Origin of the sequence: Acinetobacter sp. AND/436 (assembly GCF_049546925.1) — a bacterium.
Taxonomy (GTDB): Bacteria; Pseudomonadota; Gammaproteobacteria; order Pseudomonadales; family Moraxellaceae; genus Acinetobacter; species Acinetobacter indicus.
Map to the genome: position 1 here is coordinate 287,822 of NZ_JBMXBO010000001.1, position 57,671 is coordinate 345,492.

48 protein-coding genes, 4 tRNA genes and 1 pseudogene (2 of these 53 running past the window's edge) are annotated in these 57,671 nt (G+C 45.8%); 18 read left to right on the top strand and 35 right to left on the bottom strand.

Annotation, left to right across the window (positions count from 1 at the left end; genetic code table 11):
* The 19 genes from ACPEPR_RS01425 to ACPEPR_RS01515 form a co-directional block, all read right to left on the bottom strand.
* Window positions 1-538, bottom strand: the 5' portion of a protein-coding gene (locus ACPEPR_RS01425) for a polysaccharide pyruvyl transferase family protein (protein WP_423561833.1). 356 nt of this gene lie to the left of the window's left edge; 538 of the gene's 894 nt are visible here — the first part of the coding sequence; it begins with the start codon at window positions 536-538; its stop codon lies off the left edge, out of view.
* Between the two features lie 47 nt (window positions 539-585).
* Window positions 586-1,383: a hypothetical protein gene (locus ACPEPR_RS01430; RefSeq protein WP_423561834.1), complete on the bottom strand. Its 798-nt coding sequence runs from the start codon at window positions 1,381-1,383 to the stop codon at window positions 586-588.
* Between the two features lie 14 nt (window positions 1,384-1,397).
* Window positions 1,398-3,113 carry an ABC transporter ATP-binding protein gene (locus ACPEPR_RS01435; RefSeq protein WP_423561835.1) on the bottom strand — a complete coding sequence of 572 codons (1,716 nt, stop codon included), beginning with the start codon at window positions 3,111-3,113 and terminating at the stop codon, window positions 1,398-1,400.
* 4 nt (window positions 3,114-3,117) lie between these two features.
* Window positions 3,118-3,969: a glycosyltransferase family 2 protein gene (locus tag ACPEPR_RS01440; RefSeq protein ID WP_423561856.1), complete on the bottom strand. Its 852-nt coding sequence runs from the start codon at window positions 3,967-3,969 to the stop codon at window positions 3,118-3,120.
* Window positions 3,969-5,903: a tetratricopeptide repeat protein gene (locus tag ACPEPR_RS01445; protein WP_423561836.1), complete on the bottom strand. Its 1,935-nt coding sequence runs from the start codon at window positions 5,901-5,903 to the stop codon at window positions 3,969-3,971. The genes ACPEPR_RS01440 and ACPEPR_RS01445 overlap by 1 nt, the downstream gene beginning before the upstream one ends.
* Window positions 5,904-5,949: 46 nt before the next feature.
* Entirely contained in the window at window positions 5,950-6,429 is a 480-nt protein-coding gene (locus tag ACPEPR_RS01450; RefSeq protein WP_423561837.1) for a pilin, read from the bottom strand.
* Window positions 6,430-6,624: 195 nt separating this feature from the next.
* Window positions 6,625-7,185: a TPM domain-containing protein gene (locus ACPEPR_RS01455; protein ID WP_423561838.1), complete on the bottom strand. Its 561-nt coding sequence runs from the start codon at window positions 7,183-7,185 to the stop codon at window positions 6,625-6,627.
* Window positions 7,179-8,243, bottom strand: a complete 1,065-nt coding sequence (locus ACPEPR_RS01460) for a TPM domain-containing protein (RefSeq protein ID WP_423561839.1) — start codon at window positions 8,241-8,243, stop codon at window positions 7,179-7,181. Before ACPEPR_RS01460 ends, ACPEPR_RS01455 begins: the two co-directional genes overlap by 7 nt.
* A 26-nt stretch (window positions 8,244-8,269) precedes the next feature.
* Window positions 8,270-8,860, bottom strand: a complete 591-nt coding sequence (locus ACPEPR_RS01465; RefSeq protein WP_423561841.1) for a LemA family protein — start codon at window positions 8,858-8,860, stop codon at window positions 8,270-8,272.
* A gap of 185 nt (window positions 8,861-9,045) precedes the next feature.
* Window positions 9,046-10,467: an FAD-dependent oxidoreductase gene (locus ACPEPR_RS01470; protein WP_423561842.1), complete on the bottom strand. Its 1,422-nt coding sequence runs from the start codon at window positions 10,465-10,467 to the stop codon at window positions 9,046-9,048.
* Between the two features lie 73 nt (window positions 10,468-10,540).
* On the bottom strand, window positions 10,541-15,016 hold the full coding sequence (gene gltB, locus ACPEPR_RS01475; RefSeq protein WP_180192313.1) for a glutamate synthase large subunit: 4,476 nt from the start codon (window positions 15,014-15,016) through the stop codon (window positions 10,541-10,543).
* 438 nt (window positions 15,017-15,454) lie between these two features.
* Window positions 15,455-16,291 carry a hypothetical protein gene (locus ACPEPR_RS01480; protein ID WP_423561843.1) on the bottom strand — a complete coding sequence of 279 codons (837 nt, stop codon included), beginning with the start codon at window positions 16,289-16,291 and terminating at the stop codon, window positions 15,455-15,457.
* A 12-nt stretch (window positions 16,292-16,303) separates the two neighbouring features.
* Window positions 16,304-17,386, bottom strand: coding sequence for a 3-dehydroquinate synthase (aroB, locus tag ACPEPR_RS01485; protein ID WP_016658450.1), 1,083 nt, complete (start codon window positions 17,384-17,386; stop codon window positions 16,304-16,306).
* Between the two features lie 22 nt (window positions 17,387-17,408).
* On the bottom strand, window positions 17,409-17,951 hold the full coding sequence (gene aroK, locus ACPEPR_RS01490; protein ID WP_075167858.1) for a shikimate kinase AroK: 543 nt from the start codon (window positions 17,949-17,951) through the stop codon (window positions 17,409-17,411).
* A gap of 36 nt (window positions 17,952-17,987) precedes the next feature.
* Window positions 17,988-20,051 carry a type IV pilus secretin PilQ gene (locus tag ACPEPR_RS01495; protein ID WP_423561844.1) on the bottom strand — a complete coding sequence of 688 codons (2,064 nt, stop codon included), beginning with the start codon at window positions 20,049-20,051 and terminating at the stop codon, window positions 17,988-17,990.
* A 15-nt stretch (window positions 20,052-20,066) separates the two neighbouring features.
* Complete coding sequence (locus tag ACPEPR_RS01500; RefSeq protein ID WP_045795346.1) at window positions 20,067-20,594, bottom strand: pilus assembly protein PilP; 528 nt, start codon at window positions 20,592-20,594, stop codon at window positions 20,067-20,069.
* Entirely contained in the window at window positions 20,594-21,313 is a 720-nt protein-coding gene (locus ACPEPR_RS01505; RefSeq protein ID WP_005180513.1) for a type 4a pilus biogenesis protein PilO, read from the bottom strand. Before ACPEPR_RS01505 ends, ACPEPR_RS01500 begins: the two co-directional genes overlap by 1 nt.
* The gene (locus tag ACPEPR_RS01510) at window positions 21,310-21,945 is read right to left on the bottom strand and encodes a PilN domain-containing protein (protein WP_005180516.1); all 636 of its coding nucleotides are present in this window, start codon (window positions 21,943-21,945) and stop codon (window positions 21,310-21,312) included. Before ACPEPR_RS01510 ends, ACPEPR_RS01505 begins: the two co-directional genes overlap by 4 nt.
* The gene (locus tag ACPEPR_RS01515) at window positions 21,945-23,003 is read right to left on the bottom strand and encodes a pilus assembly protein PilM (protein WP_104505685.1); all 1,059 of its coding nucleotides are present in this window, start codon (window positions 23,001-23,003) and stop codon (window positions 21,945-21,947) included. The genes ACPEPR_RS01510 and ACPEPR_RS01515 overlap by 1 nt, the downstream gene beginning before the upstream one ends.
* 171 nt (window positions 23,004-23,174) lie before the next feature.
* On the opposite strand from ACPEPR_RS01515, the gene ponA reads away from it, so the two are divergent.
* The gene (gene ponA, locus ACPEPR_RS01520; RefSeq protein ID WP_423561845.1) at window positions 23,175-25,751 is read left to right on the top strand and encodes a penicillin-binding protein PBP1a; all 2,577 of its coding nucleotides are present in this window, start codon (window positions 23,175-23,177) and stop codon (window positions 25,749-25,751) included.
* Window positions 25,752-25,793: 42 nt separating this feature from the next.
* On the opposite strand, the gene ACPEPR_RS01525 is transcribed toward ponA, so the two are convergent.
* The 8 genes and pseudogenes from ACPEPR_RS01525 to ACPEPR_RS01560 all read right to left on the bottom strand — a co-directional run bounded on the left by ACPEPR_RS01525 (window position 25,794) and on the right by ACPEPR_RS01560 (window position 35,005).
* Window positions 25,794-26,597 carry a putative RNA methyltransferase gene (locus ACPEPR_RS01525; protein WP_411688601.1) on the bottom strand — a complete coding sequence of 268 codons (804 nt, stop codon included), beginning with the start codon at window positions 26,595-26,597 and terminating at the stop codon, window positions 25,794-25,796.
* Window positions 26,598-26,662: 65 nt separating this feature from the next.
* Window positions 26,663-27,781, bottom strand: coding sequence for a phospho-N-acetylmuramoyl-pentapeptide-transferase (gene mraY, locus ACPEPR_RS01530; RefSeq protein WP_005180530.1), 1,119 nt, complete (start codon window positions 27,779-27,781; stop codon window positions 26,663-26,665).
* The gene (locus ACPEPR_RS01535; protein WP_423561846.1) at window positions 27,782-29,191 is read right to left on the bottom strand and encodes a UDP-N-acetylmuramoyl-tripeptide--D-alanyl-D-alanine ligase; all 1,410 of its coding nucleotides are present in this window, start codon (window positions 29,189-29,191) and stop codon (window positions 27,782-27,784) included. It abuts the gene before it with no gap.
* Window positions 29,192-29,203: 12 nt separating this feature from the next.
* Complete coding sequence (locus tag ACPEPR_RS01540; protein ID WP_423561847.1) at window positions 29,204-30,697, bottom strand: UDP-N-acetylmuramoyl-L-alanyl-D-glutamate--2,6-diaminopimelate ligase; 1,494 nt, start codon at window positions 30,695-30,697, stop codon at window positions 29,204-29,206.
* Between the two features lie 3 nt (window positions 30,698-30,700).
* Window positions 30,701-32,532, bottom strand: a pseudogene (ftsI, locus tag ACPEPR_RS01545) (penicillin-binding protein PBP3).
* A gap of 12 nt (window positions 32,533-32,544) precedes the next feature.
* Window positions 32,545-32,877 (bottom strand): cell division protein FtsL, encoded by a 333-nt coding sequence (ftsL, locus tag ACPEPR_RS01550; protein ID WP_005180539.1) that lies wholly within the window; start codon window positions 32,875-32,877, stop codon window positions 32,545-32,547.
* 11 nt (window positions 32,878-32,888) lie between these two features.
* The gene (rsmH, locus tag ACPEPR_RS01555; RefSeq protein WP_423561848.1) at window positions 32,889-33,800 is read right to left on the bottom strand and encodes a 16S rRNA (cytosine(1402)-N(4))-methyltransferase RsmH; all 912 of its coding nucleotides are present in this window, start codon (window positions 33,798-33,800) and stop codon (window positions 32,889-32,891) included.
* Window positions 33,801-33,985: 185 nt separating this feature from the next.
* On the bottom strand, window positions 33,986-35,005 hold the full coding sequence (locus ACPEPR_RS01560; RefSeq protein WP_005180543.1) for a sulfate ABC transporter substrate-binding protein: 1,020 nt from the start codon (window positions 35,003-35,005) through the stop codon (window positions 33,986-33,988).
* Window positions 35,006-35,575: 570 nt separating this feature from the next.
* On the opposite strand from ACPEPR_RS01560, the gene ACPEPR_RS01565 reads away from it, so the two are divergent.
* The 5 genes from ACPEPR_RS01565 (at window position 35,576) to ACPEPR_RS01585 (ending at window position 38,276) form a co-directional block, all read left to right on the top strand.
* Complete coding sequence (locus tag ACPEPR_RS01565) at window positions 35,576-35,887, top strand: hypothetical protein (RefSeq protein WP_005180544.1); 312 nt, start codon at window positions 35,576-35,578, stop codon at window positions 35,885-35,887.
* Between the two features lie 151 nt (window positions 35,888-36,038).
* On the top strand, window positions 36,039-37,547 hold the full coding sequence (gene gltX / locus ACPEPR_RS01570; protein ID WP_423561849.1) for a glutamate--tRNA ligase: 1,509 nt from the start codon (window positions 36,039-36,041) through the stop codon (window positions 37,545-37,547).
* 57 nt (window positions 37,548-37,604) lie between these two features.
* Window positions 37,605-37,680, top strand: a tRNA-Ala gene (locus tag ACPEPR_RS01575).
* A gap of 28 nt (window positions 37,681-37,708) precedes the next feature.
* Window positions 37,709-37,784, top strand: a tRNA-Glu gene (locus ACPEPR_RS01580).
* Between the two features lie 150 nt (window positions 37,785-37,934).
* Window positions 37,935-38,276, top strand: a complete 342-nt coding sequence (locus tag ACPEPR_RS01585; protein WP_005180548.1) for a hypothetical protein — start codon at window positions 37,935-37,937, stop codon at window positions 38,274-38,276.
* Window positions 38,277-38,532: 256 nt separating this feature from the next.
* Here ACPEPR_RS01585 and ettA read toward each other — a convergent pair whose 3' ends face one another.
* Entirely contained in the window at window positions 38,533-40,194 is a 1,662-nt protein-coding gene (ettA, locus tag ACPEPR_RS01590) for an energy-dependent translational throttle protein EttA (protein WP_005180550.1), read from the bottom strand.
* Between the two features lie 316 nt (window positions 40,195-40,510).
* Between ettA and ACPEPR_RS01595 the strand changes: the two genes are divergently transcribed.
* The 3 genes from ACPEPR_RS01595 (at window position 40,511) to ACPEPR_RS01605 (ending at window position 43,378) form a co-directional block, all read left to right on the top strand.
* Window positions 40,511-41,788, top strand: a complete 1,278-nt coding sequence (locus tag ACPEPR_RS01595) for an O-acetylhomoserine aminocarboxypropyltransferase/cysteine synthase family protein (protein WP_423561850.1) — start codon at window positions 40,511-40,513, stop codon at window positions 41,786-41,788.
* A gap of 306 nt (window positions 41,789-42,094) precedes the next feature.
* A complete protein-coding gene (locus ACPEPR_RS01600) occupies window positions 42,095-42,982 on the top strand; it encodes an SDR family NAD(P)-dependent oxidoreductase (RefSeq protein WP_423561851.1) in 888 nt (295 codons plus the stop codon).
* Window positions 42,983-43,063: 81 nt separating this feature from the next.
* Window positions 43,064-43,378, top strand: a complete 315-nt coding sequence (locus ACPEPR_RS01605) for a hypothetical protein (RefSeq protein ID WP_005180556.1) — start codon at window positions 43,064-43,066, stop codon at window positions 43,376-43,378.
* 51 nt (window positions 43,379-43,429) lie between these two features.
* Here ACPEPR_RS01605 and ACPEPR_RS01610 read toward each other — a convergent pair whose 3' ends face one another.
* Window positions 43,430-45,781: a Tex family protein gene (locus ACPEPR_RS01610; protein WP_005180559.1), complete on the bottom strand. Its 2,352-nt coding sequence runs from the start codon at window positions 45,779-45,781 to the stop codon at window positions 43,430-43,432.
* A gap of 335 nt (window positions 45,782-46,116) precedes the next feature.
* Here ACPEPR_RS01610 and ompR point away from each other — a divergent pair, with 335 nt between their 5' ends.
* The 3 genes from ompR to ACPEPR_RS01625 all read left to right on the top strand — a co-directional run bounded on the left by ompR (window position 46,117) and on the right by ACPEPR_RS01625 (window position 50,327).
* A complete protein-coding gene (ompR, locus tag ACPEPR_RS01615; RefSeq protein ID WP_005180561.1) occupies window positions 46,117-46,881 on the top strand; it encodes a two-component system response regulator OmpR in 765 nt (254 codons plus the stop codon).
* A 260-nt stretch (window positions 46,882-47,141) separates the two neighbouring features.
* Window positions 47,142-48,602 carry an ATP-binding protein gene (locus tag ACPEPR_RS01620; RefSeq protein ID WP_075167846.1) on the top strand — a complete coding sequence of 487 codons (1,461 nt, stop codon included), beginning with the start codon at window positions 47,142-47,144 and terminating at the stop codon, window positions 48,600-48,602.
* A gap of 207 nt (window positions 48,603-48,809) precedes the next feature.
* Window positions 48,810-50,327: an acetyl-CoA hydrolase/transferase family protein gene (locus ACPEPR_RS01625; protein WP_005180567.1), complete on the top strand. Its 1,518-nt coding sequence runs from the start codon at window positions 48,810-48,812 to the stop codon at window positions 50,325-50,327.
* 82 nt (window positions 50,328-50,409) lie between these two features.
* Here the strand turns inward: ACPEPR_RS01625 and ACPEPR_RS01630 are convergent, their stop codons facing one another.
* The 4 genes from ACPEPR_RS01630 to ACPEPR_RS01645 all read right to left on the bottom strand — a co-directional run bounded on the left by ACPEPR_RS01630 (window position 50,410) and on the right by ACPEPR_RS01645 (window position 52,086).
* The gene (locus ACPEPR_RS01630; RefSeq protein WP_423561852.1) at window positions 50,410-50,919 is read right to left on the bottom strand and encodes a hypothetical protein; all 510 of its coding nucleotides are present in this window, start codon (window positions 50,917-50,919) and stop codon (window positions 50,410-50,412) included.
* A gap of 306 nt (window positions 50,920-51,225) precedes the next feature.
* A tRNA-Phe gene (locus ACPEPR_RS01635) sits at window positions 51,226-51,301 on the bottom strand.
* 133 nt (window positions 51,302-51,434) lie between these two features.
* Window positions 51,435-51,510, bottom strand: a tRNA-Phe gene (locus ACPEPR_RS01640).
* A gap of 198 nt (window positions 51,511-51,708) precedes the next feature.
* Window positions 51,709-52,086: a GNAT family N-acetyltransferase gene (locus ACPEPR_RS01645; RefSeq protein ID WP_016658426.1), complete on the bottom strand. Its 378-nt coding sequence runs from the start codon at window positions 52,084-52,086 to the stop codon at window positions 51,709-51,711.
* Window positions 52,087-52,182: 96 nt separating this feature from the next.
* Here ACPEPR_RS01645 and hisB point away from each other — a divergent pair, with 96 nt between their 5' ends.
* The 6 genes from hisB (at window position 52,183) to ACPEPR_RS01675 (ending at window position 56,828) form a co-directional block, all read left to right on the top strand.
* Complete coding sequence (hisB, locus tag ACPEPR_RS01650; protein WP_005180581.1) at window positions 52,183-52,776, top strand: imidazoleglycerol-phosphate dehydratase HisB; 594 nt, start codon at window positions 52,183-52,185, stop codon at window positions 52,774-52,776.
* Window positions 52,776-53,393 (top strand): imidazole glycerol phosphate synthase subunit HisH, encoded by a 618-nt coding sequence (hisH, locus tag ACPEPR_RS01655; protein ID WP_104491710.1) that lies wholly within the window; start codon window positions 52,776-52,778, stop codon window positions 53,391-53,393. The genes hisB and hisH overlap by 1 nt, the downstream gene beginning before the upstream one ends.
* A gap of 151 nt (window positions 53,394-53,544) precedes the next feature.
* On the top strand, window positions 53,545-54,033 hold the full coding sequence (locus ACPEPR_RS01660; RefSeq protein WP_016658424.1) for a DUF805 domain-containing protein: 489 nt from the start codon (window positions 53,545-53,547) through the stop codon (window positions 54,031-54,033).
* A 74-nt stretch (window positions 54,034-54,107) separates the two neighbouring features.
* A complete protein-coding gene (locus ACPEPR_RS01665) occupies window positions 54,108-54,776 on the top strand; it encodes a 3'-5' exonuclease (RefSeq protein ID WP_016658423.1) in 669 nt (222 codons plus the stop codon).
* A gap of 297 nt (window positions 54,777-55,073) precedes the next feature.
* Window positions 55,074-55,805, top strand: coding sequence for a 1-(5-phosphoribosyl)-5-[(5-phosphoribosylamino)methylideneamino]imidazole-4-carboxamide isomerase (hisA, locus tag ACPEPR_RS01670; protein WP_075167328.1), 732 nt, complete (start codon window positions 55,074-55,076; stop codon window positions 55,803-55,805).
* A gap of 87 nt (window positions 55,806-55,892) precedes the next feature.
* The gene (locus ACPEPR_RS01675; protein ID WP_005180595.1) at window positions 55,893-56,828 is read left to right on the top strand and encodes a DMT family transporter; all 936 of its coding nucleotides are present in this window, start codon (window positions 55,893-55,895) and stop codon (window positions 56,826-56,828) included.
* A gap of 33 nt (window positions 56,829-56,861) precedes the next feature.
* Here the strand turns inward: ACPEPR_RS01675 and ACPEPR_RS01680 are convergent, their stop codons facing one another.
* Both ACPEPR_RS01680 and ACPEPR_RS01685 read right to left on the bottom strand, forming a co-directional pair.
* A complete protein-coding gene (locus ACPEPR_RS01680; protein WP_045795233.1) occupies window positions 56,862-57,254 on the bottom strand; it encodes a DUF4870 family protein in 393 nt (130 codons plus the stop codon).
* A 32-nt stretch (window positions 57,255-57,286) separates the two neighbouring features.
* Window positions 57,287-57,671 carry the 3' portion of a DUF1294 domain-containing protein gene (locus ACPEPR_RS01685; RefSeq protein WP_005180601.1) on the bottom strand. It continues 242 nt past the right edge of the window, so only the last 385 of its 627 coding nucleotides appear in the window; the start codon falls outside the window, past its right edge; its stop codon occupies window positions 57,287-57,289.

The following is a 57,671-nucleotide window of genomic DNA, read 5'->3' on the forward strand; positions in this document are numbered from 1 at the left end:
CTTTTAAATTATTAAAAAATAATTTATGTGAAAAATGCGGACAAATAGCTATTTTTTTCTGCAAATTTGTACTTTGAGGTTGATAATACCGAGGCAATAACAGTGCCGGGTCACCATAAATATCAGGAACATCCCACCCTAATTTAGTTTTCAATTGATATTGAGTTAATTTCCCTCTCACGGCACAAACTTTTTTAATGGAGGATTTCTTTAACTTTCGTTTTATTAACCAATTATCATCTAATGGTTGTATTAATCCACTTCCCCAAATAATATTATTACTATAGTTTCTATCAATATGCTCAATAATAGATCCTACTGAAAATATAGCTTCATCAGATTGTTTACCCTTTATGTTGATAATTGTTTTTTTAGTCATTTCAGCTATCAACCAAGGACCTATCACATCTCCAAAATTAGGGCACGTATCCCACCAATATGCCTTTATGGGTTTTATTTCTGTTAATACGTGTGGTTCTTTTAACTCAAAATAAGATTTTTCCACCATTTCAGATTTAAATATTTTTTTAAAATTCATGTCTAGCATTAAAATAATACACGTTAAAATGATTATAATAGAATCAATTAAAAAAAAGTACCCCTAATACGCTCAGTAAGCCATCTTATTTTTAAAATTTCTTTGAATAATAATAATGGATTAATTAATAATTTAATTTTAAAAAAATGTCTCCAAATTTTTTTATTTTTACTATGAGAACAAGCATGTCCAACTCTATAAATAGCACCTCTGAATGGAAGTTCATCCAGTATAATTTCTTTTTTTTGTAAAATTTCAGTAATATCTATATGGCTACCTAAAACATTTTTAATGCAATTTATAGATATATTTTCATTAACACCAATTAACTTGTATAAATCAGACCTAATAATTAATGATGTGCCACATAAGTTATTAAAGTCATTTATTTTATAAAGAATTTTTCCACAATCATTCCAAAGATATCCATATTTAATAACCCAGCCTAAATTATCACTATTTTCATAAACAAACTGGGTAATATTACAGCTAATTAGATCATCATCATCAACAACCATATAATACATTGAATCACTAACGTGCTTAATGCCTTCTAAAACTCTAGTGCCTTTGTCTAGCTTCACAGCATCTTGAAACTTTTTTACATCATTAGATGAGTCTTTCTCGTAAAATTTATTTGATGGTAAATCAACATATTTCACATAAATCTCAGGAGGAATGTAAGGAAGTGGAGTCTCTTTGTTTACAACTATTACAGCATTCCAATTAGTATTAGTCTGATTACAAATAGATGAAATTGTTTGTGATAAATTTGACATAAATTTATCTTTGTCTTTTATATTATCCTTATGTTTTATTGGAATAATAAATGTTAATAATTTCACGATTTTCATCCATCTTACATGTGTAAAATTTGATCGCAGTTTTCAATAGCACTCGATTTATGTGCGATAATTACTATTGTAATTTTTCCATTCAAATTATGAATAGATTCATTAACTGCAAGTTCAGTTTCAGTATCTAATGCACTAGTAGCTTCATCCATAAATAATACTTGAGGTTTTTTATATAACGCCCGCGCAATACCTATACGTTGTCTCTGCCCACCAGACAGCATTAAACCTCTCTCACCAATAACTTCATTATATTGTTGAGCTAAATCATTACAAATAAAATCATCGATTTGAGCAAGTTTTGCTACCTTTTTAACCTGTTCTATATCAATTTCATGTTTAGGTATTCCAAATGCAATGTTCTCAGCAATCGTCTTATCTACTAAATAAATAGATTGTGGAACATAGCCCACTATATTTCGCCACGCATCTACATTTTTTTCAGATAGCTCTATGTTATCAACATAAATTTTCCCATGTGTTGGTGTTAATAGCCCCAGCATAATATCCATAAGGGTACTTTTACCACTACCACTTTTCCCCATAATTCCTAAACTACTATTTTTAGTTATTTCTATACTCAAATCTTTAAAAACAGGCTTATCCAATCGGTTTGGATATGCAAAATAAATATTTTCTAAGCGAATGACTTCTTCGAATTTTATCTCTGTTTTTTTTATACAGTTATCTAAATCTATATCCTTTTTTTCTAAAGCAAATTCGGGTATTAATACTTTCAATACTTGTTCAGAAAATTTAAGCTGAGACATTGCACGATAGATATTTTGTGCAGCAGGTAGCATCCTATATGCAGCAAAACCATAAAGACCTAGTATTGGTAATATATGTGAAACCTCTTTACCTGAGAAAATCAAGAAAACAGCAACACCTATTAATAAACCATAACCTACTGTTTCAATGATATTAAGTGGAATTTGCCCTAAAGTATCTCTCGTTGCAAAATGCCGAGCAAATACTCTAGATGATTTCTCAAACTGATCGATATAGCCTTGTTTTGCATCATTGATAATGACATCTTTTATACCAACCAACGCTTCCTGACAATTTTGATATCGTTCTTTATTCGCTTGGGTATATTCTTCGCCTATATTTTTAAGTTTTACTTTGACTAGTATAAAGATAGAAAAATAAAAAAGAGTTAAGATGCTAGCTGTAGCCACTGCCATAATAGGATCATATACCAATAAAATACTAATCATTGCTAGTAAAACCACACCATATGATAGCATCGTTAAAGCTGGTAAAATCATAGTTAAAATGAGTTGATCTACTTCCGAGAGTACATTTTTAATTAATACAGAGCTATTTTTTTGAATAAAAAATTCATATTTTTGATTTAAATAAATTTTTAATAATCTTTCAGAGAAGTAATGTCTCTGTAAATTTGAAAAACGGTTAACAGCATATTGAGTCAAAATTTTTAATGTTGCTGAAAATACAACAATAAAAAAAGAAAATAACCCCAAATAAGCAATAAATAGTTTTTCATCATCAAATGCTAAAAATGAATATATTTTTTTTAGAATAGGTGTCGTCTGTATAACATCTGAATTAGATAGCACAGCTAAAAAAGGCATAATTGATAGCACACCTGCCGACTCGATTAATGCCATTCCCATAACCAAAATAAGCACATATATGACTTTACGCTTATCTAATGGAGTTAATATTCTCCAAAGCTGTTTTAAACTTTGTAACATCAAACTAATTCTCTTTATACATCAAAGCTGTAACTTGTTCTGAAATCAATCCCATAAGAAAAATCATTACACTGCCCGTATAAAGTAACGCACTCATATTCGTAAAACGATGATATTCATATAATGTATACCCATACCAACCTGTCGCCATTAAAAATAATACAACAGCAATCGGTAAAAACATTTTTAATGGTGAAAACAATGTCGCAATTTTAAAAATAATTAAGAAAAAACGAACTCCATCTTTTAATGGTTGGATATGGCTTTTACCAATACGCTTTGCAGCATGAATAGGTATATAGGTAACCGAATAACCTGCTCTAAAAAATGCCATTGTACTGGTCGTTGGATATGAAAAACCATTGGGCAAAAGATATAAAAATTCACGAAATTTTTCAGCACGCACTGCACGAAAACCTGAAGTTAAATCTTCGACTTTATGTTCCGTCATATAAGAAGCAAGGCTATTATAAAGACCATTTGCAATACCACGACCTAAACTTGCCTGCGAGCCTTTTTGACGCGCACCCACGACCAAATCATAACCTTGTTCAATTTTATGTAATAAACGAGGAATATCATTGGGATCATGCTGACCATCAGCATCCATGAAGATAATCACATCTCCAGAAGCATGACGAGCACCTGTTTTAATTGCTGCACCATTACCTTTGGAGTAGGGATGTGAAATTACTTTTGCACCTGCTTTTTCAGCGATATCTTTTGTATTATCTGTAGAGCCATCATTCACTACTATGATTTCATTCGCAATATTTAACTGCTGAATATTAACAATAGTTTGACCAATTGCACCTGCTTCATTTTTAGCAGGAAGAACAATGCTAATTTTCAAAATTAATCCTTTTGATCTTTGATACGACTCATCAATATTTCTCGCACCCGCATTAATTCAAAATCATATTCACTCTTAGAACGTTTTAAATTCGATTGGGTTTGATTTTTATAAATATTTTCAACTTGATCTAATAATATCAATGCCTCTTGGTTAAACCCCTTGGAACCAATTTCAGCCACCATCATCAGACCAGCCTCAACATCTGCATAATACTTTATAGCTAATTGATAATAATTCATAAATTCATATTGATCACCTTTTGCCAAATAAATTTTAGCTTTAAGGTAAGGCATCAATCTTTGAAATAAAGGAAGTTGATTATAAGCCTTATTATTTTCTAAATTATCAATTAAATCCAAGGTCCATTGCCCATAAAGATAAACAACTTCCTGTTCTACAATATGTTCAGTCAAATTTCTCAGGGCTTGAATTGCCTGTGCATCAAAGGGCTGATCCCTCAACCGTTCAGCAGCCTGCTGGAAATCTTGCTCTACAGCAGTATGTGAGTACACCTTCTGCATTAACAAACGCATACTTAATAAAGCACTATGAGGTAAACGTATTATCGCTGCGTCTAAGAACTGGTTCGCTTCCTCTACTCGCCCTGCATCATATAAAATACCTGCAATTGAACTCTGTGCACGGGCTGAATTGGGTGAACTTTCTGCCCAATAAAGTTGTAACTTATCAATATTACTCCATAATTTAGCACGTTCATAAGTAAAAAAGCTTAATACTCCTAGTATCGATAGAACAACTAAAACCACTAACTTTTGATCAATTTTTTCTTTTAGAATATAAAAAGCACTTGCAATAGGTAAGAATAAAAATAATGCTGCTAAATAATTACGATGTTCAAAATATAACTCCAAACCAATCGTTGTCGACTCCATAAGATGCGCTGCAAAGAAGAATAGTACAGCTAAGGCATACAAAGGATATCGCTGTTTTGCTAAGAATGCTGAAATCAGAAGTACAAAAAGAAAAATTATTGAGAAAAGCGTAGTTATAGGCTGAAATAATGATCGAGAAACTAAATAACCATCTTGATATAAACCTCTTAGTTCAATTTGAGGTATAAAAAGATTGAAAAGATATTCTGTAACAATTCTAGCTTCACTATATAGTCGCTCAATCATATTAAAGTTACGATTCGGCCAAGGGTTTTCCGCCAAAGTAAAAGATCGAGCTAAGATATATAAGATGATAAAACATGGAGTATAAAGGCATAGCCATTTCCATTGCCATATCAATCTGACTTGAGCTCGAGGGTTACAAAATTCTATTACAAGAAGGAGTAGTGGCAACAACGCTCCATTTTCCTTACTGTAGGTTGCTAAAATTGTTGCAATACCCAAGAATAGCGTCATACCTACATAAGCCATAACAGGCCTAGTAGGAATATAAGTTTTAAATTTTAAATAACCAATGATCCCTACCAGACTAAACAACGTTGCTAATTGAGCCATACGCTGAACAACATAAAGCGTTGTAGAAACAAAATAAGGATGTAATAACCAAAAAGCTGTAGTGACTAACGCTAACCAGAGAACTTTTTCTTCTTTATAACCATAACTACGTAGTAATAAAATTAATCCCCAACATAATAAAGCTCCATTGAGTATGTGCACCATCAAATTGGTATATTTAAAAGGATATGGAGAAGCAGGCCAAGTATTTGCATCTAATAAAAAACTTGCTAATGAGACAGGACGACCTGTGGGTCCAGCAAAACCACCATTAATAAAATTATAAGCTTTATCCCAAGAGTCGATTACCCCATAGGTACCTAAATCTGAAAGATTAGGGTAATCATCAAATAAAAAAGAACCTTTTAAACCAACAGTATAAATCCCAAATCCTATCAATAAAGTTAAACAAAATAAAAGACTCGGGATATACTTTTTGTACATATATTTATCCAACAGATGCATAAAAAACGCCCATACAAGATGAGCGTTTTACGTATTTAACTCACGATTAACGGCAGTTAGATGGTACTAATTCTTGATCTATCCCAGTACCAGATGTAATTTGAGAATTTGTACGCGTACATTTCCATTGAATACCGCCCGATGTTGTTGATGGGCTTAATACTAACGTATTCTTAGTTCCATCTACTTTTGAACTATATTTAATAAAAATAAGTCCATCTTTATCTGCTGAGGATGTTGTTGCAAGACCATCGACTTGACCTACACCAACAGACTCCGTCGCATTCCCTTTAATATCTGTGGCTAAAGCTAAACCAGCACTCGCATTATTCTTAGGAAAACGGTTATTTGAAGAGTAGAATTCTGCTACCGCAGCTTTAGCACCGCCTGCAAGGTTAAGGCCCTCTGTCACATGTGCACGCTTTGTATAGTTTTGATACGCCGGAATCGCAATTGCAGCCAAAATACCAATGATCGCTACAACGATCATTAATTCAATTAAGGTAAAACCTTTTTGAGCGTTCATAACATTCTCCACAAATGTTTTGTTAATTTTTTATAAGCTTTGTAAGCTATTTTGTATATAGCACTATGTGTGCCAACTTTCATTATAAATATATTTAAAGAAAAAACAGCCATTTAAGAATAAAAATTTTTCACTTTATTTTTTTAATGTATTTTTATGTAAAAAAGTGACACTTATTGTCACATATTTACAACATCAACCAAGAATGATTGGCTTATTCCCCAACTCATTAGCTTCATCCTGAATTTTCCGGTCATAAAAACCATCTAAAATCATGCCAATTTCTTTAACCCCCAAGATCACTGCCTGCTGATACTCTCTTTGCGTTAGGCCATACACCATTTTTTGGCAAATCTCATCCCAGACCTGCTGCTCGGTAGCATGTTTAATACCACGGTCAATCACAATCTCGACTTTTCGCTCACACAGGTTTAAATAAAGCAGTACCCCACTGTTATATTCCGTATCCCAAACACCTAATTCAGCAAACAACTGTCGTGCGCGGGTACGCGTATCCTGATAATAAGCCAAACGCGAAGGCAGACAGCCCTCAATCACCACCTGAATTTCGCCAATATGACCATGCTCGGCTTCTGTGACCGCATGCGCAATCGCGTACTGGTCCTGCTGGTTAAAAAAGCGCTTGGTGGCCGGCATATAGAAAAAGTGCTTAAACCAGCGTTTTAAACTGAGTTGACTCAGCTCCTGAGTTTTCGGCTGGGTAATAATTTCGGTTGTATCTGTTGTGGTTACCATGATCCTGATGCTCCTCCCCCGCCGAAGCCGCCGCCTCCGCCGCTATATCCACCGCCACCACCAAAGCCGCCGCCTCCACCGCCACGACCGGCCGAGGCCAGGAAAATATGAAAAATCGCTTGGGCCAGTGCGGTAATGAGTAAAAAGAAAATCCCAAGGCCCATCAACAGACTGGTAAATACGCCCACGCCGTTGACCAGCCCTGCCACGGTAGCTGCTACCGCAGCGGTTGAGGCGCTGAGACGTTTACCAACAATATAGGAGCCAATCACCCCGGCGATTAAAATAAAAATTACTGTATTAAAGGTTTTTTCCCGTGCCTGCTGCTCACGCAGTGCCTGTTGCTGGCGTTCTTGCAGCTCTTTAGCCGCAGTGGCCGCTACTTCCGGGTCCATATTCAAAATACGTTCAATTTCGGCCAGACCGGCTTCAATGCCGCTGGCATATTGCGCCTGTTTAAAATACGGGGTGATCTGGTTGTTGATAATCCGGCCCAGCACAATATCGGGCAATACCCCTTCCAGTCCATAACCGGTCAGAATCTGAATACGGCGGTCATTCACCGCAATTGCCATTAACAAGCCATTGTCATATTTGGCCGAGCCTAATTGCCAGCGTTCTGCAACGCGCATGGCGAAATCAAAAATATCTTCCTGACCGGTGGTCGGCACAATTACTACCCCAATTTGCGCTTTACCCTGCTGATGCAGCGCTAAAATCTGCTGGCTTATCGCCTGTTTCTGCGCTGCACTCAGCAAATTGGCCTGATCAATCACCGGCTCATTTAAAGTCGGCAAGCCGCGGATGGACTCCCCTTCTGCCATATCATTGGCAATCGCCGGTTGTTCAACACTTGCCTCGGATGCAGCGGTTGCCTGACTCTGATGACGAGCATTGGCCGCACGTTGCTGTTCCTGAATGATACGCGCCGCCGCCAGGTCATCTGCTGAGCCGGTAGCAGCGGTGTCTGCCAGGCTGAGTGAACTGAGCAATAGCGCACAGCACAACAGCAGGCTGTGCAGTATCCACCGGATGAGAGCGGTAATTGAATCAGGCATGATCCGCGGCTCCTTGGGGCGTGGGATTATTCAAACGACACGGTTGGTGCAGTTTGCGCGTTTTGATCAGCACTAAAGTTTGGCTTGGTGTCCATACCAATTACTTTTGCGGTCATCACCTGCGGGAACTGGCGTGAATAGGCATTAAAGTCCTGTACCGTGGTGATATAACGGTTACGCGCCACCGCAATACGGTTTTCGGTACCTTCAAGCTGTACCTGTAAATCCCGGAACTGCTGATTGGCTTTTAAATCCGGATAATTTTCTGATACCGCAATTAAACGCGACAAAGCGCCGGTCATTTGTGCTTGCGCTTCCTGATAGCGCTGGAACAGAGCCGGATCTTCAAGCACCGCCTGATCGACTTTTAAGCCAGCCACATTGGCACGCGCCTGGGTCACTTCAGTCAGCACCTGCTCTTCATGTGCGGCATAGCCTTTCACCACATTGACCAGGTTCGGCACCAGATCGGCACGGCGCTGATACTGGTTTTGTACTTCCGACCAGGCCGCCGTTACGGCTTCATCTTTGACCTGTAAGGTGTTATAGCCACAGCCACTCAGGGTTAAGGTACTGGCCAGCATCAAAGCTATGAGAGATTGTTTTAATACACGCATGATGTCTCGTCCTCAATTCTTTATTGATATTTATATAATTAATTTGATTTTAAACAGTATTTTCTAAAGTTTTGTTACTTTTTATAATCTTTTTAATGCTTCCTATTTTAAGTTTGGAAATAATTAAAGATTAAAAAAACCTGCCGTAGCAGGTTCCTTAAATGATTACAGTGAATTTTTAACTGTTAGATATCGAGGTAATCCAGAATACCTTCAGCAGCCTGACGGCCTTCCCAGATTGCAGTCACGACTAAATCAGAACCACGCACCATATCACCACCGGCGAAAATTTTCGGGTTTGAGGTCTGGAATTTAAATTCCTGCTGCTCTGCAGCCACCACACGACCTGAACCATCCAGATTAATCTCGACATCTGCAAACCAGTCGGCTGGGCTGGTACGGAAACCAAAGGCCAATAGCACCGCATCTGCCGGCAGAATTTCTTCTGAACCCGGAATTGGCTCTGGACTACGACGGCCACGGCTGTCTGGTTCACCCAGTTGTGTGGTCACCACTTTTACTCCAGTAACTTTGCCATTTTCACCCACAATTTCAATTGGCTGACGGTTAAACTGGAATTCCACGCCTTCTTCACGCGCATTGGTTACTTCACGACGTGAACCCGGCATATTGGCTTCATCACGGCGATAGGCACAGGTCACCGACTCGGCACCCTGACGGATTGAGGTGCGGTTACAGTCCATCGCCGTATCACCACCACCCAGGACAATCACTTTTTTGCCTTCCACAGAGATGTATTCCGATGGATCTTTTTCCCAACCCTGACAACGATTCACGTTGGCAATCAGGAAGTCCAGCGCATCATACACACCATCTAAGTCTTCACCGGCAAAACCACCTTTCATGTAGGTATAAGTACCCATGCCCATGAAGACAGCATCATAATCAGCCAGTAACTGGTCGATGGTAACATCTGTACCAATTTCGGTATTTAAACGGAACTCTACACCCATACCGGTGAAAATTTCACGGCGGCGTTTCATCACATCTTTTTCCATCTTGAATTCTGGAATACCAAAAGTCAGCAGACCACCAATTTCCGGACGCTTGTCAAATACGACTGGTTTTACACCATTACGCACCAGAATATCGGCACAACCCAGACCTGCCGGGCCCGCACCAATAATCGCGACTTTTTTATCGGTCCATTTGACATGTGACATGTCTGGACGCCAGCCCAGCGCAAAAGCGGTGTCATTGATGTATTTTTCTGCATTACCGATGGTCACGGCACCAAAGCCATCATTTAAGGTACAGGCGCCTTCACAGAGACGGTCTTGTGGACAAACCCGGCCACAAACTTCTGGCAAAGTATTGGTCTGATGGCACAGTTCTGCCGCCTGGAAAATACGGCCTTCTGAAACCAGTTTTAACCAGTTTGGAATGTAGTTATGTACCGGACACTTCCATTCACAGTACGGGTTACCACAGCCTAAACAGCGATGGGTCTGGTTGGTCGCCACTTCTGCGGTAAATGGCTTATAAATTTCCACAAACTCAGATTTGCGGACGTCAATCTCTTTTTTCTCTGGGTCTTGGCGTGCAACATCCAGGAATTGAAAGTCATTACTTAGGCGTTCTGCCATGTCTTTACTCCGTGGCTAGATGCAAGGGATTCACAGTTGCCTTGCATCTGGCTTCATTTCTGCAGTCGTGAAATTATTGAGGATCAGCTTGAGTTGTCTTTAACAAAGTCAGCAAGTTGGCTGCTTTTGGTTTCACCAGCCAGAACTTGCGGCTGTAGTAATCAAACTCATGGCGGATCTTGTACGCCCAGGCACTACCCGTTTCTTGAATATGCTCATCTAAGATACGTGACAAGAACTCTTTGTGTTCTTCCATCGACTCTGTAGAAATACGGTTTAACTCGATCAGCTCATGGTTGTAATGGTCAACGAAGTCGTTGTCCAAATCAAGTACATAAGCAAAACCACCTGTCATCCCGGCACCAAAGTTATGTCCGACTTTACCCAGTACGGTCACGATACCACCGGTCATGTATTCACAGCAGTGATCGCCCGCGCCTTCAATCACGGCAAAGGCACCCGAGTTACGCACCGCAAAGCGCTCGCCCGCAGTTCCCGCTGCAAACAGTTTACCGCCAGTGGCACCGTACAGACAGGTGTTCCCAATAATCGCGGTATTCTGGGTCTGGAATGGCGAACCTTTTGGCGGGAAGATCGACAGACGACCACCAGCCATCCCTTTACCCACGTAATCGTTGGCATCGCCTTCCAGCTTGATGTGTAAACCACCGGCATTCCAGACACCCAGGGACTGACCTGCAGTACCGGTCAGGTTCATTTTCACCGGATGGGCTTCCATACCGAGGTTGCCATAACGGCGGGCAATTTCACCGGAAATACGTGCACCGATTGAACGGTCACAGTTGCCAATGCTGTAATTAAATTCACCACCGGTACCGGCTTCAATTGCTGGCAGCATCTCGCTGACCATCTGCTCGGCCAATATACCTTTATCGAATGGTTCATTGCCTTGTACTTCACAGTACTGCGCCTTACCTTCCGCCGCAGGATGCGATTCCAGCAATGCACTTAAATCCAGATGCGCATGCTTGTCGGTTTCACCTGGCAGAATTTCCAGCAAGTCTGTACGACCAATCAGATCTTTCAGACTGGATACACCCAGCGCCGCCAGCCATTCACGGGTTTCTTCAGCAATAAAGGTGAAGAAGTTGATCAGCATTTGCGGCTCACCAATATAGTGTTCCTGACGCAAGTGATCCTGCTGCGTCGCCACACCGGTCGCACAGTTGTTCAGGTGGCAGATGCGCAGGTATTTACAACCTAAAGCAATCATTGGGGTAGAACCAAAACCGAAGCTTTCTGCACCGAGGATAGCCGCTTTCACCACGTCCAGACCGGTTTTTAAACCCCCATCGGTTTGTACGCGAACTTTACCACGCAGGTCGTTCACACGCAGTGCCTGATGTGCTTCAGACAGACCGAGCTCCCACGGAGAACCGGCATGATGAATAGAAGAAAGTGGCGAAGCCGCTGTACCGCCATCATAACCAGAAATGGTAATGAAATCGGCATACGCTTTCGCAACACCGGCCGCAATCGTGCCGACACCTGGCTCAGAAACAAGTTTCACCGACACCATCGCCTGTGGGTTCACCTGTTTTAAATCGAAGATCAACTGTGATAAATCTTCAATCGAGTAAATGTCGTGATGCGGTGGTGGCGAAATGAGGGTTACACCTGGTACAGAGTAACGTAAACGGGCAATGAGACCATTTACTTTACCGCCCGGCAACTGGCCACCTTCACCTGGTTTTGCACCTTGCGCGACTTTAATCTGGAGGACTTCTGCTGAAGTTAAGTAAGCAGGCGTCACACCAAAACGGCCCGATGCAATTTGTTTGATTTTCGAGTTACGGATGGTGCCGTAACGCGCTGGATCTTCACCGCCCTCACCCGAGTTTGAACGACCACCAATCGTATTCATGGCAATTGCAATCGCTTCGTGTGCTTCAGGTGACAAGGCCCCTAAAGACATCCCGGCAGAGTCGAAGCGCGGTAAAATCTCTTCAACTGATTCCACCTGTTCCAGTGGAATCGAATTGTCTGTTTTCAGTTTGAATAAATCACGAATGGTCGCGATTGGACGCTTATTCACAATCTCGGCGTATTCTTTGAAATCGGCATAATTGCCTGAACGTACCGCCTTGTGTAAGGAGTTGATCACATCCGGGTTAAAGGCATGATATTCCTTGCCAAATACGAATTTCAGCAAACCGCCCTGATCAATTGGCTTACGCGCTTTCCACGCGGTATCGGCCAGTTTTTTCTGGTCATTTTCCAGATCGACAAAAGTCGCGCCCTGAATACGGCTTGGTACACCGCTAAAGCAGGTATTCACCACTTCGGCAGATAAACCGACCGCTTCAAACAGCTGACCACCACGATACGAAGCAACAGTTGAAATACCCATTTTTGACAGGACTTTCAGCAGGCCTTTTTCAATCCCTTTACGGAAGTTCGATTGTGCATAGACCGGATCACCGAGCAATTCACCTTTAGCGACCAGATCATTGATCACATCATAAGCCAGATATGGATAGATCGCGGTGGCACCAAAACCAAGCAACACTGCAAATTGATGCGGATCGCGGGCAAAACCGGTTTCCACAATCAGGTTGGCATCGGTACGTAAACCAGTATTAATCAGGTGGTGATGCACCGCACCAGTCACCATCACCGCATTGGCCGGCAGATAGCCTTCACGGATTTTCTTGTCGGAAAGTACCAGCAAGGTTTTGCCATCACGAATCGCTTGCGCAGACTGCTCGCAAATACGCGTGATTGCTGCCTCCAGACCTTCTGTTTCAGCATAGTTCAGGTCGATATCGGCAATTTCATAGCCTTTACGTCCTAAAGTACGAATCTGGTGCATTTTCGAGTTTGACAGTACCGGGCTGGAAATGATCAGACGATCAGCATGTTCCGGCCCCTGTTCAAATACGTTTTGCTCACGGCCCAGACAGGTTTCCAGTGACATCACAATCGATTCACGTAACGGGTCGATTGGTGGGTTGGTGACCTGCGCAAACTGCTGACGGAAATAATCCGATACATGGCGCACCTGACGCGACAACACGGCCATTGGGGTATCATCGCCCATCGAGCCGACCGCTTCCTGACCGCTTTCTGCAATTGGACGCAGTAACTGGTCACGCTCTTCAAAAGTGACCATAAACATTTTTTGTGCCGCTTTCAGGCCATCGCCTTTTAAGCCCTGATCACATAAATATTCTTCTAATTCCGGGCTGCCTTGAACGCGAATTGAATTTTCACGTAACCATTCACGGTAAGGACGCATTTTTTTCAGGTGCTGGTTTACATCACTGGTGTCCAGCACTTTGCCAGTCATGGTATCCACCACCAGAATCTGACCCGGACCGACACGGCCTTTCGACACCACATCTTCCGGTTCATAACCCCAAACCCCAATTTCAGAAGCCAAGGTGATGTAACCATTTTTGGTGATGACCCAGCGTGCCGGACGTAAACCGTTACGGTCCAACATACAGATGGCATGACGACCATCCTGAATCACCAGACCTGCCGGACCATCCCAGGCTTCCATGTGTTTCGAGTTAAATTCATAGAAGGCACGCAGGTCTGCATCCAGGGTTTCCACGTTCTGCCAGGCTGGTGGTACCAGCATACGCAGCGCACGGAACAGATCCATACCGCCACCGACCAGGATTTCCAGCATATTGTCCAGGCTGGATGAATCTGAACCGGTACGGTTCACAATTGGATTCAGCTCGGTTAAACCCGGCAACAACGGGTTTTCAAATTTAGGGGTACGCGCCAAAGCCCAGTTACGGTTTGCCGTAATGGTGTTGATTTCACCATTGTGTGCCAGATAACGGAACGGCTGCGCCAGCGGCCAGCGTGGCAAGGTATTGGTCGAGAAACGCTGGTGGAACACCACAATATGGGACGCTAAACGCTCATCAGCCAGGTCGGTATAGAAGTCAGCAATCGCAGCTGGCATCATCAGACCTTTATAGCTGATCACAGTTGAACATAAAGTGGTCACATAGAAATACGGATCATTGCTGAGTTGCTGTTCGGCACGGCGACGCGCCAAAAATAATTTACGGTTAAATTCAACTTCAGTCACGCCAATCGGGCAGTTCACGATGACCTGTTCAAATGCAGGCAAAGACTGCATGGCAATTGAACCTAAAGCATCGTTATTGGTTGGCACTACACGCCAGGCAATGACTTTACAGCCTTCTGCTTCAATTTCTTTGGTTAACGTCTGTTTGGCATGCGCAGCTAAGGCCGGATCGAGGCTCAGGAAAATGGTGCCCACAGCAAACACTTCACTTAAGGTAATGTCACTTAAGCGTTTGGCTTCTTCACGGAAGAACTGCTTTGGCATGGCAAGCAATAGACCGCAACCATCGCCCGTCTTGCCATCTGCGGCAATACCACCACGGTGGGTCATACAACTCAAACTATGAATGGCGGTCTTGACGAGATCATGGCTTGCATCACCCTGCATATGGGCGATTAAACCGAAACCACAGTTATCTTTAAACTCATCCGGTTGGTATAAACCTTGAGCGGGAGCTACAGTATTAGGCGATGGCATGTGCATAGCGTACCCTTCTTTCAACGCGCCCTTGCTGGGCATTAACAATCTACTTTCTTTTGCGACCTGGTCCGACTGACTTAGCTTAAGATCCATGTTGAGCAAGTTCATTTCTCCTGGCTTTGATCTTGAGTGATCAAGATGACAAGCTGAGGAAAACCGTGACTGCCTTTACGCACTTAAATCAAGCATAAACATTTGACGATTTCGCACAATCATTGAATCTTTCTTGCTCCAAAATAGGGACATTAACTCAATTGATGCCCCAATAATGCAAAAATGATGCCAACTTTATTGTGCTATTTTTAAATGACTTAATTTGGGCAAGTTTCAGTGAGAGCGGTGCGCTTTCAGGGAAGTTTCGCTTATTTTATACGCACTGTTTTTGTGCATATCTTTATTTTTATACACCAGCCTGCGCTATTTTAGAACGGCAGTTTAATTGAAAGGATCGCTAATTTCTTGTTCTGTGGTGGTGTTATTCGATGCTGGTGCAGGTGGAGCAACACCACTTTGTGATTTTTGCACATCCACCACGTTTCCGTCCTGATCACGGCGGGTTACGGTGGTGGTTGTAGTGGAGCGTTGCGGACTGGTTGCGCTCTGTTTTGGTGCAGCCAGCAGACTTTCATCAATTTTCGGCAGCGCAGCTGGCTTTAAAGCCACTTCATAAAGTTTATTGTTTAGGCTCACTTCCTCTGCACCCAGGTCATTCACAAACGGTAGATAGTCCATAAAGCTGGTTACCACCGGTTTGACCGATGCAGGCAATTGCAGCGCCAGCTGTTCTAAAGCGCTTCGCGCCTGACTGGTATTTTTATAATTACCATACAGCAACACATATTGCTCGGCGCGGCTTTCACCACTCAAGCGAATATAAAGAAAATTCTGGCGATCAGCCTGTTTTTTCAGAAAGCCCTTGATAATATCTTCTTCGCTCACGCGAAACAGCTCAATGGTCTGGTTTTTACGCTGCTCGGAGATAAATTTGGTGCCGCGAAATTCAGGCTCATGCAAACCGGAAGCGGTTAAACGCTTGGTTTGTTCCAGCGGTTTGACTTCGTCGATCAGGGCACCCAAATGCGCGGTTGCCGCGACTTTTGCCGGCTGAATCTGTAATTCAACTTCTGATTCCGGGGCTTTTTCGACTTCAACCAGCTCATCACGATCGGTAATGGCCCAGAAGATAATCGCCAGCAGCAGACACAGCGCACCACACACCAACCAGATAGAATTCTGAACACGTTGTTTGACGCTTTGTGATGCTGCTGCCATGGGATCCCTTATTTATGCTGCCTGATGCGCAAGAATAGACTGTTTCATTAATTCCGGATCAAATTCCCGGGTAATGATGGCCTGTCCCAGACGCTGCATTAATACCAGTCGCAACTGGCCATTCAACACTTTTTTGTCATGGGCCATAAAACCGAGAAAATCATCCAACGGAATTTTAGGACATACTATCGGCAATTGGGCACGAGAAATGATTCTTTTTGTACGCTCAACATCGTCTGCAGAAATCCAGCCCATCCGATGCGATAAATCGGCAGCCATCACCATGCCGGTCGCAACCGCTTCACCATGCAGCCATTCGCCATAACCGAGATAAGACTCGATGGCATGACCAAAGGTATGACCCAAATTCAGCAATGCGCGTTCGCCCTGCTCTTTTTCATCATTGGCGACAATACGGGCTTTGTGCGCGCAAGAACGGTACACCGCTTCTGCCAGTAAAACCGGATCACGCGCCACCAAGGCATCCATATGCTGTTCTAGCCAGTCCAGAAACTCAATATCACCCAGCAGTGCATATTTAATCACTTCGGCCAGACCGGCAGACAGTTCACGATCGGGCAAGGTCTTGAGCTGTGACATATCGGCCAGCACCACTTGCGGTTGCTGGAAGGCACCAATCATGTTTTTACCTAGCGGATGGTTAATTCCAGTTTTCCCACCCACACTAGAATCGACCTGAGACAGCAAGGTGGTCGGCACCTGAATAAAATACACACCGCGCTGGAAACAGGCCGAGGCAAAACCGGCCATATCGCCAATCACACCGCCGCCGAGTGCCAGCACGGTACAATCGCGGTTAAACCCGGCCTCCAGCAGGGCATCAAAAATCAGATTGAGATGCTGAATATCCTTGTATTTTTCACCATCGGGCAAAATACATGTTGCCACCTGTTTACCCAGTGCTTCTATGGCAGTTTGATAGTGCTCTAAATACAAAGGCGCCACGGTACTGTTGCTCACAATCATGACCTGCTTGCCTTGAATATAAGGTTCCAGTAAGGTCTGAGGATTTAAATCACTGCCAATAAAAATCGGGTAACGGCGATCGCCGAGTTCAACATATAAGGTTTGCATGGTTTTAAAACACTATACTCAATTAAATTGATTTCTTCGCCACGATCACATTCAGGATTTTTTGCGCCAGATCACGGGCTGCCCCCTGATTGGTTTCAATAATATGATGCGCCACCTCACGATATAATGGATCGCGTACTGCAAGCAAATCTTTCAGTTTCTGTTCAGGATTTTCAACTTGAAGGAGAGGACGGTTTTTATCGCGGTAGGTACGTTGCAGCTGGATTTCCACCGGGGTATACAGATACACCACAATACCACGCTGTTTGAGGAATTCACGATTCGGGGCCTGGGTGACTGCACCACCGCCGGTGGCAAGAACCAGTTGAGTACGAGAGGTCAGCTCGTCAATGACGGTGGTTTCACGGTGACGGAAACCACTTTCCCCTTCTTTTTCAAAAATCCAGGGAATGGTGGCCCCGGTACGACGCTCAATTTCATGATCGCTGTCCAAGAACTCGCGTCCGAGCAGCTCTGCCAAATGTCGCCCTACCGTGGTTTTTCCGGCCCCCATCGGCCCCACCAAATAGATATTTGGCAGGGCGTTAAACTCTTTGCTTGGCAAGGAGTCACCTATTTATTTTGTTAAATTGAAAATATATTAATGATTTCTTGAAACACTGTCATTAACAATTCGTGGTGTCACAAAAATCAGCAACTCAGTTTGAGTATTGGTTTTCACATTATTTCTAAACAAGTTACCCACCACTGGCAATTCCCCTAAAAATGGAACCCGCTCATTCTGGTTCTGCTGAATATCATCAAAAATACCACCGAGCACGACAGTTTCACCATCATTGACTAACACATTGGTTTCCAATTCATTGGTATTGATGAGATAACCTGCTTGAGTCAACTGCCCTACTGTATCTTTTTCAATTTTTAATTCCATTTGGACTTTTCCATCTGGAGTAATGCTTGGGGTCACTTCAAGTTTTAAGTTGGCGTCAACAAAACTTGTGGTTGTTCCTGATTCTGCACTCCAAGTCTGATATGGAATTTGATCACCTCGTAGAATATAGGCTTTCTGTTTATCGCCTGTCAGGACTTTAGGTGCAGACAATACTTCCCCATGCCCATCCGCCTGTAAAGCAGTTAACTCCAGATTCAGCATATAATCTGAAATTTTCAATAACCCAAAGTTAAATGTCCCCGCAGAGCCTGTACCTAAATCTACCCCCAAGTCAAAGCTTGGTTGGAAGTCTCCTCCCCATACCGGGCGATTATTTAATTTATTGGCACTCCAGCGAATCCCCAACTCACGGGAAAAGTCAGTTTGAGCGGTAACAATACGAGCCTCTACCATGACTTGCTTGACCTGAACATCTAGCAAATCCACCATATTTCGAATTTTATCAATAAAGTCTTGAGTATCATTCACAATTAAGGTATTGGTACGGGCATCAATCGAAACTGACCCTCGAGAACTCAATAAACTTTCTCGCCCATCATTACTGCCTGATCCGCTAGAGTTTGAGGCGCCTTTATTCTGAGTAATCAGTTTCTCGATATCAGCAGCCTTGGCATAATTTAACTGGATATATTCGGTTTGCAGCGGCGCCAGCTTGACGCTTTGAGCAATCGCTTTGGCTTCTTCTTCTTCGGCCTTGATCAGCTCTGCGACGGGTGCAATCCAGATCACATTGCCATTACGGCGTTTATCCAGATTTTTGGTTTTTAAAATAATATCCAGCGCCTGATCCCACGGCACATCTTTGAGACGTAAGGTGATATTACCTTGTACCGTATCGGCGGCAACCATGTTAATTCCAGTAAAATCCGCCAGTAACTGCAGCACACGACGCACTTCAATATCCTGGAAATCTAAAGAAATCTTTTTGCCGGTATAGCTTTGTGCTGCACGCGGTTTGAACGGGTTCTTATCTACCGGACGTTTCAGGCTAATGGTCAGTTTATTTTCTGCCTGATACGCCATATATTCATAGCTTCCGGCAGACTGAATAGTAATTACCCCATTGCCACCATCATTTTGCGCATCAATGGTAGATACCGGGGTGGCAAAATCATTGACGTTTAAACGGCGCGCCAGATGTGCAGGAATTTTATTGCCCAAGGTACGGACAATAATTTTACTGCCTTGCTGTTGCACATCGACCGGGATATTGCTGCCTGCCAGGTCAATTACTACCTGACCTTCCCCTTCTGCACCACGCTGGAAGCCGATATTCGATACGCCTTGAGCCGTCTGCTGTACCGTCACTGGCGTTACGGCTGCCTGAGTGCTGTTAATTTTAAGAATAAAAGTATTGCCTTCAACACGGGTAGTAAAAGCACCCGCTTCAGCCAGATTAACCGTTAAACGTGCACGCTGGGCATCGGAACTGACATCAACCGAGCTGGCTTCCCGAGTCGCAACCGGAATGCTGGCCTGTTTTAAGGTCTGCTGGGCTTTATCAAAATCCAGCACCAAACGTGATGGCTGCTCAAGCTGATAGGCTGCAGGCTGAGGTGGCAAGCCATTGAACATGACACGAATTTCAGTACCTTGTCCTGGAATTTGCATTGGTACAATATTGGTAATGCTGACCTGCGCATTGGCCACTTGCATGACGGCCATCGCAACAGCGCCCATTGAAAACTGACGGAACAAATTGTTCATTGTAATGCCATCCCCAAAAATAAAATCTTTCACAGTATTATTCATTTTTATTCCTTTAATTTATGGCGCCGGCCCAATCAGTACTAGACTTCTTGGACGTTCAACATACCCTTCGCGACCATCTGGAATAATCTCAATTAAGTCAATTTGTGTCGGTGTGATATTGATGACCCGACCATGATTCAAGCCCATATAGCTGCCGCGCTGAATCCGTTCAATTTCCCCATCTGGAGTTTGAATCAGGGCCAGAATCTCGCCGCGTTGCCCGCGCATGCTACCTTTCATGCTTAAGGTTTCCAGTGCATAGCTTTCTAAAGGCTGCAACTGGCGCGACAGGTTTGGATAAACCCGTTTACCCGCCATAATCTTTAGCTCGGCCGCCAGAGAACTTGGCATAAACGGGCTTTTCAGCTGATGTGCTGCATAGTTAAATACAGGTGCTGGCTCAAAAGTCGGTGCCGGCTCAATCGGCAACGGCGGCTGATTACGGATTTCTGCCATTTGTGCATTCACGGCATCAATACGTGAATCACAGCCTGCAGCCAGTAGGCCCAACACCAGAACCAACGAAAGTTTTTCAAATTTCATCATTGTGCTGCTCCTGTGGCTGGAGTCGTGCTATTCCCGGCCTGTGCATCGGTATTCCCGACATAGCGATAGGTCTTGGCTTTCGCGACATAGGTAATTTGTGGAATATCGGTTTTCTTTTCCTTGTTTTCACCGGCAGTAATAGTGAAATCATGCATGGTCACAATTCGCGGTAAAGCGGCTGTACCGCTCACAAAAGAACCAAAAGCATGATAATCACCGGTGGCTTCAATCGAAATTGGCTGCTCGATAAAGAACTCTTGCTTGATTTCATTTTCCAGACGGATATTTTTAAATCTTAAGCCTGAATTCACACCCGTAACGTTGACATCTTCAACCAGACCTGGAATTTCGGTTTCTTTTGGCAACTGTTGTAGCTGCTGGTTAAAGTTGGCTTCCATTTCCTGTAACTGCGCCTGATATTGCTGCAAGTTACGCAGTTTGGAATCTTTTTCACGAAACTCATTCAGCAGGTTCTGCTCTTGTGCACGCGCATTGGAAATTGCATCCAGCTTCGGCTTGATGGCCAGGAAATAGCCCAGGAAGGCAATTAAAATAATAATAAAGATCCAGATGGTCAGCTTGACGGAAAACGGCCAGCTGCCATAGTTATTCGGATCTAAGGTATTCCATTGCTGCAGGAATTTATCCAGCGTCATTTTTTTCTTTGGCGCAGCAACAGGATCCTGATTCATTTCTTCATATTGATCGAGACTCATTGTACTGCCCCCGCTGTTGCTTGAGTACCAGACGCAGGTGCTGTGCCTGGAAGTGCAATTTCATCCAAATCTGCCGTTACCACGAAGCTGCCATAGCTTTCTTCTACCCGTGGAACAACCGAACTTGGTGCCTTGTTTTTATTTTCTTCAACGGCCAAGAAAGAATTCATGAAGGCGTTACGATACCATGGCGATGCTTCCAGATTACGCAGGAACTCTGCTACCGTGTTTGGACTTTCGGCCTTGCCTTCAAAGGTAAATTTATTGCCAATACGGGCCACTTTGGTCAAATACATGCTACTTGGGGTAACGCGGACCAGCTCATCGACCAAACGTACCGCGACCGGACGCTGACTTTGCAGACCCTGAATCAGCTTCATGCGCTCGACAATGGCATTACGCTGCTCTTGCAGGCCTTCCAGCGACTTTAACTGTACATCCAGATTTTGGTTGGTACTGATCACCAGCTGATTGGCCTGTTCCTGATCCTGCAGTTTATGATTGTAATAGAACCATGCCAGCGTCACGGCCAGCACCCCAATTAATGCAGCCCCAATACAAACCGCAATAAATTCTTTTTTTCGTTTTTCTCTTAGCTCATCACGCCAAGGGAGTAAGTTAATTTTTGCCATTAATCAAAACTCCTCAATGCCAAGCCACATGCCACCATCAATGAAGAGGCATCGCTTTCAATTCTTTTAATATCAATTTTGGAGGAGAAACCCATCTGTAAAAACGGATTGGCAATGGTGACGCGGTAACCCAGTTTTTGCTGCAGCAACTTGGCTAGACCCGGAATATTGGCATTCCCACCGGCCAGCAGAATATGGTCAATTTCATTAAACTGCGATGAAGAGAAGAAGAACTGCAGCGAACGTGCCGCCTGCTGTACCACCGCCTCAAGGAATGGCTCCAGCACTTCAATATCGTAATCATCTGGCAAGGTACGGCTTTTCTTGGCGCGGCCGGCTTCTTCAAAGGACAGACCATAACGGTTCTGGATTTCCTGGGTCAGCTGCTTGCCACCAAAGACCTGCTCGCGGGTATAGATAATTTTATTGTCTTTGAGTACCGACAGCGTGGTCATAGTATGACCAATGTCTAACACACCAATGGTATTTACCCCCATCGGCAAGGTATCGGCGAAGACTTTAAAGGCATTTTCAATGGCAAAGCTTTCGACATCTGCCACTTTTGGGGTTAAACCGGCCAGTTCAATCGCTTCACAGCGACTCTCGACATTTTCCAGTCGTGTCGCCACCAGCAAAACATTGACCCGGTTTGGATTGGCCAGACGATCAGGCAGCACCTCAAAGTCCAGGCTAACTTCATCTAATGGGAAAGGAATATATTGCTCTGCATCCATCCGGATTTGAACTTCACGTTCGTCATCCGTCATATCGGCATCCATCTCAATGGTCTTGCTAATTACCATTGAGGTTGGAATCGCTAAAGCGGCAGCTGTTGTCGGTGTATTGGCCAAATTAAAGGCACGCTCGAGCGCATCCCCTACAGCTTCAGGATTCAGAATATTTTTCTCAACCACACTGCCCTCTGGGAGCGGTACCAAGGCGTAACTTTCCACCCAGTAACGATCATTCTTTACAGAGAGCTCCAATAACTTAACAGAAGTAGAACTAATATCTACACCTATTAACCCCTTACTCGGTTTACGATATAACCTGCGCACAATAAGTTTTTCCTATTATTTTTTTATCCCCAAAAAAAATGTCATTCACTAAGTTGCTTTGTGGTCTATATTTTTGTACGGATACAATAACTCATCTAACAATCCGTATGGGTAAAGGCTATACTGACCAGCAATTAGTTTGCCATTAGCTCTTATTAAAACTTACTTGTTATGAAAAAGCTATCTTGTTCGGGCCGTGTTCATCCATTTTTTTTGCTCATAATTATTGTGTTAGTTTCCATTCCGATGGGTTTTTATGGCATGTATCTCTATATTGCCCCATCTTTGCCGGAAATGACCACTCTAAAAAAAGCGCCTCTTTTGAAGCCTTTACAAGTTTATAGCACGGATAATCAGTTAATTGCAGAGTATGGTGGCAAACTTTCTGTACCTGTCGAGTACAACCAGATTCCCGAAAAGTTTATCTATGCCTTTTTAGCGGCTGAAGATTCGGCCTTTTTCGAACATAGCGGCATCAGCTTTAAAGGCCTAGGCCGTGCGGTGAGTGAAGCGGTAACCGGTTCTAATGTGCAAACCGGTGGCTCGACCATCACCATGCAGGTGGCCAAGAACTATTATTTAAGCCCGGAACGCACTTTAAGACGCAAACTGACTGAAATTTTTCTAGCCCGAAAAATTGAACAGAACCTGTCCAAAGAAGAAATTCTGACCCTGTATGTCAATAAAATCTTTCTCGGTAAAAATGCTTACGGGATCGCGGCAGCAGCCAAAATTTACTATAACAAAAGCTTGGAAGAACTAAGTATTGCGCAAATGGCGATGATTGCTGGTCTGCCAAAAGCGCCATCACGTTACAATCCAGTGGTCAATCCGGAACGTGCCTTAGAACGTCGCAACTGGATTCTGGGCCGGATGCTGCAACTCGGTTATATCAACCAGAATGAATATCAGGCTGGGATTGCCGAGCCAATTAACCTGGATATGCCGGATCGCAGTATCAGTAATATTCACCCCTATGTTGGGGAAATGGTCCGAGCTGAACTGGTCAAAAAATTCGGCAAGCAGGCGGTTGATTCTGGTTATAAGGTTTACACCACCATTGACAGTAAACGTCAGGCTTATGCCGAGCAGGCGGTGCAAAATGGTCTAGAAGCATATGACCGCCGTCATGGCTGGCGCGGTGCCGAAGCGCATGACCAGCCACTGAGTGACTTTCGTGCCTTTGCCAACACCTATCCCGCACAAGTCACCAAAGTCCTGAACAATTCTTTTGAAGCCCTGATGCAGGATGGTTCTACCGTCACTGTCCCGTGGTCTGGCATGTCCTGGGCGCGTCCCTATCGCAATGCCAATAGTGTTGGCGCAGCACCAAACCGGGCAGCTCAAATTGTCAAAGTTAACGATATTGTCCGTTTACGCCCTAACCAGAACAAAAGTTCCTGGTCACTGGTGCAAGTTCCAAAAGTTCAGGGGCAGCTGATTGCAATTAACCCAAACAATGGCGCGATTGAAGCCATTGTCGGCGGTTATAACTTTTATCAATCGACCTTTAACCGTGCCTTGCAAGGCTGGCGCCAGCCAGGCTCAATTATCAAACCCTTTGTTTATGCGATGGCGCTGGAACGCGGCATGACACCGCATACCATGGTGAATGATGCGCCAATTACCATTGGCAAATGGTCACCACGTAACTCGGATGGCCGCTATCTGGGCATGATTCCTTTACGCCGTGCGCTGTATTTATCCCGAAATACCGTTTCAGTCCGCTTACTCCAAACGGTTGGTCTGGACCGTACCCGCCAGCTATTTATGGATTTTGGCTTGCAGGAAGACCAGATTCCACGTAACTACACCATTGCCTTAGGTACGCCACAGGTGCTGCCGGTGCAAATGGCCACCGGCTATGCCACCTTTGCCAATGGCGGTTATCGGGTACAGCCGCATTTTATTCAGCGTATTGAAGATGCGTATGGCAAAACCATCTATCAGGCCAATCCTGAATATGCCTGCATTGCCTGTATCAGTGAAGATGAAAAAAATCCTGAAACAGCTGAAGTAAAAACGCCAGATGATGAAGTGATTGAAGTCACCAATCAGTCAATCCAAACTGCAGATGCAGCGCCAGCCAACAAGATTGAACGCAGCCAGTATCGTCAGGCACAGCGTATTTTAAAATCCAGCTCGGCCTATGATATGGCCAATATTCTACGTGATGTGATTCAGTACGGTACCGGACGCGCTGCCCTGCGTATTGGCCGTAATGATATTGGTGGAAAAACCGGAACCACCAACGATGCCAAAGATGCCTGGTTCGCCGGCTTTAATGGTAAACTGGTGACCATTTCCTGGGTCGGTTTTGACCAGCCAACGACTTTGGGTCGTCGTGAATATGGCGGTGTCGCAGCCCTGCCGATCTGGACCGAGTTTATGGGTAAAGCCCTGCAAGGTACACCGGAAGCCTGGGTCAGTCTGGACCGTAAAGGCAACCAGCTAAGCCGCGATAGTGCCAGCAATGACAGCATGGACCAGGAGTTGCAGCAGCGCTATCGTTCATCACCGCCATTGGCCCGTCCGCTGTATCGTCCTGCGCCGGCACCGGTCGCGCCTGCACCGCAGCATGATTTTGATGATTTGCCGGGTGAGGAAATCCTGATTCCGGATGAGGCGACTCCACCACCAGTGCAGCCTCAGCCACAGCAACCGGCACAGCCGCAACAACCAGCGCAAAATCAGCAGCAGAATTCTCGCCCTGATGCGATTGAAAACCTGATTGATGAAGTCTTATAAACGCACAACAAAAAGCCCTCAACTGAGGGCTTTTTTTAGGACTTACTTTTTCTGAAACAGATATATCTGGTATTGCGCATTCAGCGGGAACTGATCCTGCTGCTCCAGCGCCTGACGGCGTTCCGGTTTGGCCTTATAGGCATATGGCGTCATCGCAATCAGATGTTTTAAATCGCTCTGATTTAAGCACATTGCTGCATCAACCACATCTTCACTGACCAACTCAAACACATCTTTTAGCTGTTCCACAAACTTCTGTGGTTCATGCACTTTAACTTCTTCAAACAAGGCTTCGCGCATCGCAAACAGATGCTGCGGTCCCGGGGTTACCACCATCAGATAAGCTTCCGGTTTCAGCACCCGCAGAATTTCCGCTTTTGGAATCGGGCTAAACAGACTGGTACACAGATCAATTGATTTATCCAAAACCGGCAAAGTCGCACCGGTTCCAACCACCCAGGTCACGCCTTTATTCAGCTTGGCCGCCACTTGTACTGCATTTTTGGCAATGTCGACGCCCACACATTGCAGCACTTCAGCCTGCATGGCGTTGGTGTAATAGCCTTCCCCACAGCCAATATCAAGCAGGTTTTCAATACGCAGGCTGCGAATTTTCTCTACCACCGCCTGCTGCAGCGGTGCATAGTGTCCTGCACTTAAAAATGCCCGGCGCGCCTGTACAGACTCCGGAGTATCGCCCGGATTTTTACTGTGCTTATGTTGCACCACATGCAAATTGACATAGCCCTGTTTGGCCACATCATAACTGTGCTTGTTGTCACAGCGCCATGTTCGGTCGGTCAGGCTTAAGGGCTGACGACAGACAGGACACATCAGCAGGTTCATGTTTTTCTCCCAAGCTTGCTGCCATAAAAAAAGCCGGCAAGCGCCGACTTTTCAGTTCAATTTGCTTAGCGCAATTTTAAGGTCATTAAGCCTAAAACCACCAGCATAATTGTAATAATCCAGAAACGAATCACCACCTGGGTTTCACGCCAGCCTTTCTTTTCATAGTGATGATGCAGCGGCGCCATTAAGAACACGCGTTTATTACGCATCCGCAGTGAGCCGATTTGCAGGAAGACCGATATCGCCTCAACCACAAACACGCCACCCATAATCGCAAAGACGATTTCCTGACGCACCATCACCGCAATTGTGCCAAGCATCGCGCCTAACGATAAAGCGCCGACATCACCCATAAAGACTTGCGCCGGATGCGCGTTGTACCAGAGGAAGGCCAGACCGGCACCAATCATGGCGGCACAGATCACCACCAGTTCAGAGGCGTATTTGACATAAGGAATATGCAGATAATCGGCAAAGCGCACATCACCGGCCAGATAGGCAAATACACCTAAACCGGCCGCAACCAGTACAATTGGCATGATCGCCAGACCATCCAGACCATCAGTCAGGTTCACCGCATTGGAAGCACCATTAATCACCAGATAGGTGAAAATAATAAAGCCAATACCCAGTGGAATCATGGATAACGGAATGCTGAAATCTTTAAAGAACGGAATTAAGACATCCAGCATATCGGCGGTTTGCGCCGGGTTCGGCTGCTGTGTGGCAATATAGTACAGCGCAATACCTGCGCCCAAAGAGGCCACCGAAGTCCAGAAGAACTTCTTGCGTGCCGGTAGTCCGGCATTGTCTTTATAGCGGATTTTAATCCAGTCATCGGCCCAGCCAACCGCACCGAAGATCACCATAACCGCCAGCACAATCCAGACATAGGGGTTGGAAAGATCGGCCCAGAGCAGGGTCGAAATCCCAATCGACAGTAAAATCAGCACACCGCCCATGGTCGGGGTACCCATTTTTTTCGCATGCCCTTCTGGCGCAAACGAGCTGACTGCCTGACCGTATTTTAATGCCTGTAACTTACGAATCATCACAGGTCCAAGCAAAAGACCAATCCCGAGCGCTGTCAGGACACTCAGCAATGAACGTAATGTTAAATAACGAACCACCTGAAACGAGCTGTGATAGCCCGCAAGCTGTTCAAACAACCATAACAGCATTTAAAGTTTCTCCATCAATGCAGTCATCAACGTTTCCATATGGGTATAACGAGAACCTTTGAACAGGAAACTCATGGACTGAGGTTGATGTGTTTCGACTAGACTAATTAAAAATGGCAAGGCCTGTTCCTGATTCAAAAAGGCCTGGAGTTTTTTGCCGTATTGGGTACTGCGTGCCCCTTCCTGGCTGGCCGGAGCAAACTCGCCCACCGCCACCACAAAGTTCAGGCCTTTGAGCGACACCAAATCTCGGCCGAGCTTATAATGCTCAATTGCCGCCGATGCACCCAGCTCGCCAATATCACCGATGACCATGACCCGAATCCCCTCCTGCTGCGCCAGCACTTCACCGGCCGCCCGCATTGAGGTCGGGTTGGCATTATAGGTATCATCAATCAACAGATGCGCACCGTGCTGAATAAAATTCAGACGACCCTTGGCACCTTGGGCCTGTTCCAGTCCGGCAACAATATCATCCAGACCAATGCCAATCGCCAGCGCAAACGCCGCTGCGGCTGTGGCATTCTGGATATTATGTTCACCAGCAAACGGTAAATCGACTGCACGCACGCCTTGCGGCGTATGCAACTGGAAACGGGCCGCTTGTGGCTGGAGCTCGATATCGGTGGCAAACACATCCCCGCCGTTACCAAAGCTGAGGCACTGTTCAGTGCGAACCGCCTGACGGATTGTGTCAACAAAGTCATCTGCGGCCGGTACAATCGAACATCCATCTGCCACAATATGCGCATAAATTTCAGATTTGGCCCGGCAAATACCCTCACGACCACCAAACTCGCCCAGATGTGCGGTGCCGATATTAATGATCCCGGCTACCTGTGGCTGTACCAGCTGTGAGGTATAATCAATTTCACCCTGATGGCTGGCCCCAAGCTCCATCACCACATATTGATGTTCCGGACGCAGCTCCAGCAACATCATCGGTACGCCTAAATCATTATTCAGGTTACCGCGGGTAATTAAGGTCGGCGCCAGACGCGATAAAATACTGCCCAGCATTTCCTTGGTGGTGGTCTTACCGCTGCTACCGGTCAAGGCAATTACTTTCAGATCGGGATATTGAGCACGACGATAAGCACCCAAATGACCCAGTGCCAAGCGGGTATCCGGCACCACCAACTGAAAAATATCGGCATCGACCGGCTGGCTGACAAGCGCCACCTGACAGCCGCTGGCTGCCACCTGTGCCACAAAATCGTGGGCATCAAAACGCTCACCTTTCAGTGCTAGAAAAGCATCGCCGGCTTCGGCATGACGGGAGTCGGTTAAAATACGTTTAATTTCAGTGCTTGGCGTACGACCATTCAGCCAATAACCCTGGGTAGCCTGTTGTAACTGCGCTGCGCTCCACGGCGTTAGGACCGCAGTACTGGTGGTTGAAGTATGCATAAAAATTCCTGATTAGGCGGGATAGGCAGAGCTGGTAGCATGATGCTGGGCATCAATTGCAGCCTGAACTTCAACGACATCATCAAACCAGTGTCGCACCCCATCAATTTCCTGATAATTTTCGTGACCTTTACCGGCAATCACCACGATATCGCCCGGCTGGGCCTGCTTCACCGCAAACTTGATCGCTTCACGACGATCACGGATTTCATGATAGCTGTGGCCGCTAAAATCAATGCCCTGCTGCATGTCAGTAAAAATCTGGTCAGGCGATTCAGTCCGTGGATTGTCCGAAGTGAGCAAGGCGATATCGGCCTGCTCTAGCGCGGCTTGGGTCATTAACGGACGTTTGCCGCGGTCACGATCGCCGCCACAGCCAAAGACAGCCCAGAGCTGCTGCGATACATGCCGTTTCAGGGTAATTAACACCTGTTTCAAGGCATCTGGTGTATGCGCATAATCGACCACAAACAGACGTTCGCCATCACGAATCACCTGCATCCGTCCCGGTGCACCTTGCAGCTGTGGCGCGCTGGCAATTAAATCCGACAAGTCAAATCCGGCCTGCTCAACGGCAATCAGACTGGCCACCAGATTTTCCACATTAAAATGGCCCAGTAACGGACTGTGTACACGATAACGCTGCTGGGCGCTGATCAGTTCAAACTGCGCACCAGCCAGACTGTATTCGATATTCTGCACCTGATAATCCGCCGCTTGCGTGGTGGAATAAGTCAGGATTTTTGGTTGTGCCGGATTCTGACGCGCGGCGGTCAGCATAACTTCAGCAAAGGCATCATCCAGGTTAATGACCGCCACTTTTAAGCTGGCAAAACGGAACAGCGCGGCTTTGGCTTCAGCATAGGCCTCCAGCGTACCATGATAATCCAGATGGTCACGGCTTAAGTTGCTGTACACGGCAATTTCAATGCTACAGCCATTTAAACGACCCTGTTCCAGTCCGTGTGAACTGGCTTCAATTGCCGCAAATTCAGCGCCTTGCTGGGCATAGCTGTGCAGGGCCTGCTGGAGCTGTAAGGCATCTAGCGTGGTATGCGAAGAGGCTTCCAGATTCGGCAAAATGCCATTGCCGGTGGTGCCCATCACCGCACACGGTTTGCGCTGTAACATCAGCAGTTCTGCCATCAGACGGGCGATGGTGGTTTTGCCATTGGTACCGGTAACCGCCAGAATACGTGCAGCCTGCAGCGGCTGCGTGGCATGCAGATACTGTTTTTGCCACTGCCCCATTAAGTGACGTACCTCCGGTACGATCAGCTGATTCGGCAGACCCAAATCGGTTTCTGCAATAATGGCCAACGCGCCACGTGCCAACGCTGCTTCGGCAAACTGGACGGTTTTTTCAGGCTGCGAAAAACTGGTCAGGGCAATAAAAATTTGCCCTGCTGTAACTTTGCGGCTGTCTAAGCTGAAGCCTGCAAAGGGTTGTGACCTCCATCCAGCAACATGCTCAACGGTGTAAAGATCTTGAAATGTAATGGACATTCATCACCTATTTACTGGATTTGTGCTGTATCTAAAGGTTTATCTAAAGGTACATTCATTAAACGTAAGGATTCCTGCATCACACGGGCAAACACCGGTGCAGAGACTGTACCGCCGTAGTAGGTACCTTGCGGATTTTCAACCACGACAATCATCGCAATACGCGGATCGCTCACAGGTGCCACCCCGGCGAACAAGGCACGGTATTCACTTTGCGAATAACCTTTACGGTCGGCGCGCAGCTTATGCGCGGTACCGGTTTTACCGGCCACGCGATATCCCTGTACAGCAGCACGGGTCGCGGTTCCACCCGGCAAGGTGGCTGCTTCCATCATCAGCAGTACCTGATCGGCAATTTTTGGATCAATCATCTGTTCGCCTTGTGGCTGCTCTTCCAGCTTGAACAGGCTGAGCGGCATCTTGACGCCTTTATTGGCCAGCATGGCGTAGGCATCGGCTAGCTGCAGCACGGTTGCATTCAGGCCATAACCATAGGACATGGTTGCGACTTCAGAGACATTCCACTTACTCGGCGGCAGAATCAGACCGGCACTTTCACCCGGGAATTTCACAGCCGAACGCTGGCCAAAGCCCAAGCGTTTATAGAAGGTGGGCAAGGTTGGATAGGGCAAAGACAGGGCAATTTTCGCCACGCCGACGTTAGACGATTTCTGGATAATGCCAGCCAGGGTCAAATTGCCATAATTGCGGGTATCACGGATGGTATGGTTACCAACACGCATCGAACCACCCCCTAAATTGACCACAGTATTGGCCGAATATTTACCACTTTCCAGCGCCATGGCCACGGTAAATGGCTTCATGGTCGAGCCCGGCTCAAAGGAATCGACTGCCCCGCGGTTACGCATGGCATCTTTGTTCTCCAGGCCCTTTTTGTCATTCGGGTTATACGATGGCCAGCTGGTCATGGCTAGAATTTCACCGGTTTTCACATCGACTGCAATGGCTGTGGCAGAACGGGCATTATTGGCCACGCCGGCAGCGGTCAGTTCACGATACATGATGTATTGCAGGCGCGAGTCGATACTTAAAGTGATATTTTCACCGTGCTCGACTTCTTTAATCACTTCCGGATCTTTAACTCGGTTACCACGTTTATCACGGATAATTTGCTGTTCGCCATCGACCCCAGCCAGACGGCTGTTCAGCTGCATTTCCAGACCTTCAATCCCGGTGCCTTCACTATTGGTCAGGCCAATAATCTGGGCATTCGGCTGTGGCTGCGGATAATAACGCTTATAGTTTTTCTCGGTATAGACACCCTGGAAGTTGCGCTTCAGGATCAGCTCCGCCTGCTGTGGCGGTACTTCTTTTTGCAGCACCAGATAACGCGAACGCGGACGCTCATGCATTTTCTGATGCAATTCCTGACGGTCCATGCCCACCGCATCGGCCAGTTCATCCAGATTCAGGTTTTTATTGGGCAGTTGACGCTTGAGTTTGCGGTTATTCGGGTCTTTGGCCAGCTCGGCCATGGTGTCGTCATACAGCTCTTTGGCCTCAAAATAATCACGCGGATCAATCACCACTTTCATGATGGGGGTACTAATCGCCAAAGGCACGCCATGCCGGTCGTAAATCACGCCGCGCATGGCTTTGAGTTTTTCAGTTCTTAGAATATTGGCATTGGCCTTATTCTGCAGAAAATCATGATTGATAATCTGCACATAAAAGGCCCGGCAGACCAGCGCTACAAAGACCAGCAGCACCGTTCCCCACATCAGGTAGAAGCGCCACATATCGACATTTAAACTGCTTTTTTGGGTAACAGACTGCTGTTTTTTACCTGTTTGCTTCTTACGCGAATTTACCATGTACAGCCAGCCCTATTGTTTCTGTTCTGAAGTCGTCGGCAATGAAATCACCACAGTTTGTGCGGTGGGTGGTGAATACATGCGTAACTGGGTTACGGCACGTGTCCCGATCTGGGCGGTGGCACCAAAGGTCTGCTGTTCAATCAGCAGACGGCCCCACTCGGCATTGAGATCATCGCGCTCACGCATAAAAGAACTGAGCTGACGATAATCATGTCGATATTCAAACACCTGAAAGACCACCATGAGCGCACTGATAAACACCAGGGCCAACAAAATCAAATAGACGACCATTTTTTTCAGTCGTGACTGTTCTGTATTGTTTTCAACTGCTTTGGTTTTCATTCTTCGCCTGTTCAAGCTAACTTTTCAGCCACACGCAGCCACGCACTACGTGAACGCGGATTGGCTTTGACTTCCTCTTCACTCGCACAGATACGAGCAATCTTTTTTAAACGGCGGGTATCTTGTTGTACTTGCGGCAGCCCCCAACCGGTATCTTCTGCCAAGCTTGATTCTTTTTGAATAAACTGTTTAATCAAACGGTCCTCTAAAGAGTGGAAGCTAATGACCGCCAGACGGCCTTCAGGCTTCAGCACTTCCACGGCCTGAGGCAAGAAAATATCAATATCTTCTAATTCTTTATTAATAGCAATACGAATGGCCTGAAATGTTCGCGTTGCCGGATGTTTATGCTTTTCCCATTTTGGATGGGCAGTTTTTACAATTTCGGCCAGCTGGCCGGTGGTTTCAATCAAACCGGCGTTTTTAATGGCTTTAGCTATACGGCGGCTATAACGTTCTTCGCCATATTTAAAAATAATATTGGCCAGTGCTTCTTCTTCAATCTGCAGCAGCCACTCTGCCGCGGTTTCACCTTGCGAGTTGTCCATACGCATATCCAGCGGGCCATCCTGCATAAAGCTAAAACCGCGTTCAGCCTGATCCAGCTGCGGAGACGATACGCCCAGGTCGGCCATCACGCCATCGACCTGTTCAATACCACGTGCGGCCAGTTCCTGCTTTAAATCGGCAAAGCTGGCATGAATAATTTTAAACCGCGGATCTTGCTGTTCCAGTTCTGCTGCAACCGCTAAGGCTTGTGGGTCTTTATCAAAGGCATACACACGCGCATGTTCATCTAATTTGGACAGCAATAAACGGGTATGCCCGCCGCGGCCAAAGGTGCCATCGACATAAATTCCTGTATTGCGTTCTGCCAGCAAGGCATCAACAGTTTCGTGGAGTAATACAGAAATATGCGACATAGGGATTCAATCAATACAGCCAAAATTTAACTGCACATTATTACCTTGTTTTGACAAAGCTCCAAACGACTTTTTGTACAGAAATATTACTTTTCATAGAGAAAACCGTTTTGTGATTTTGCCAAATATTCAAAAAGCCTCACAAGGAGGCTGTTTGAATTTATTTTTAACCAGTATGCAGACAATTAACGTTTGCTGCTATAAATCTGGTCGAAGATGGCGCCGTTCGCAAAGTGGGTTTGCTGCGCTTTGGCCCAGCCACCAAATACTTCATCAATGGTGAAGGTTTTCAGTTTCGGGAACTGATGCGCATACTTAGCCAGTACCTTTTCATTGCGTGGACGATAGAAATGTTTGGCTGCCATTTCCTGTCCCAGCGGTGAATATAAATAGTTGATATAACCGGTTGCCAGCCACTTGTTGCCATTGCGCTCTACGGTACGGTCAACAATTGCCACTGAAGGCTCGGTTAAAATCGACATCGATGGATAAACAATATCAAACTTGTCTTTACCCAGTGTTTTCAGGGTCACCAGCGCTTCGTTTTCCCAGGTCAGCAGTACATCGCCAATGCCGCGTTCTGCGAAAGTGGTCATTGAGGCACGTGCTGCAGAGTCCATCACTTTAACGTTGTGATACATCTTGCTGACAAAATCTTTGGCTTTGGCTTCATTGCCACCCGGCTGTTTCAATGCATAGCCCCATGCAGACAGGTATACCCAACGTGGCAGACCACCGGTTTTCGGGTTTGGAGTAATAATCTGTACGCCCGGTTTGGTTAAATCGGTCCAGTCTTTGATGTGCTTTGGATTGCCCTTACGCACCATAAATACGATGGTTGAGGTATATGGTGCCGAGTTATGCGGGAACTCTTTTTGCCAACCCGGCTGGATCTGGCCCGATCTGACGATTTCTTCAATATCGTTGGCCAGTGCCAAAGTCACCACATCACCTTTCAGGCCATCGACCACTGAACGCGCCTGTTTGCCTGAACCGCCATGAGACTGCTTGAAATTCACGCTTAAACCGGTGCGCTTTTTCCAGTAATCACCAAACGAGGCATTAAATTCATCATAGAATTCGCGTGTCGCATCATAAGACACGTTTAAAAATTGACGATCTGCTGCCTGGGCAGAATTGACTGTTGCCGCAAGGCCGGTTGCCAGCAAAGCCGCTGAAAATAAAGCTTTAATTTGAGATTTCATGACAGCACAAATAGGTTATCTACATTAATGCTAACTATATGAAATAAAATCATAAATCGCAATTCAGAAAAATTTTTACTTTCGTTTTAAGATGGGCAATTTTTTCTTTTAATCATTTGTTTTTCTTTTAAAAAGCAGCATAACCGATGGGCCAAAATCAGGTTATAGCTTTTTATGGAATAGATATTCAAAAATATGAATAAACCCGGCTTTCAAACGCTTAACGAGATGTCCTGATTTAAAGCAAGATTAAGATGAGATAGCCCGCGCTTGATCCATTCACCTAAATACCCAGTTACATATCAATAAAATGCGAAACTTGCATAATTATATATAAAAAAATATGATATAAGATAAGTTTTGTTGCTGATCTTCACTTTCTCTTCACAGTTATTTGCTAAAACATGTACTCAACAGCGAAATGTGAATAGAAGTAACCAGCAGCCTGACATTTTTTATATTTTTGTAAAAAGTGTGATGCAGTTCTCACTTTTTACATTTTATCTGTGGTTATATAGTAGCCACAACGTAGAAAAATTAAATCCAAAACCAGTTTGGGGGAGTATCAGGATGAAACAGTCAGTCTATGTACTGTGTTTAAGTTTAGGATTGGGCCTGATGGCGCAAACCAGCCATACGGCAGTGGTTAAAAATACCCATACTGCGGTGAAAATGACGCCAGCAAAACCTTCCCTCATTGAAAAAGCTCTGTTGCAGCAAAAAGAACAGTTAGGCACCACCAAAACAGACAAGCTGCAAGCCGATAATGACCTGAAAATGATGACGTCAATTAAAGCAGCGCCAACCCAGAATTTCTTTGCTTCACAAAACCAGCGTTTTAGCCGTTTTGTACAATCCTTCTTCAGCTCGAACCAGTCTTAATTGACCGGATTGAACTGAACCTGCGCGCGACTGACTCCCCCTCAAGCCGCGTGCTGTTGCAGCCTGATCATCGAATGCAGAATAAAGCATTAAGTGATCAGGCTTTTTCGTTATAATAGATTCCAATTTACATTCTGACTCATTACTGATTATGACTGTTCGTACCCGTATTGCTCCTTCTCCTACCGGTTTTCCGCATGTAGGCACTGCATATATTGCCTTGTTTAACCTGTGCTTTGCCAAACAGCATGGCGGCGAGTTTATTTTGCGTATTGAAGATACCGACCAGCTGCGCTCGACCCCTGAATCTGAACAAATGATTCTTGATTCTTTGCGCTGGTTAGGCCTGAACTGGTCAGAAGGTCCAGATGTGGGTGGCCCACATGCGCCATACCGTCAATCGGAGCGTATGGACATCTATAAACAGTATGCCCTGGAACTGGTTGAAAAAGGTCATGCCTTCTACTGCTTCGCGACTGCAGAAGAACTGGACCAGATGCGTGCTGAACAGCAAGCACGTGGCGAATCTCCACGTTATGACGGTCGCGGTTTACAGCTTTCTGCCGAAGAAGTTCAGCGTCGTCTGGCGGCAGGCGAACCACATGTAATCCGCATGAAGATTCCAACCGAAGGCATCTGCAAATTTAACGACATGCTGCGCGGTGAAGTGGAAATTCCTTGGGCGCAAGTCGACATGCAGATTCTGCTAAAAACAGATGGCCTGCCAACCTATCATTTAGCCAACGTGGTCGATGACCATTTAATGCAAATCACCCATGTCATTCGTGGTGAAGAATGGATCCCATCAGCACCGAAACATCAGTTGCTGTATCAATACTTTGGCTGGGATATGCCAGTACTGTGCCACATGCCGCTGCTGCGTAACCCGGACAAATCCAAACTGTCAAAACGCAAGAACCCGACTTCAATCAACTACTATAAAGACATTGGCGTACTGCCAGAAGCCTTGCTGAACTATTTGGGCCGCATGGGCTGGTCAATGCCAGACGAGCGTGAAAAATTCACCCTGGCAGAAATGATTGAACACTTTGACATCAACCGTGTGTCTTTGGGCGGTCCAATCTTTGATGTGGAAAAACTGAACTGGCTCAACGGTCAGTGGATTAAAGCCCTTTCTCCGGCTGAACTGCTGGATACCTTGTTAGCCTGGAAAGCTGATCGTGCCAAACTGGAAGAAATTGCTGCCGCGATTCAGCCACGTATCAACTTATTATCTGAAGCCGTGAACTGGTCTGCGCACTACTTCAACCATTTCCCGACACTTTCAAAAGAACAGTTTGAAAATAAAAAACTGTCTGAAGAACAGGTTCGTCAAAGCTTGCAGTTTACCATCTGGCGTCTGGAAAGTCTGTTCACCTGGAACAATGACACCGTGAGCCAGACCTTAATGGACCTGGCCGCACAAATGGAAATTAAACTGCGCGACTTTATGCCGGCATTCTTTATTGCCATTGCCGGTTCAACTGCCTCTACGCCAGTGATGCAGACCATGGTCACTATTGGTCCGGATTTAACTTTTGCCCGCCTGCGCCATGCGCTGGAAATTGTGGGCGGACCAAGCAAAAAAGAGCTAAAAGCTTGGGAAAAACTCAATGAAAGCTTAAAATTGCCGAAAAATGATGCAGTTGATGCAAGTTAATGCAGTTTTTTGTTGACGTGTGAGCATTATCTTCATAATATAGCGCTCACACAGACTGGGGCCATAGCTCAGTTGGTAGAGCGCTACAATGGCATTGTAGAGGTCAGCGGTTCGATCCCGCTTGGCTCCACCATGGTTTCATAATTGTGTTGCCTCAATAAGTCCCTATCGTCTAGAGGCCTAGGACATCGCCCTTTCACGGCGGTAACCGGGGTTCGAATCCCCGTAGGGACGCCATATTTAAGCTCACTTTTAAAGTGATCTGATAAAAAACCCAAGCATTATGACTTGGGTTTTTTATTGCCTGTTGTTTTATTTTGCTGTGCTTTTTTGCTTTCTGATGTATTCCGATTAAAATAAACCACAGATTAGAATTTTGGAGTTGTAATGCAATACCGTTGCCCGAAGTGTCAAAGCCCGAAAATCATGCCTGTTGCGCAAGCAGGCCAAGCAGCTCCACGTCCGGTGGTGCCAAAAAGCCTGGTATTTCTGATTCCAGCTATTTTTATTTTATTGCTGCTGGTGCTGATTAGTATTGCCATGTGGATTTTTGGGGATGGTGCGGGCACTACCCTGCAAACAGCAACCGTAATTGTCTTTGTGATCTGTTTAATTGCTGGCTTCATGTTCTATCGTGATTTGCCAGATTTTAAAATTTCAATGCAGGCTTTTATGCAAAACCAGAAGAAATGGAAATGCCGCGAATGCAACCATGAGTGGGAAATCTGATTTTTCTCATTGATTCAAACAAAGCTGCATCTGGCGTTGATCAGGATAGCTCCCAACGCCAGCCCATGATTATAAAAAGGTAAAAAATCATCTCCTTCAATGAAGTGCTAAAAGTATTGCACACTTCCTGCGATCGCTACACGCCTTCCTTCTATATCTATATAGCGCGACCAGGATAATACCCATCTCTTTATAGCTCTCTATTCAAACTACATAAAAAAACCAGCCCGAAGGCTGGTTTTTTATTTAGATGGGATTAACCACCAATTTTGCGATATTTCTGACGCTTGGTAATCAGGTCATCACCATCACGTTTACGACGGTATTCTTCGAACTCCGCATAGTTACCAGTGAAGAATTCAGGGGTTTCACCTTCGAATGACAAGATGTGCGTTGCAATACGGTCTAGGAACCAACGGTCATGCGAGATCACCATCACGGTACCCGGGAAGACCAGAATTGCATCTTCAAGTGCACGTAAAGTTTCGATGTCCAGGTCGTTTGACGGTTCATCGAGCAGGATGACGTTAGCGCCCATTTGCAGGATTTTTGCCAGTTGTAAACGGTTACGCTCACCACCTGACAATTGACCAACACGTTTTTGCTGATCTTGGCCTTTAAAGTTAAAGCGACCAATATAAGCACGTGACGCAATTTCGTATTCACCAATACGTAAGATGTCTAAACCGCCAGACACTTCTTCCCACACGGTTTTGTTGTCATCTAGCGTGTCACGAATCTGACCCACGTAAGCGACTTTAACCGATTCACCCAGTGTTACCGTACCGGTATCTGGCTGCTCTTCACCAGTCATCATACGAAACAGTGTGGTTTTACCTGCACCGTTCTCACCCACAATACCGACAATTGCTGCAGGTGGTACAGTGAAGGTTAAATCTTTATACAGGGTACGATCACCAAATGACTTGCTGATGCCTTCAACCTCAACCACCTTGTTACCCAAACGTGGACCAGGTGGAATGTAGATTTCAGAAGTTTCGTTACGCTGCTGGAATTCGCGTGAGTTCAGCTCTTCAAAACGCTCCATACGCGCTTTGTTTTTCTTTTGCTGACCTTTGGCATTTGAACGAACCCATTCAAGTTCTTTTTTCAATGCCTTCGCAAAAGATTCTTCCTGCTTCTGCTCTTGCTCTAAACGCGCGTTCTTTTGCTCTAACCAAGACGAATAGTTGCCTTGGTATGGAATACCATGTCCGCGGTCAAGCTCCAGAATCCACTCAGCCACGTTATCGAGGAAGTAACGGTCGTGGGTAATCGCCACGATGGTGCCCGGGAAGTCTTTCAGGAAACGTTCTAACCATGCTACAGATGAAGCATCTAAATGGTTCGTCGGTTCGTCCAGTAGCAGCATGTCTGGTTTAGACAATAGCAAACGGCACAGTGCCACACGACGGCGCTCACCACCTGAAAGCTTAGTCACATCTGCATCCCATGCTGGCAGGTTTAATGCAGCAGCAGCTTGTTCCAGCTGGTTATTCAGGTTGTGTGCATCCCAAGTCTGAATAATCGCTTCCAGCTTTTCCTGCTCTTTTGCAAGCGCATCAAAGTCTGCATCTTCAGCCGCATATTCAGCGAATACTTCGTCCAGACGCGCTAATGCATCAAGGGCTTCACGCACGCCATCTTCCACGTTACCACGAACGTCTTTGGTTGGATCGAGCGGTGGTTCTTGCTCAAGGTAGCCGATTTTAATTCCTGGCTGTGCACGTGCTTCACCAGAGAAATCTTTATCTACGCCCGCCATAATACGAAGCAAGGTCGATTTACCTGCACCGTTTAGACCAAGCACACCAATTTTTGCGCCTGGGAAAAATGATAAAGAGATGTCTTTTAAGATTTCGCGCTTCGGCGGAACCATCTTCGACACTCGGTTCATCGTATAAATATATTGGGCCACGTAGGACTCCTCAATAGAAAAACCAATTTCGGGGGCAAAACCGCCACCCCTACTCAAATGAGCGAAAAAATAATCGGCTATTATACCTGAAAGCCAGAAAAAGATAAGGGATCGGCCTCATCTTCCACGCTTTGTTACAACTCTTTAAAGTGCCCAAAATTCAGGCATACATTGCAGCCTTATCCGCCGTTGAAATTTTAAAATGAGGGCGTCTTTATGAAATTTAAAGATAATTATTGCAGATATTTCCCTCTTTATTTCATAAATAGACCTGCTACACTTGATCAAAATATAACTCACGCAAGATGAACGAAAAATGACGTATAAAGCTGAAACTTTGGCCATTCATGCTGGCTACACCCCTGAACCGACCACCAAAGCTGTGGCAGTACCCATTTACCAGACCACCTCTTATGCCTTTGACAATACCCAGCACGGTGCCGATCTGTTCGATTTAAAAGTACAAGGCAATATTTATACCCGTATCATGAACCCGACCACGGCAGTGCTGGAACAACGCGTGGCAGCGCTCGAAGGCGGGATTGGTGCGCTGGCACTCGCATCGGGGATGGCGGCAATTACCTATACCATTCAGACTCTGGCCGAAGCCGGCGATAATATTGCATCGGTTTCAACCCTGTATGGCGGTACCTACAACCTGTTCGCACATACGTTGCCCAAACAGGGCGTCGAAGTCCGTTTCTTTGATTATCAGAACCCGGAAGCCTTACGCGAACTAATTGATGACAAAACCAAACTGGTTTTTGTGGAATCCATTGGTAATCCGCTCGGCAATATTATTGATTTAGAAGCCATCTCCCAAATTGCGCATGAATATGGCATTCCGGTGGTGGTGGATAACACGGTGGCCACACCGGTGCTGCAAAAATCCTTTGATTTTGGTGCCGATATTGTGGTGCATTCGCTGACCAAATATATTGGCGGTCATGGCACTTCGATTGGTGGAATTATTGTCGATAGCGGTAAATTCCCGTGGGGCAAATATCCTGAACGTTTTAAATCCCTAAATACCCCTGACCCAAGCTATCACGGAGTGAATTATGTCGAAGCCTTGGGCGAAGCAGCCTTTATTGCCCGCGCCCGCGTGGTGCCACTACGCAATACCGGTGCAGCGATTAGCCCACATAACGTTTTCCTGATTCTACAAGGACTGGAAACCTTAAGCCTGCGCATGGAACGCCATACCGAAAATGCCCAAAAAGTGGCGGAATATTTACAGCAGCATCCAAAAGTGAAATGGGTCAATTACGCCGGCTTAAAAGATCATCCACAACATGCGCTGGCGCAAAAATATGTCAAAGGCAAACCATCTGCGATTCTGTCTTTTGGTGTGCAAGATGGCCGTGAAGGCGGTACCCGTTTTATTGATGCGCTGCAACTGTTTACCCGTTTAGTCAATATTGGCGATGCCAAGAGCCTGGCCTGCCATCCGGCTACCACCACCCATCGACAATTAAATGATGAAGAGCTGAAAGCGGCGGGGGTAAGTGAAGATATGGTGCGTTTATCTATCGGGATTGAACATGCCGATGACTTAATTGCCGATTTGAAACAGGCTCTCGCTGCCGTATAAAAACTCATCAGTTCAAGTTTTATACTGGCATCCTGCTGATTTATTTCAACAGGATGCCTTTTTATTTTAATTTTTCCTTGAATGTCTTTGCATTAGCTTTATTTCATGGTAAAAATAAGAATAGCCAGCGTATTAAAATAGAGCAATTACTCTAAATTCATCTAAAAATTCAACCACTTATTTCATAGCTTTTTTTACACAATCGGCTATCATAAAGCCAAGTAAATTAGTCCAGATCACGGTAGAATTTGGATAAGCAATCTCAATAAAAACGACAATCTGGGAACTTAAATCAGGAATATTAGCGTGAAGCCAAAATTAGAGAAACTTTTTCAAAAGCGTGTAAATGGTAAAGTTGCCCTTATTACAGGTGCATCGAGTGGTATTGGTTTAACCGTAGCACATAAACTAGCCGATGCAGGTGCGCATGTGCTTTTGGTGGCACGTACTCAGGAAACGCTTGAACAAGTCAAAGCTGAAATTGAAGCACGTGGTGGCAAAGCTTCAGTTTTCCCTTGTGATCTAAACGATATGGACTCTATTGATGCCGTATCGCAACAAATTCTCGCCTCTGTCGATCATATTGATATTTTAATTAACAACGCAGGCCGCTCAATCCGTCGTGCAGTACACGAGTCGGTTGATCGTTTCCACGATTTTGAACGCACCATGCAGCTGAATTATTTTGGTGCTGTGCGTTTGGTACTCAATATTTTGCCGCAGATGATGCACCGCAAAGATGGTCACATCATCAACATTAGCTCGATTGGTGTATTGGCCAACGCAACGCGCTTCTCGGCTTATGTAGCATCTAAAGCCGCACTAGATGCGTTTAGTCGCTGTCTATCTGCAGAAGCGCATACACACAAAATTGCGATTACTTCGGTGTATATGCCACTGGTTCGTACCCCTATGATCGCACCAACTAAAATTTATAAGTACGTGCCAACACTTTCACCTGAGCAAGCAGCAGATTTAATTGCCTATGCGATTGTGAAACGTCCGAAGAAAATTGCGACACACTTGGGTCGCTTGGCTTCAATCACATATGCGATTGCACCAGATATTAACAACAAACTCATGTCAATTGGTTATAACCTGTTCCCAAGTTCATCGGCTTCGGTGGGTCAGCCACAAAAGCTGAACTGGGTACAAAAAGCGTATGCCCGTTTGTTCCCGGGTGAACACTGGTAAAACAATCCTTTTAAAGACCTGTCTAATGACAGGTCTTTTTATGTTATAAAACCCCTCATTTTGAACAGTTAAAGTAAGACTATGCGGACCTTTTCCCTTATTCTGCAATATGGGTGTTTTGCCTTTGCCCTATTTCTGGGCTATCAGGTGGCGATGGCGCTGTATCATCAGGATTATGAGCTGATGGAATTGATTGCCGATGTGGGCACGATTCTGATCTGTATTGATTTAGGTGTGTTTTTATTTTCCAGTAAAGCTGCCAATAAGCTGAGTTTGCAGGAATATGCCAAACAGCTGGAACAGCCGCCTACGCCACTGGTGAGTTTTACCCGCAAGCTGGGGCATTTGGGCATTATGCTGATTTTATGTAGCTGGATTGTGCCGATGGTCAATTAAATAGGGCAATAAAAAAACCTCCCAATTGGGAGGTTTTTTCAGAGCTAAAGATTACTTCGAACCTTTAATCCCGGCTTGCAATAACAATGCACCTAAACCACCAATCTTATTGTCTTGTGGTTTGGCCGCTTGCGGCTTTTTGCCCTGAGGGCGATCACCCTGCGGACGCGCCTGTTGCGGACGTTTACCCTGCGGCTTACGTTCAGTACGCTGTTCGTTTTGGTCACGGCGTGGCTGACGTGGCGCTTTCGCTGCTGCAGCACCTTCCGGACGCATCGACAGGTTCACACGGTTACGCTCAACATCTACCGTTAAAACACGTACTTGGACAATTTGACCCGGTTTCACCACTTTATGCGGATCAGACACGAATTCATTGGCCAGTTCAGAAATATGGACTAAACCGTCCTGATGCACACCGACATCCACAAAGGCACCGAAGTTGGTCACATTAGTGACCACACCTTCTAGCTGCATGCCTTCAGACAATTGTGATACTTCAGTAATATCATCACGGAATTTAGCGGTACGGAATTCCGGACGCGGGTCACGGCCCGGCTTTTCAAGTTCACTCAGCACGTCCTGAATGGTTGGTAAACCAAACTGGTCATCCACAAATTCTTCTGCATTGACCTGACGGATAATTTCAGTATTGCCAATAATATCTTTGACTGTGGTCGCTTTGGCTTCCACAATTTTAGACACCAGCGCATACGACTCCGGGTGCACCGCAGAGGCATCTAAAGGCTCAGAACCATTTTGAATACGCAAGAAACCTGCCGCCTGTTCAAAAGTACGCTCACCTAAACGTGGCACTTTTTTCAGGGCCTGACGATTATCAAAACGGCCATTTTCCTTACGGAAGTCCACGATTTGCTGGGCAATTGATTTGTTCAGACCAGCGATATAACCCAGAATTGCTGCAGATGCCGTATTCACATCCACACCCACCGAGTTCACACAGTCTTCCACCACCGCTTCCAGGGTTTTGGCCAAACCAGTCTGGTTCACATCGTGTTGATACTGACCCACACCAATTGATTTCGGATCAATTTTCACCAGCTCTGCCAATGGATCTTGTAAACGACGGGCAATGGACACTGCACCGCGAATCGACACATCCAGTTCTGGAAGTTCTTGTGAAGCCAGTTCAGAAGCTGAATAAACCGAAGCACCTGCTTCAGACACCGAAACACGGGTCAGTTTCAGGTCAGAATTCGCGGCCATCATTTCAGCCACTAACGCTTCAGTTTCACGGCTTGCGGTACCGTTACCAATCGCGATTAAATCGACGTTAAATTCACGGCAAAGACGCGCCAGTTCCGTTAATGAACCTGCCTTATCATCTTTTGGTGCAAATGGATAAATAGTGCTGTGTGCCAATACATCGCCTGATTCATTCACTACCGCCAGTTTCACACCGGTACGGATGCCCGGGTCAACGCCCAGCGTCGTACGTGCGCCAGCAGGTGCAGACAGCAGCAGATGACGGAGATTTTCAGCAAACACCTGCATTGCTTCTGCTTCAGCCGCCAGACGTTTTTCAGTCAGTAAGGAATGCTCAATGGTCGGGCGAACTTTACCCAGCCAGAACAGTTTTGCGGTCTGCTTTAAATAGTCCTGACGCGCTTGTGGCTGCACGGCATCTAAATTGTATTCGGTTTCAATACGTGCCAGTGGTGCTTCATCTTCACCATCAACTTTTAAGCCCAGCACGTTTTCCTGACGGCCGCGCAGCATGGCCAGCAAACGGTGCGATGGTACTTTGTTCAGGCTTTCAGAGAAATCGAAGTAATCACGGAATTTTTTACCAACTTCTTTTTTCTCATCACTGGCCACCAGACTTTTCAGCACGGCGGTTTTGGCGAAGGTTGCTTTCAGTTCAGTGGTGAGTGCAATATTTTGCGCCCAGTCATCAATTAAAATGTGCTGAATGGCATCGAGCTGGCTTTCCAGGTCTGGATAATCTTCATGGCTAAAGCCGGCAAGCGCTTCTACTGGATCAATCGCTTCTGCAAAGATTTTCTCTGCGATTGGACCCAAGCCGGCTTCTTTGGCTTTAAAAGATTTGCTGGTACGTTTTGGACGGTACGGCGCGTAAATTTCTTCTAAGGCATTTTTAGTTTCAGCCGCATTCACACGTGCCAATAAATCATCAGATAATTTATTTTGTTCTTTTAGTGATTCAATCACTTTTTCACGGCGTTCAAACAAATCACGCAAATACGCTAAACGTGTATCGAGCTGGCGAAGTTGCGTATCGTCTAAGCCCTGCGTTACTTCTTTACGGTAACGTGCAATAAAAGGAACACTGGCACCTTCATCAATGAGTTTGATGGCAGCTTCTACCTGATTTGGACGTACGGCAAGTTCTTTTGCCAACTGCTGAACTAAGTCAGTCATCGTGTTTGATCCCACAAGGATAAGTACTAAATGGCATGATTATAAAGACCAGGCCCATAAAATCCACAATTGTTTTATGAAATTTACAGATGGCGATTCTTGCCAATTCGCAGATATTTCACATTTTTGCGGTAAATTCATCATTTCGGGGCCTTTTCTTCCCCAAATTGTGGGATTTATCTTCTATCATAGATGTATATATTTGGTATCTATGTCTTGATTTTAACTGCAATATTTGTTGCTTTAGAGCATAGTCAAGGCATACAGATGAATCGTATACTCAAAGTCAGTGAAAGCTTTGCATACGACCACAATAAAGAATAAAGGAGCACATCATGAGTTTAGTTGTACCTGCTGAAAATACAGATGCCGTACATACCGAAACTGACCGCGTTGAACGCATTCTCGTTGTCGATGATGATGTGCGTTTGCGTACGCTGTTACAGCGTTTTCTGGAAGATAAAGGTTTCGTGGTCAAAACTGCCCATGATGCTACGCAAATGGATCGCCTGTTACAACGCGAGCTGTTTTCCCTGATCGTGCTCGATTTCATGCTGCCGGTTGAAGATGGCCTGAGCATTTGCCGCCGTTTACGCCAGTCCAGTATTGATACGCCAATTATCATGCTGACCGCACGCGGCAGCGACTCAGACCGTATTGCCGGCCTTGAAGCAGGTGCCGATGACTATCTGCCAAAACCGTTTAACCCTAACGAACTGTTAGCGCGTATTCGTGCCGTATTACGCCGTCAGGTGCGTGAAGTCCCAGGCGCACCAAGCCAGCAGATGGAAGTGGTCAGCTTTGGCCCGTGGGCACTGGATCTTTCGACCCGTACCCTGACCCGCGAAGGTCAAGTCGTGACTTTAACTACAGGCGAGTTCGCGGTACTAAAAGCATTGGTACAACATCCTCGTGAACCGCTCACCCGCGATAAACTGATGAATCTGGCGCGTGGCCGTGAATGGGGCGCAATGGAACGTTCGATTGATGTGCAAGTGTCTCGCTTACGTCGCCTGATTGAAGAAAACCCGGCACGTGCGCGTTATATTCAAACGGTGTGGGGTGTGGGTTATGTCTTTGTTCCAGATGGTGCGGAATAAAGCTCACTCATCGAATCTATGACGGAGTCTTACGGTCTATTCCCCACTGATGGGATACAACCTGCGGTTCGCCTTACTTTTGTTTCGGCAAAAGTAAGCAAAACCATTGTCATCCGCAAAACTCGGCAAATTCCGTCATTTCAACCAATATTTCGCAGAAACATAAGTAATTTACTTGAGTCCTGCCTCAAACAGTTGCGGATGACCTAACGCGTATCCAATTTTGGGGGAGAACTTTCCCTTTTTAAAAAGGACTCATTGTGAAACTCGACCCCATCGATCCACAAGACTTTACCGACTTTGAAACCTATTCAGAACGCAAACGCACGCCGTGGGAACGCTTTCTGGATAAAATCAAACCGCGCTCGGCTGCCATGCGGACCACCGTGCTGGTGTTGTTTGTGGTGATTTTCAGTCTGTTTATGTCCCTGTGGTTCTTTTGGCGCACCCTGTATCTGCCGGAAATCCAGCAACATGCCCGTTATCTGGCGGTTGAACTGGAAATTCTGAACAATCCGGAATTACGGATTTTCCATAATGATGCCGAAGTCGATGTCGATGCCTGGCTAAAAAACCGCGTCGGGATTGAATACATTACCGATCCCAAGGAATATCCGAATGTCCGTGACAAGGTTATTGCCGAATTCTTTACCCGACAAATCGAGAAAAAACTGGCCAATGAACTCAAAGCCGATGATGTAACCGTGTATTTCCAGTTCAAGCCCAGCCCACGTATCTGGATTCAAACGCCGGAAATGAACGGCCACTGGGTTCGTGAACCATTAAAAACCTATGCCAACTACAGTCCGGAACTGGTGTTTGGCTGGCTGCTCGGCATTCCGCTGCTGTCTGCGATTATTATTCTGACCCTAGTACGACAGCTAAACCGGCCATTACGCCGCCTGCAGGAAGCGGCCAACACCTATAGTCAAACCGGCAAAGCGCCTTATTTAGAAACCAATCATGGCCCACTGGAAATCCGTCAGGTGAACCAGGCCTTTAACCAGATGATTTTCACCCTGGAGCAGACCGAGCGCGACCGCCGGATTATGCTGGCCGGAATTTCGCATGACCTGCGCACACCCCTGACCCGGATTCGCCTGAGTGCAGAAATGATGCCGGATGAAGACTTTTTAAAAGAAGGCCTGATTTACGATGTCGAAGATATGGACGCCATTTTGGACCAGTTCATTTCCTATATGCGTGATGGCTCGGATGAAGAACTGCAAGATACCGATTTAAATGCCTTGTTACAGGAACTGGTGATCCAGTTTAAACCGCTGGACATTCGCTTTAGCCCGGAAGAATTACCAATTCTGCAGGCACGTAGCCTGTCGCTGAAACGTTTAATTGGCAACCTGATTAACAATGCCAAACGTTATGGCACCGAACCGATTGAGCTATCTGCCAAGGTACAGGAACAGTTTATCTGCATTAGTGTGGCCGATCATGGGGAAGGCATTCCTGAAGATCAGATTGAATCTTTAATGCAGCCTTTTGTGCGTGGGAATGCCGCACGTACCGTCCAAGGTAGCGGTTTAGGTCTGGCCATTGTGAAACGGATTGTCGATATTCACCAAGGCGAGCTGATTATTCGCAATCGCGAGCAAGGTGGACTGGAAGTCATCATCTCTTTACCGCTGCCCGAACAGCCAGATGACGAAAAAAACAACAGCAGCACCCTAGAAAAAATTAAGCAAAGTATTACAGAACATTTCTAAATCATGCTCAAACATTGATCAATCAGTTCTTGGTGAAGATTTGTCTTTTAATTTTTATTGTTGATTTTTCAACAAGATAAAAAGCATCAAATATATTTATACCTGCATTTTTTGAAAAAATTAGACCTTAGCCTAACAGGTATGCAAAATGGCTTTTTTGATGGGTACAATCGCCATCAGTTCTGATTTTTCAAACGAGAGTAAACCATGTCCCTAGATCGCATCCGTTTAGCTTCCCTACATGACAAGGTTATGAGTGCGGAGCAAGCTGCTCAATTCATCCAAGACGGTATGACTGTTGGTATGAGTGGCTTTACACGTGCCGGTGAAGCGAAAGCTGTTCCTTTGGCTTTAGTGAAACAAGCACAAGCGAATCCTCTAAAAATTACATTAATTACTGGTGCGAGCTTAGGGAACGATCTCGACAAACAACTGACTGAAGCCGGTGTACTGGCACGTCGTCTGCCTTTCCAAGTGGATAACACTTTACGTAAAGCCATCAACAAAGGCGAAGTCATGTTCATCGATCAGCACTTGTCTGAAACAGTTGAGCAAATGCGTAACCAGCAGCTGAAAAAGCCAGATGTAGCGGTAATTGAAGCCGTTGCAATTACTGAAGATGGCGGCATCGTGCCAACCACTTCTGTAGGTAACTCTGCAAGCTTTGCAATTTTTGCTGAAAAAGTCATTGTTGAAATCAACACCAACTTAAGCCCGGCATTTGAAGGCTTACACGACATTTATATCCCGACCTATCGTCCAACCCGTCAACCAATTCCATTGACCAAAGTTGACGAGCGTATCGGTACTCAAGCAATTAACATCGATCCTGCAAAAATCGTTGGTATCGTATTTAACAGCGAATTACATGACTCTCCATCAACTGTCACTGCACCAGATGACGAGACTCAATCAATTGCCAACCACTTGATCGCATTCTTTGAAAAAGAAGTAGCTGAAGACCGTTTACCGAAAAACCTCGGTCCTTTACAAGCAGGTATTGGTTCAATCGCTAACGCAGTATTGACCGGCTTGAAAGAATCAAACTTCGAAGACCTGATCATGTACTCAGAAGTACTGCAAGACTGTACTTTCGAACTGATTGATGCCGGTAAAATGAAGTTCGCTTCAGGTTCATCTATTACCCTGTCTGCGAAATACGGCGAGAAAGTATTTAACAACCTGGAACAGTACAAAGATAAACTGGTTCTGCGTCCACAAGAAATTTCAAACCACCCTGAACTGGTACGTCGTTTAGGTATTATCGGCATCAACACTGCGCTTGAGTTCGATATCTACGGTAACGTGAACTCCACTCACGTATGCGGTACCAAAATGATGAACGGTATTGGTGGTTCAGGTGACTTCGCGCGTAACGCTCACCTGGCCATCTTCGTGACCAAGTCTATTGCCAAAGGCGGTGACATTTCATCTGTCGTTCCATTTGCATCGCACATTGACCATGCAGAACACGACGTTGACATTCTGGTGACTGAACAGGGTCTTGCCGATCTTCGTGGTCTGGCACCGCGTGAGCGCGCTCGTGCGATTATCGACAACTGTGCACACCCAATGTACCGTGATGCATTAAACGACTACTTCGACCGCGCATGTGCAAAAGGCGGCCACACTCCTCACCTGTTACGTGAAGCGTTGGCTTGGCACAGCAACTTCGAAGAAAACGGTCACATGCTGGCCCAAGAAGCAGCGGTAAAAACGGCTTAATCTCGGCCTGAATCAGATCTAAAAAAACGCTCCTCTGGAGCGTTTTTTTATGGCTGGACAGTTTCCCCTGTCACGTCATCTATTATCGGGTCGGGTTGCGTAACTGTGAGCTAATATCGGGGAACAAGCTATTGCCCAGATTCATCTCATAATCGACCACGCCTAACGAAACATTGGGTAAATCAAGCTGGATCTGCCCATCCGGGCCACGAAATGGCGCCAGCAGGATTTCTAGGCCACGTAGCGGGTTATCCGACTGCAGACCGGCGGCAATCGCCAGAATATGCTGCCGCAACGCGGGAGAAAGATGATCCATATTGACCGGTTCTTTGGCCGGCATGGTAATCAGGACAGGCGGGTCCGGGTCAATGACCCGGTTTTGAGTGTCCTGCTGAATTTGCATGATCCGGTGCTGTAATGCCTTACGCTTTGCACGATCTTCCTGATACGGAATAAAGCCCACTTCCTGACGTAGTTCAGGTTCTGCCATGACCTGAAGCGTTGCTAGACGCTCGGGTTGCGCCCAGACCGACGTTGAGCCGATTCCCAGCATAATCATTACAGTCGAGGAGAACATCTGAAAGCGCGTCATACACGGCCTCCTGAACAGTAATGAAACATGTCTCTCTATTAAGCGCCAGAATGCAATCTTATTCAGCAGGATTCGTGTTATTGAGCTGTTATTAGCGTAACTGTGTTCCCGATCTGATCAGACCCAGTGAATCTTGAAGATGAAAGATGAAAGATGAAAGATGAAAGATGAAAGATGAAAGATGAAAGATGAAAGATGAAAGATGAAAGATGAAAGATGAAAGATGAAAGATGAAAGATGAAAGATCATGCTGCCATTTTTAAATGCCATAAAAAAAGCCCCTGCAATGCAGGGGCTTTTTGAATATGGTGGCGAGACCCAGGATCGAACTGGGGACACACGGATTTTCAATCCGTTGCTCTACCAACTGAGCTATCACGCCGATGCCGTGTATTAAGCCGCATCTGGGGAAATTAGTCAATATAAATCATGACATTTTTATTTAATCGAGTATTTTTTACCCAAAAAAAATCCCTGATGGGATCAGGGATTGAAAACGTTTAAACGTTTGAATATGGTGGCGAGACCCAGGATCGAACTGGGGACACACGGATTTTCAATCCGTTGCTCTACCAACTGAGCTATCACGCCGATGACGCGTATTAAACAATCTCCATCCGGTGCCGTCAAGCAGCTTTTGCATAAATTCAAGTATTTGTTTACTTTTACAGCATTTTGTGCGCTGTCTGCTTATTTTTTAAGTGAAACGCCCATGATTCCAGTCATTTGCAGGCCAGCAGATAAAAAAAGAGAGGCGCTTGGCCTCTCTTGAATTTCATTTTAAATCGTTTAGAGCTTGTCCAGATGCGCCAGACAGCGGTGAATTGCGCCACAGCCCGGTTCAAACTGATTCACGCCTTTGGCTTCTTCCATGCGGCAGACTTCACTGACCAGACGCTCGGCCACACCACGACCACGATTGGCCGGATGCACCACAATATATTCCAGGGTCCTGCTTTCGCCCTGCCCGGTACACCAAATTGCACCAATTAATTTTGTATTAAATTCTGCGGTATAAAGTAGGGTATACTGGTTCAGATGTTGCTCGAGTTGCTCTACCGCATCCTGGCCATCACCAAACTCTGGACTGGTGTCATACAGTCGCTCAAGCTGGCTGCGCACTTCATCATTTTCCAGTGAAGTATAAGCATGTACGGTAATAGGCATTGATTAACCCTCCTGAGCAATCTAATATGCTGGGACTTCGTCGCAGCGAAACATTTTTACATCCATCATTTTTAACGTTTTTTGAGGAACGTGTCCATGACAGAGCGTATCAGTGAAGTGGTAAGAAACACTAACGAAACCAAAATTCGAGTTCGTTTAAACCTCGACGGTACCGGTCAAGGCACACTCAACACTGGTATTCCATTTTTAGACCATATGATTGATCAAATCAAGCGACACGGTTTGTTTGATATTGATATTCATTGTGATGGCGATCTGGAAATTGATGACCACCATACCGTAGAAGACTGTGGTATTACCCTGGGTCAGGCCTTTGCACAGGCACTGGGCGATAAAAAAGGCTTAAAGCGTTATGGTCACTTCTATGCCCCACTCGATGAATCTTTAAGCCGTGCCGTGGTGGATTTATCTGGTCGTCCGGGCCTGTTTATGGATGTACCATTTACCCGCGCCACCATTGGCCGTTTTGATGTCGATTTATTCTCTGAATTCTTCCAGGGCTTTGTGAACCACTCGCTAATGACCGTACACATCGACAACCTGAAAGGCAAAAACAGCCACCACCAGATTGAAAGTGTGTTTAAAGCATTTGCGCGCGCACTGCGTATGGCCTGTGAAATTGATCCACGTGCTGCCAATACTGTGGCATCGACCAAAGGTACCCTGTAATGACCCGTATTGCCCTTCTTGATTATGGCATGGGGAATTTGCACTCTGCCGCCAAAGCCTTGGAACACGTCGGTGCTACGGTGGATGTCACCAATGACCCGAAACTGATTGCCCAGGCCGATAAAATCGTGTTTCCGGGTGTCGGTGCCATGCGTGACTGTATGCAAGGCATGCATGAAGCCGGGATTGATGACGTGGTACGTCAGGCGGTGTTTAATAAACCGGTACTGGCCATTTGTGTGGGTATGCAGGCGCTGATGCAACATTCCGAAGAAAATGGCGGTGCCGATGCACTGGGTATTTTTGAAGGGGTGGTAAAACGCTTCCCGGAGGTTGAAGGTCTAAAAGTGCCACACATGGGCTGGAACCAGGTGCATCAGGTTGACCCGAGCCATCCAATGTGGAACAACATTGAACAGGATGCACGTTTCTATTTCGTGCACAGCTTCTATGTCGAGCCGAAAGACAGCACAATTGTGGCAGCGACCTGTGACTATGGGCTGCAATTCTGTACCGCCCTGCACAAAGACAACCTGTTCGCGACCCAGTTCCACCCGGAAAAAAGCCATACTGCTGGTCTGCAACTGTTAAAGAACTTTGTCGACTGGAAGATTTAACACCCTTCCTCTGTTGCGCAAGATGTATAAAGCCGGGTTCGTCCCGGCTTTGTTTTCACCTATTTTTTATTTCTTTCTTTTTTAAGCAATTTTTAGTAATATTTGACTGCTTTTTATACAACTCAATAAAAATAAAACAGGTAATTCAAAAATGCATAGCACCACTCATACCCAACACATCACGACACAAGATTCGGCACTCAGCGCGGCGGGGCGTTTTGGACGTTTCTCCTATCTGGCCTGGAACTGCCTGATTGCACTGTTAATGATTCCGGTTTTTCTGGTTTTGACCCTGCTCTTTCCCGGGCTGATGAATATTGATCCTGCTGGCGGCATTCCGCTCACCCCGCTGGTGCTGGGCGCACTGATTTATCTGGGGGTGTTATATCTGATGTTTATTTTCACCATCCGCCGTCTGCATGACCGTAACCATACCGGCTGGCTATCGTTACTGATGCTGGTTCCAGTGGCCAACCTGTTGCTGATGCTGTATCTGTTTTTCGCCCCGGGTGATCAACGTGTTAACAGCTATGGTCCACCACGTGCTACGGCTGGCTGGGAAGCGGCGCTGGCCTGGATTTATATTATTCTGTTGGTACTGCTATTTGCTTTTGCCATTTTTGGTGCAGTACTGGCCTAAAAGGTCCCGCTTGCTTAAAATAAGGCCTGACAATTCAGGCCTTATTTTTATCGCCAGCCCAAGGAAAAGATGGCATGAGCTTATCTTCAACATCACCCCATATGCCCTCTTCCAGCCAGCTGGAACAGCTGCCGCGCTTTCAAAGTCTGCCACCCTCTAAAATTCATCTGATTCAAACGCTGGCCGAATGTCAGCACTATGCGCATGAACTGAATATTGCAGCGGTACTCGGCTTTGATTCGGAATCCAAACCGATTTTTAAAAGTGGCGAAGTGTCGGATGGCCCGCACCTGATTCAGCTGGCGACGCTAGATCGGGCCTATCTGTTTCAGATGAATGAGGAAATCTGGAACTTTCTTAAGCCAATCTTCGCCAACCGTGACCAGATTAAAGTCGGCTTTGGCCTGAAAAATGATGCCCATCTGTTTCGCAAAAAAGGCGTAGAACTGAACAGTGTGCTGGAACTGTCCAAATGCTTTCACAGCTTTGGCTTTAAAAACCCGGTCGGATTAAAACATGCCATGGCGCTGCTGTTTCAGGTCTATTTTCCCAAAAGCAAACGGCTCAGCACCTCGAACTGGGCCAATCCGGTATTAAGCACAGCACAAATGGAATATGCCGCCGCCGATGCTTATGCCCCGGTACTGGTTTTTGAAGAATTGTTGCGTTTGGGCCTGTTGCCGAAACAGATTCCCAATACCTCGCTCAAACTCAGAATCCGGCCATCTAAAACCCCGCCCTAAACCGCTCTGGAGATCAAGCTGCACAGGCCGCCCGATTTTCCTGATCTCCCTGTTTACCGCCTGACATAGCATAGGCTGTTTTTGTTTTTGCATGGCTTTGTTGCATAAATATGTAAGCATCTGATTTAAATAAATTTAATTTTGGATCAAAAAATAATCAAAACTTTTAAAATCATATAGTTATGAAATCTTTGTGCAACAAAGCCTTTTTGCATGCAAATATGGCATTTAGAAAATTTTCGTTTATTGCTAAGATGGGCGGCAAGAAATTTAACCGATGAAGCAAGGAGCGAAAGCATGCTGATCATCCCTGCAATTGACCTGAAAGATGGAAAATGTGTCCGTTTAAAACAAGGTCGTATGGAAGACGATACCGTATTTTCTGATGATCCGGTGGCCACTGCACAGCATTGGGTCAATGAAGGTGCGCGTCGCTTGCATCTGGTCGACTTAAATGGTGCTTTTGCAGGTACCCCAATCCATAAACCGGTGGTCGAGGCCATTGCCAAAGCACAGCCAGACCTGCCAATTCAGATTGGTGGCGGTATTCGCTCGTTTGAAACCATTGAACACTACCTCGATGCAGGTGTGTCTTTTGTAATTATTGGCACCAAAGCCGTTCAAGAGCCGGAGTTTGTCGAAGAAGCCTGCAAAAAATTCGCTGGTCATATCATTGTCGGCATTGATGCCATGAATGGCATGGTCGCGACCGATGGCTGGGCCAACGTGACTGAAGTGAAAGCCACCGATCTGGCCAAACGTTTTGCCGATGCCGGTGTCTCCAGCATTGTGTATACCGATATTGCCCGTGACGGCATGATGCAAGGGGTAAACGTCGAACAGACTGTCAATCTGGCGCAATATTCCGGTTTACCAGTGATTGCTTCAGGCGGCGTAACCAATCTGGATGATGTCCGTAATTTAAAAGGCCAGCCGGGCATTTTAGGTGCGATTACCGGTCGTGCCATTTATGAAGGCAGCCTGAATTTGCGTGAAGCGCAATTGCTGCTCGATGAGCAAGCCCTCTAAGTGCTGCTATCAGAAAGAGGTCTTCGGGCCTCTTTTTTTATGCCCTCACCGGGTTGATGTCTTTTTTTGAATACTCGCTGATCTGCCATGTCTGATGCCCCTGTGAACCTTAAAACTACACTTAACAGCAAAGCGCCGCAACTGGCTCTGATCATGATTACCATGCTGTGGGGCGGTACCTTTGTGGCAGTCAAGCTGGCGCTGAATTATGCCAGCCCGATGTTTTTTGTCGGCTGCCGTTTTGCCGCCGCTGCACTGGCGGTCGCGCTGATTTCACTGCCGCATTTACGCGCTGTGCAAGCCAAAGAACTCTGGGCCGGTGCATTGATTGGGGCCAGCCTGACCGTTGGTTATGGTACGCAAACCGTGGGGCTGCAAACCATTAGCAGTAGTGAATCGGCATTTTTAACCGCATTATATGTGCCGCTGGTGCCGATCTTACTGTGGCTGCTGTTCCGGAAACGGCTGCATATCATGATCTGGCTGGGCGCTAGCTGTGCCTTTATCGGGCTGGTTTTACTGACCGGCAATGGTTTGGGGCAGCTACAGCTGAGTTTTGGTCAGCTGATTACCCTGCTCGGCGCCATTGCGATTGCACTGGAAATTATCCTGATCAGCCATTTTGCCGGACGGGTCAATCTGCAACGGGTCACGGTGATTCAACTGCTGTTCGCCTCCCTGTTTGCCTTTCTTGCCATGCCACTGGTCGGTGAGCAGCAACTACCACAATTTTCCTGGATGCTGCTGCTCTTGGCGGGCGGTTTAGGTCTGGCCAGTGCACTGGTTCAGCTGGTGATGAACTGGGCGCAGCGTGCAGTCAGCCCGGCACAGGCGGCAATTATTTATGCTGGCGAACCGGTATGGGCGTCGCTGTTTGGCCGTCTGGCCGGCGAGCGTTTACCGTTTATGGCTTTGGTCGGTGGTTTTCTGGTGGTGCTGGGCGTGATTATCAGTGAATGGAAACCAAAATTTCTGCGTCAGAAACAGCAGCACACCCCATCAGCGAGCGATCTTCCGGACTAAATTTCGGGAAGATCGGTCTGATGATTCAGATATTTAAGAATACATCGGCTCATTGTCATTCAGGCGCATAATACCGCGAATAGCCCGATAGACAATCCACAGCCAGGACAGGCCAATCACCGCCAGACAGAAGGCCGAAGCACCAAAAATCACCTGGGCAAAGCGGGTCGGATCTTCATCAATAAAGAAAATAAAAAAGAACGGTACAAAGGCCACAATATTCCAGAACAGATACCACCAGAAGCTGCGAATTTGCCAAGTAAAGTGGCTTTCAAAAATCGAACCGCGTACCGCGCCGCGTTTTACATAATTGATGATTAGCGCGACGATTGCTAGCAAGCCGGCACTAAAAATCGCCACGATATACAGAAGATACAGAATAAAAGTCAGACTACGATTCGGGTCACGGTCAATGGAAGTATTCATATTGTTGTCCTGCACTCCCCGCCCCGCTATGCTCAGAGCGTCAACAGATTAAAAGGAGAAATAAACCATAAAATCAAAAGAATGTTTAAGCCGATTGTACAAAAATAAATTTTACGAAAAGGTTGTTTTTGTGTTTTATGTCGCATTTTTTCCTGTGCCAGCCAGGCCGCCGGCCAGCCCCCCAGAGCCGAAACCAGATGCAGGCTCTGTTCCGGAATCCGGCGGTGACCGAGTTGGGCCGCTTCCTTGTCTTGTGCATACAGCCAATAGCTGAGTGCATTCATCAGGCTGATCAATAACAGCAGCAGGCCGTGCAATAAACCGGTCAGGGTCAGTACCGCCAGCACGAGAATATAGGCCACACACAGGATTTGCATGGCCGGACGTTTGGCCGCAGGACGCTGCCGCGGCTTGCTC

What these genes read in the sequence shown, in the direction of transcription:
- ACPEPR_RS01470 (WP_423561842.1), bottom strand. Translation starts at nt 10,467, where the DNA reads ATGGCAGAACGCCTAAGTAATGACTTTCAATTCCTGGATGTTGCACGC.
- ACPEPR_RS01645 (WP_016658426.1), bottom strand. Translation starts at nt 52,086, where the DNA reads ATGCCTATTACCGTACATGCTTATACTTCACTGGAAAATGATGAAGTG.
- ACPEPR_RS01525 (WP_411688601.1), bottom strand. Translation starts at nt 26,597, where the DNA reads ATGAACCTGCTGATGTGTCCTGTCTGTCGTCAGCCCTTAAGCCTGACC.
- ACPEPR_RS01630 (WP_423561852.1), bottom strand. Translation starts at nt 50,919, where the DNA reads ATGACGCGCTTTCAGATGTTCTCCTCGACTGTAATGATTATGCTGGGA.
- ompR (WP_005180561.1), top strand. Translation starts at nt 46,117, where the DNA reads ATGAGTTTAGTTGTACCTGCTGAAAATACAGATGCCGTACATACCGAA.
- ACPEPR_RS01505 (WP_005180513.1), bottom strand. Translation starts at nt 21,313, where the DNA reads ATGAGTCTCGATCAATATGAAGAAATGAATCAGGATCCTGTTGCTGCG.
- ACPEPR_RS01510 (WP_005180516.1), bottom strand. Translation starts at nt 21,945, where the DNA reads ATGGCAAAAATTAACTTACTCCCTTGGCGTGATGAGCTAAGAGAAAAA.
- ACPEPR_RS01455 (WP_423561838.1), bottom strand. Translation starts at nt 7,185, where the DNA reads ATGGTAACCACAACAGATACAACCGAAATTATTACCCAGCCGAAAACT.
- ACPEPR_RS01560 (WP_005180543.1), bottom strand. Translation starts at nt 35,005, where the DNA reads ATGAAATCTCAAATTAAAGCTTTATTTTCAGCGGCTTTGCTGGCAACC.
- hisB (WP_005180581.1), top strand. Translation starts at nt 52,183, where the DNA reads ATGACAGAGCGTATCAGTGAAGTGGTAAGAAACACTAACGAAACCAAA.
- ACPEPR_RS01675 (WP_005180595.1), top strand. Translation starts at nt 55,893, where the DNA reads ATGTCTGATGCCCCTGTGAACCTTAAAACTACACTTAACAGCAAAGCG.
- ACPEPR_RS01665 (WP_016658423.1), top strand. Translation starts at nt 54,108, where the DNA reads ATGAGCTTATCTTCAACATCACCCCATATGCCCTCTTCCAGCCAGCTG.
- mraY (WP_005180530.1), bottom strand. Translation starts at nt 27,781, where the DNA reads ATGCTGTTATGGTTGTTTGAACAGCTTGCGGGCTATCACAGCTCGTTT.
- ACPEPR_RS01605 (WP_005180556.1), top strand. Translation starts at nt 43,064, where the DNA reads ATGCGGACCTTTTCCCTTATTCTGCAATATGGGTGTTTTGCCTTTGCC.
- ACPEPR_RS01680 (WP_045795233.1), bottom strand. Translation starts at nt 57,254, where the DNA reads ATGAATACTTCCATTGACCGTGACCCGAATCGTAGTCTGACTTTTATT.
- ACPEPR_RS01435 (WP_423561835.1), bottom strand. Translation starts at nt 3,113, where the DNA reads ATGTTACAAAGTTTAAAACAGCTTTGGAGAATATTAACTCCATTAGAT.
- ACPEPR_RS01465 (WP_423561841.1), bottom strand. Translation starts at nt 8,860, where the DNA reads ATGCGTGTATTAAAACAATCTCTCATAGCTTTGATGCTGGCCAGTACC.
- ACPEPR_RS01460 (WP_423561839.1), bottom strand. Translation starts at nt 8,243, where the DNA reads ATGCCTGATTCAATTACCGCTCTCATCCGGTGGATACTGCACAGCCTG.
- gltB (WP_180192313.1), bottom strand. Translation starts at nt 15,016, where the DNA reads ATGCCATCGCCTAATACTGTAGCTCCCGCTCAAGGTTTATACCAACCG.
- ACPEPR_RS01450 (WP_423561837.1), bottom strand. Translation starts at nt 6,429, where the DNA reads ATGAACGCTCAAAAAGGTTTTACCTTAATTGAATTAATGATCGTTGTA.
- ACPEPR_RS01535 (WP_423561846.1), bottom strand. Translation starts at nt 29,191, where the DNA reads ATGCATACTTCAACCACCAGTACTGCGGTCCTAACGCCGTGGAGCGCA.
- ACPEPR_RS01500 (WP_045795346.1), bottom strand. Translation starts at nt 20,594, where the DNA reads ATGAAATTTGAAAAACTTTCGTTGGTTCTGGTGTTGGGCCTACTGGCT.
- ftsL (WP_005180539.1), bottom strand. Translation starts at nt 32,877, where the DNA reads ATGAAAACCAAAGCAGTTGAAAACAATACAGAACAGTCACGACTGAAA.
- rsmH (WP_423561848.1), bottom strand. Translation starts at nt 33,800, where the DNA reads ATGTCGCATATTTCTGTATTACTCCACGAAACTGTTGATGCCTTGCTG.
- hisH (WP_104491710.1), top strand. Translation starts at nt 52,776, where the DNA reads ATGACCCGTATTGCCCTTCTTGATTATGGCATGGGGAATTTGCACTCT.
- ACPEPR_RS01625 (WP_005180567.1), top strand. Translation starts at nt 48,810, where the DNA reads ATGTCCCTAGATCGCATCCGTTTAGCTTCCCTACATGACAAGGTTATG.
- aroB (WP_016658450.1), bottom strand. Translation starts at nt 17,386, where the DNA reads ATGCAAACCTTATATGTTGAACTCGGCGATCGCCGTTACCCGATTTTT.
- ACPEPR_RS01565 (WP_005180544.1), top strand. Translation starts at nt 35,576, where the DNA reads ATGAAACAGTCAGTCTATGTACTGTGTTTAAGTTTAGGATTGGGCCTG.
- ACPEPR_RS01610 (WP_005180559.1), bottom strand. Translation starts at nt 45,781, where the DNA reads ATGACTGACTTAGTTCAGCAGTTGGCAAAAGAACTTGCCGTACGTCCA.
- ACPEPR_RS01660 (WP_016658424.1), top strand. Translation starts at nt 53,545, where the DNA reads ATGCATAGCACCACTCATACCCAACACATCACGACACAAGATTCGGCA.
- ACPEPR_RS01480 (WP_423561843.1), bottom strand. Translation starts at nt 16,291, where the DNA reads ATGGCAGCAGCATCACAAAGCGTCAAACAACGTGTTCAGAATTCTATC.
- ponA (WP_423561845.1), top strand. Translation starts at nt 23,175, where the DNA reads ATGAAAAAGCTATCTTGTTCGGGCCGTGTTCATCCATTTTTTTTGCTC.
- ACPEPR_RS01585 (WP_005180548.1), top strand. Translation starts at nt 37,935, where the DNA reads ATGCAATACCGTTGCCCGAAGTGTCAAAGCCCGAAAATCATGCCTGTT.
- ACPEPR_RS01445 (WP_423561836.1), bottom strand. Translation starts at nt 5,903, where the DNA reads ATGCATCTGTTGGATAAATATATGTACAAAAAGTATATCCCGAGTCTT.
- gltX (WP_423561849.1), top strand. Translation starts at nt 36,039, where the DNA reads ATGACTGTTCGTACCCGTATTGCTCCTTCTCCTACCGGTTTTCCGCAT.
- ACPEPR_RS01595 (WP_423561850.1), top strand. Translation starts at nt 40,511, where the DNA reads ATGACGTATAAAGCTGAAACTTTGGCCATTCATGCTGGCTACACCCCT.
- ACPEPR_RS01540 (WP_423561847.1), bottom strand. Translation starts at nt 30,697, where the DNA reads ATGTCCATTACATTTCAAGATCTTTACACCGTTGAGCATGTTGCTGGA.
- ACPEPR_RS01495 (WP_423561844.1), bottom strand. Translation starts at nt 20,051, where the DNA reads ATGAATAATACTGTGAAAGATTTTATTTTTGGGGATGGCATTACAATG.
- hisA (WP_075167328.1), top strand. Translation starts at nt 55,074, where the DNA reads ATGCTGATCATCCCTGCAATTGACCTGAAAGATGGAAAATGTGTCCGT.